Below are 55,083 nucleotides of genomic sequence, written 5' to 3' on the forward strand. Positions count from 1 at the left end.
TCGCCTTCCTGGGCACGCCCTCGGGCACTGCGGCCTGGACGCTGCAGTTCGGTGGGCACCACCTGGCGATCAACGCCACGGTTGCGGGAGCCAATATCACTCTGGCGCCCAGCCTGACCGGTGGGCAGCCCATCACGACCACCCAGAGTGGCAAGACGGTCACCGTCGTGGAGAAGGTGCCTCAAGAAGTCAGGGATGCTTCCACGCTGCTTCAGGGCCTGAGCGCTGCACAACAGGCCAAGGCGGTCATCGGCACCAACCGGATTGACCTCGTCCTGGGGCCAGGTCAGGACGGCAAGACCCTGCAACCCGAGGGCCTGCCCGGCAGCGCCATGACGGCCGCCCAGAAGACTCAGCTCCTGGCCCTGATCAAGGATCGCCTCAACATCCTGAACGCCGACGACGCCGCGCCCAAGCTGGCGGCGATCCAGAAGAACCTCGACCAGACGTATTTCGCCTGGTATGGCCCGGCCACGGCGGCGAACGCCGGCTCGGCGTACTACCGCATCACCGGGCCCACGGTCGTCATCGAGTTCTCGCCGCAGTCGATGGGCGGGGACGCCACCAATCATCTGCACAACATGTACCGCGAGCCGGGCAACGACTACGGCGCGGCGTGGACGAAGTGAGGCCGGGCCCGTGAAGCGCGCCGTCCCCACCCTCCTCGCCCTGCTGCTGGGCACCGCCGGCGCGCACCCGCTGGATGAGGTCGTGCAGGCCGCCTACCTGAGCCTCGCGCCGGGCAAGGTGCTGCTGGAGCTGAACCTCTCGCCGGGGCCGCTGGTGGCGGGCAAGGTGCTCGCGGCGCTCGATCCCAACGCCGACGGCAAGGTCACATCGGCCGAGGCGAGCACCTACGCACGCCGGGTGCTCGCGCAGTCCGCGCTGACTGTCGACGGCCAGACCCTGACCTGGACGCTGGACGAGGTTCAGGTACCGGGCTACCAGAACCTGAAAACGGCGGGCGACTCCATCAAGATCTACGCCACGGCCGCGCGCCCCGACCGCACCGGCGCGCACACGCTGAGCTACGTCAACCGCTACGCGCCGGCCAAGAGCCAGCCCATTGCCAACATCTTTTTGCTGCCGGGGTCGGGCTGGACGTATGGCGTGACTGACCAGCAGCACACGAGCGCTGGGCGCGGCCTGAGTGTCAACTTCCAAGTCGGCCGCTCCTGATCCCGGAAGGTGACCCCATGATTCAACGCCGCTCCGACACCTTTCCCCCGCTGACCTGGGCGCTTCTGCTCCTCCTGTGCCTCCTGCCGGGCCGCGCCCTGGCCCACCCGATGCCCACGACCACGGTGCAACTGGATCTGCACGACGGCTCTGTCTCGGCCGACCTTGCGCTGCCGCTGAACGAACTCCAGGCGGCGACGGGCTGGACGCTGGTGAACAACCCTCAGGCCCTGGCCCAGTACGGCGAAAAGGTTCGGGCGTACCTTGCCAGCCACCTGAAGGCCTTTTCTTCGGCGGGCGCGGCGTGGACGGTTACCCTGGGCGAGCCCACGCTGTCGGCCGCGCAGCAGACGGCTGGCGGCCCATATCAGGAATTCGTGGTGCCCGCGCGTCTCACGCCCCCCACCAGCGCCAGTGCGCGCACCTTCAGCCTGCAGTACGACGCGATCGTGCGCGAGGTGCCCGCGCACTCGGTGCTCGTGTCGGTTCGGCGCGACTGGGCGCGGGGGCTCAACAACGAGGGCGGAAATGAAAACGTTGAGGTGGGCGTGATCCGCGCCGACCCGCGAACCGGGCAGGTACCGCTGTTGCCGGTGAATGCGCAGGAGGGCAGTGCCTGGGCGGGCTTTACGGGTATGTTCACGCTCGGCATCCGCCACATCGCCGAAGGAACCGACCACCTGCTGTTCTTGCTGACCCTGCTGCTACCGGCCCCGCTACTTGTCGCCCGGCGGCGCTGGGCAGGGTTTGGCGGCACGCGGCGCTCCCTGCTGAATATTGTCAAGATCACTACGGCGTTCACGGCCGGCCACTCGCTGACCCTGCTGCTGGGCACGTTGAGGATCGTGCAGGTGCCGGACGCACCCATCGAGGCCCTGATCGCCTTCTCGATCCTGGTCTCGGCCGTGCACGCGCTGCGGCCGATCTTCCCGGGGCGTGAACTACTGGTGGCCGGCGGCTTCGGGCTGATTCATGGCCTGGCGTTTTCCTACACGCTGACCGAATTGAACCTCAGCCCGTGGCAGACGGCCCTGAGCCTGCTGGGCTTCAACCTCGGCATCGAGGCGATGCAGCTCCTGGTCATCGCCGTGACGATGCCGTGGTTGATGGTGCTGGCGCCGACCCGGCTGTATCCGCCGGTGCGCATCCTGGGCGCCACGGTGGCCGCGCTCGCCTCGCTGGGATGGCTGGGCGACCGACTGGGGCTGACCAACCCGCTGGGCGCCCTGGCCGACGCCCTGGGCACTGCTGGCCCCTGGGTGCTGCTGGGCCTGGCTGCCCTCGCCGTTGCGGGCGCTGCCCGGGGCCGGACGGGGCGCACCCCTCCACGCGCCTGAATCGCAGGTGGGCTGCGGCAGGCAGGGACGCGCTGCGCTGCGGCGGGGACAGGGCTTCATGGCGGTTGAGTCGCTGCGGCGGCTGGAAGCGACACGCTCTGAGGTCACGGCGTCCAGGCGTCGGTGGTTGCCCCCGCCAGCATGACCGGGCCAGGTTCACGGCGCCGGTCAGGTTGACCCCATGCAGCGTGGCCCCGCACCACGTGCGCCCCTCCCGGCCGCTTCCCACTCCTCGACTCCCTTACCTGGCAGTCGGCGCTGCGCAGGGTGGTCTGGCGCAGGGCAACTCCGCGCAGGGTGGCCGTCTGGACGGAGCCCCTACGGAGGTCGCTGTGCGCGAACACCAGACCTCTCTGGTCAGCACTGGCCAGGCCGAGGAGGCGCGCCCACCCGCCCCGCGTCCATACGGCACGGTGCCCCAGCACTGGAGAGCTGCGGAAACGGCGCGCATCTGCTCGGCGAAAGGTGCCTGGACGATGGAGGGGATCCGCCCCATGTCCTCTCCCAGAGAGGGCACTCGCAGAGGAGTGGCGCAGCGGCGAGTCGCGGTGTTGGGCCTGCGCCTGTGGGGTGCTCGCCTGCGTCACGAGCACTGTGGTGAGTTGTCCCGCACTCGTGGGCACGCCCGGTGCGCTCCCCGGCCTATTCAATGACCTGCTGTCCGGTCGACCGGGTGGATTCGGTGGATACGGGCGGCTGTGGGGTAGGCACTTTCAAAGCCACCGGCGAGAGCGATTTCGCTTGGATTTTCCAGGACAGCGTCCCCTGGAAGGCCCGGGGCATCCGTGTTCAGCCGGCAGGTGGTTACCGGACACGGCGGCGTTCTTCACGCACTCGCGCGACCAACGTCAGCGCGGCGCCCGCCCCCGCCAGCGCGTACATTCCGCCCAGGGGGTCGGAGCCTGCCGCGAGGCCGTGCCAGGTGAGGAGCGCGAAGGCTGGGTAGGCAAGCAGGTGCAGGCCGTGCCAGACGCGGCGTGAGAGGCGGGCCCGGAGCGCGGTGGAGCCCCAGACGAGGAGCAGCGCGTAGGCGCCCAGGGTGCCCAGGCCGACCGCGAAGGGCAGCACCTCGGACGCTCCTGGGATCAGCACCGCCTGGAGGGGCTGGGCGTCCTGCCGGTCGACAGTCAGCATCAGGCCGTGGGCGGTGCCCAGCACCAGGGCGGAGGTCGTCAGCAGGCTGTGCCAGCCCGCCTGCGCGGCGCGGGCCAGCCAGGGGGGCGCGAGCCGGCTGCCCAATAGGGCACCCAGCGTGACGCCCAGCGCCAGCGCGAGGTAGGCGGTGACGCCCAGCGCCCGGTTCAGGCTCCAGGCGAGGGTAGCCGGGCCCAGGCCGATCCAGCACGCCAGGTACAGCCCGCCGTAGCCCGCCAGCAGCGCGGCCACGCGGCGCTCATTGTCCGGCGTCAGCGCCCTCACGCGGCCTGCTCCCAGCCTGCCGGGGCGCGCGTCCACAGCTGCCCCACAGCGTCGTAGGCCCAGAGTGAAGGGCGCAGTCCCAGGTGTGCCTCGTAGGCGTTCAGGGCGTCTTCGCCGAAGAGCGCCAGCTTGGCGAGCACCTCAGCGCTCAGGATCCCTGTGCTCAGGGCTGTGGCCTGGACAAAGCGGGACTCCAGAGGCCGGCCCGTGCGCGGGTCGATAAGGTGATGGCCACCGGGCCAGGCCCGCTTCAGGACGCTGCTGGTGGCCACGCCATGGCGCCCGGACGGCACATGGAGGCGCCCGGGCGGCCCACCGTAAGGATGTTCAATCTCGACGGCGACCGGACGGGTATGCTGGATCACCATGTCTCCCCCGGCGTCCAGCACGAAGGCGCCGTGCATAACACGCGACGCACGCTGGGCGATCCAGCCCTTGCCGGTGCCGCCCAGATCAAGGATCACACCGGCCGGGAGCCGCACCTCGTGTGTAGAGCAGTCAATGCCGAGGCAGCCCGGGACGGTGACGAGCTCTCCAGGCGCTGAGCCCGGCGCGGCGTCGTAGCCGGCCGCACGCAGGGCGCCCAGCACCGTGGGGGTGATCAGGCCGCCGGTCTGCCGCTCGACATCCAGGGCGTGCTGCACAGCGAGAACAAGTTCGATGGGCGGGTTGAAGAGATAACCCTCACGGTTGAGGGTGGACAGTGGCGAGGCCCGGAAGCGCGTCAGCACCGTTTCCAGCCGCAGCACCTCCCCCACCGCAAGCGCGGCGCCGGGGCCGGTGGCCTGCAGCTGCGTGCCCAGGGCGCTCGCTTCCAGGGTCGGTTCAGGGCGCATTTCAGCTGCCCCGTGTGCGGCCGACCACGGCCGGCGCGGCATCCTGAGGGGTGTTCCAGGGGGTGTCCACTTCCGAGTCAGTCTGCGCCTGAACCGTGGGGTCGTCGGCCGCCGGGGCCACGTCCGCCGCAGCGGGGGCCGGGCTGCTGAGGGCATGCAGGGTCAGGCCGCCGACCAGACCACTGCCCACGAGGAGCAGGGTGCGCAGGGCGCGCGGCGCGTCAAAGCGTCTGGGTGTGGTCATGGGTGTGTTCCCACCGCGCGCCGGGTCTGCCCTGCGGTCAGCGTGGCGGGCCTCCTGGGGACACCCTAGGTGGGGTGTGTTCAGCCGACGGGTAGAGGGTGTGCAGAGAGGGACAACAGGGCCAAAGGAGCGGATGCGTGGAACGCCATGTCCGTCCCGTGAGCTCAGCCCTCAGCTCCCACCATGGATCGTTGGAAGACGCTTGACGGCCAGATCTCATTTCAGTCGGGCAGCTCTGGCCTCCGGGCCAGCCCAGCAGTATGGGGGCGCTGTGCCCGCTGCCCGCAGCGCTGTACAGGAGGCGCTGGAAACTGCCGCCGGGATCAGGCGTCATTCAGGGATGAGCGCCGCCAGCGTGGAAACGGGCGCGGCGGTGCCCTGTTCGCAGGCCACCAGGTGATTCCGGTGGGCTGCCCGGTGACAGACCCCGTTCCCTGCTGCTCGTTTCGGAAAATGGGCGCGCCCACCTTCGCCTACAGGCCGGGCGCGCCCCGCGATCGGGTGCCCGGACGAGTTCGGCCCCATGCTCAGGATGACGTGCCTCAGCGGCACCGCCGCGAGCCAGGGGGTCTTCGCTCACCAAACCGTGCAGGATGCCCGTGTACCCATCCACCGGGCCTCGCACATATGCGGCGCCCGCCCTGGACACTTCCGGATATGGCGCCTCCACGGCCCGGGCGCGCTGATATCACCCATGTGACCGATCCGCCTGGGGCCGCGGAGGCTGACCGTTACACTGGTCAATGTGCCGGGTTTCACACGTCCGGGGTTCAGCGTGAAAGACCGCTGTGCCACGCTGGCCATCAGCCTGAGGCGTGCCCACCCGCCCGATACCTGATCTCCCGGCCGCCGACCGTGGAGCCCTTAAACTGCGGCGAACATACCTGATTACCCTCCTGATCCTCGGATTGCTCAGCATTGCCTCGAACGTGCTGCTCTCGGTACAGGTGCAGGCCACAGCAGCCACGGCCTCCCTGGTCAACACGGCTGGTCGCCAGCGTATGCTGGCCATCCGCATCTCCGGGGACGCCGAGCACGCCGCCACCAGTCACGACCCACGCGGTCTGAGCGACCTGCGCGCCTCGCTCAGCCTCTTTGCGGCCAACCATGCCCGGTTGGCCGACCCCGACTCGGGCCTGTACACCTCCGGGTTCTTCCCGGAGGTGCGACGGCTGTATTCGGATGATCTCAACACACGTGTACAGGCCTTTACGGCGGCCGCGCACCGCGTGCTGAGGACACCGCTGGAGCAGCTCCGCCCGAACCATCCGGACGTGGTCTTCCTGATCGTTCAGGCCCGCGGGCCCCTCCTGAAGGGCCTGGAGCGCGCCGTGTCCCTTGATGAGCACCGGAGTGACACGGTGATCCGCCGGATACAGGTGCTTTCGTGGCTGCGCGTCAGCCTGGTGCTGCTGCTCCTGAGCGGGCTGGGGTTCTTCGTCTTCCGGCCTCTGGAGCGGCGCAACCGCGACCTGATGATCCGCCTGAGTGCCGAGCGCCAGGCCGTCGCGCGGCAAGCGGCGTACGCCCAGGCCCTGCTGCAGGTCTCGGCGCTGACCGACTCTCCCCTCCCGCCCGAGACTGTGGCCCATCAGGCCACCGCCATCGTGGCCCGCACGAGCGGCCTGCACTGGGCCGGACTGGGCATCATCACCGCCCACCGGACGCAGGTCGCCTGTGCGTACGCCGATCCCACACTGCCGGGCGCCGTGCTCGCACGCCTCAATCAGCCCCCCCGTCCGGGGGAAGGGGTGGTCTGGGACGTCTTGCACAGCGGACAGAGCCGGTTTGTTGACGAGTACGCCCAGCAGCCTGGCGCCCGGCCCGAGCTGGTGACGGCTGGCCTGCGTGGCCTGGCCTGGGTGCCCCTGGGCGCGACCGGTGAGACCCAGTATGTGCTGACCGGCGCCCGCCTAACGGCGCAGCCCTGGACAGCAGACGACCGCGACCTGTTCGAGGCGGCCGCACGGACGGTCACGGTCGCCCTGAATCGCCGCGTCTACCTGCAGGAAGTGGAGGCCGCCGCCCTGAGTGACGCACTCACCGGGCTGGCCAACCGCCGGGCGTTCGAACGCGATCTGCAGGCGCTCGCCAGGCACCCGGGGCACCACCCGTCCGGCCTTACCGTGGTTATGCTCGATCTCGACGGACTCAAGGCAGTCAACGACACCCAGGGCCACGAGGGCGGTGACGCGCTGCTGCGGGGATTCGCCCGGGCCCTGCGAGCGACGTTCCGTCAGGACGACCGGGTCTACCGGCTGGGTGGGGACGAGTTCGCGGTGGTGTTGGACAACGGCGCGCACGACGACCATGCAGGGCTCCTGGCCCGGGTGGCCGAAGCCGCGGCGCACCTGCGGCGCCAGGGCTTTGCTACGGGTGGAGCCAGCGCGGGCTGTGCCAGCTTCCCTGGGGACGGCCTGGGTCTGGAAGACACCGTGCGCCTGGCCGACGAGCGGATGTACGTGGACAAGCGCCGGCGCAAGTCTCCCGGCCGTGCCCACGCCACACACTGAGACGGCACCGAGCGCGTTCTCGCGCAGACGTTGGCTGACCGCATGTTCAAGGTGACGGGCTTGCGTGCATCAGGCGCCCCTGCGTGGGGGACTGAAGATCGGCGGGCACTGGATCCCCCATGCCCCCTCGGTGCCAGCAGAGAGCGTCCAGACCCCGGAATACGGGGTCTGGACGCTCTCTGCTTTCGTAAGCTGCCGGATGACCGGCCCTGAGTGTTCCGTGTCACTCCGCCGATGCAGCGCCGATCACGGGAATGCTCAGGGTCGCGACGATCTCGTCGCCTGATTTCACGTTGATCGTCGCCAGGGCGTTGACGAACTGCTCGGTTGAGGCCCGTGCCACGGTGACGTGCAGCAGGACGTCCTCACCCAGCGCGGTGACGTCATCGAGCGTGACGGTGGTTCCTGTGGGTAGCCCGGAGACGTCGAGACTCAACGAGGAGAGCTGAGCCCCCTGGAGGGCGCTTCCCGGCACGTCCAGCGCCATCCAGGAGCTCTCGGTGTACAGCTCGGTGTACGCCATACCTTCATCGCTCATCGCGGTCACCGGCAGCACGGCGGAAGGAGCGGCAAAGGCGGCTCCGGCGGTCAGGGTCAGGGCGGTCAGGGTGCTGAGCAGGGACTTGATCATGGGGGTTCTCCTTGGGGTGAGGTCGATCCGGACGGGGGTCGTCTGGCGCTGACCACAAGGTGCCTGGAGCTCATGCAGACGGTGTGGTGAGGGTATGCAGATGGTGTGAAGACGCCTGGATGCCCAGCCGGTGTAGGCCACTGCCGGCCTGAACGGGCGGTTCACGGGATCCACCTGGTGACCTAACGTCCCAGTTCGAACCGATGACCCGCGCACCAGGTTCTTCTTGCGCGGAACCTCGCTGACACGAAATGGAGCCGGGCCCTGGGCGAGAAACGTGCCAGTGGGAGGAAGTCAGATGCACGCCGTGCTGTCCACGGCATGCCGTGGAGCCGGTGGGGTCGGGGACGAGGGGGAGCGCCGTCTTAAAACGGTCTTTACACCCTCCCGGCAGACTGCGCCGCGTGCGTCCGTTGCTGCTCCCTGTCCTGCGTGCTCTGCGTCCCCCTGTCCGCCGCCACTCGGTCTACGAGCGGCTGCTGGGCACCGAGGTGGAACTCCAGGTGATCGCGCAGACGGCCGCACACGCCGCGCAGGCGGAGACGGCGGGCCTGGACGAACTCGACCGCCTGGCGACCGTCTTCAGCCGGTTCGACGAGGCCAGCGAGTGGCGCCGCTGGCTGAGCCGCCCGGGCGAGCGCCGCGTGTTGAGCCCGGATCTCCGGGAGGTGCTGCGACAGGCCGACCACTGGCGGCACTGGAGTGGCGGGGCGTTTCATCCGGGCGCTGACGCCCTGGGCGCGCTGTGGAGGACTGCGGAATCGCGGGGCGAACCCCCACCACCCGCCCAACTCGCCGCCCTGGTCACCGCGCTTCAGGTTGATCCCTGGACGCTGCACGAGGACGGCAGCGCCACCCTGCACGCCCGCTACGCGATGGGCCTAGACGCCTTGGCCAAGGGGGTCATCGTCGACCGCATGGCCGAGGTCATGGCTGCACAGACTGGCGTGCGCAGTGTGCTGGTCAACGTCGGGGGCGACCTGCGCACCATCGGTGGACGGGGCATCACGGTCACGGTGGCCGATCCCCGCACCCCCCGCGACGACGCGCCCCCGGTGGCCCGGGTACGCGTCAGATCTGGCGCCCTGGCCAGCAGTGGGCGCGCCCACCGCGGGTACGTCATCCGCGGCGTGCGGTACTCCCACGTGCTCGATCCCCGGACAGGCCAGCCAGTCACGGCCACGCCTGGCGTGACCGTGCGGGCCCCCAACTGCGCCACGGCGGACGCCCTCGCCACCATCCTTAGCGTGCTGCCGGCAGCGCAGGGGCTCACGCTCCTCGGCAACCAGCCGGGCTGCAGCGCCCTGCTCGTGACCGCCCATGGTGAGCGTCTGCTCAGCCCGGGCTGGCCCCCTGACCCCCGACCTCTACTGAGCTCACCCCCCAGGAGACACCCATGACCCCCACCCGACGTTCCGTGCTCCGCTCCCTCGCCGCCAGCGCGGCCGCCCTTACGCTCGGCCGCCTCACCCCCGCCCTCGCCGCCAACGCGTCCGCCCCGGCCCGCTGGCGGGCGGGCCAGACCTTGGACGTCACCTTCACTGTCGCCACCCAGGCGGGGGGCCGCGTCAAGCGGCCCTACGTGGCCGTGTACATCGAGGATGCCCAGGGGGCCGCCGTCCGTACCCTGACCGTCTGGGTGCAGCAGACCCGGCGCAATCCCCGCTGGCTCGCGGAACTGCGCCGTTGGACACGCCTGAATGCCGGGCTGGTGGACACCGTCAGCTCGGCCACCCGCAATCCCGGCACCTACGCGGTGGCCTGGGACGGCAAGAACGACCAGGGCGCGCTGGTCGCGCAGGGGGCTTACTACGTGATCGTGGAAACCGCCCGGGAGCACGGCCCCTACAGCCTGGTGCGCGAGAAGCTCACCGTGGGATCGTCCCCGTTCACGCGGTCGCTAGGGACGAACAACGACATCGAGGGCGTGAGTGTCCGCTTCGGCGCCGCCTGAGGGTCAGGCCCAGGGCGCCGCCGCGGCGCCCCGGCGGCGTGGCCGTTCCCGCGCGGCGTCGACGCACGTCACCCTCCGCTGGCTGCACACCTACACGTCCATGATCAGCCTGCTCGTGGTGCTGTTCTTCGCGCTGACCGGCATCACCTTGAATCACCCCGACTGGGTCTTCGGCACGGGGGAGGTGAAGTCGGAGGTCACGGGGACGTTGCCGAGTGGCTGGATCACGAAAGGTGCCGTCGATTGGCTCACGGTCGCTGAGGAGTTGCGCGCCAGTCAGCACCTCAGGGGCCGGGCCGGGGACACACGGGTGGACGGCCAGGAGGCCAGCCTCTCGTTCCTGGGGCCGGGCTACGCCGCGGACGTCTTCATCGACACGGCCACCGGTAGGTATACGGCGAACGTGCTGCAGCAGGGCGGTCTGGCGGTCATCAACGACCTGCACCGGGGCCGGGACGCCGGCACAGCCTGGAAGTGGGTGATCGACCTGAGCGGCGGCGTGCTCGCGCTCGTCGCCTTCACGGGCATCGGTATCCTGCTGTACCTGAAAAAGACCCGGGCGCAGGCGCTGGGCGTCATGGGAGTGGCCTCCGTGCTGGTGCTGGTGTTGGCCTGGCACGCCGTGGCCTGAGGGGGAGACTCAGTGACGGCCCTGAGATGGATGCCGTGCAGAACCGTCTCCACCAGCGGCCTGAGTGCCGTCCATCGGCGTCATGTCGGGCCCGTGGGTGCCACGACCCGCACGCGGTTCGGACGCGTGCTCGCCTGGGGGTACCGGCTGGATGAAGGGGCCCCCTGGCCCGGCGGCCCGCTCCCTCCCAGAGCGGGCCCGCCCCGGCGACTGCGCTCAGTCCGGCGCGTCCCCGCTCTCCAGCGGCGCGGCCTCGTCGGCGTGATAGAGCTTGGCCGGGCGGCCCGGCAGACCGTACTGGTGATCGAGTCGGGCCCGGCCACACCGCACCAGATACTCCAGATAGCGCCACGCCGTGACCCGGCTCAGGTTCAGCCGATCGCCCACGTCCTCGGCGCTGCGGCCGGGGCCGGCCACCTGCAGGGCCTGCGCGACCCGTTCCAGGGTGTGCGCGTCGATGCCGCGCGGCAGGGGGCCGTCGCCCCGGCCCTGTTCCCCCGTCGTCGGTACCCCCAGCCGCCGATCCAGGGCCGCCTGATCCAGCCGCGCGGGCGGCCGGGTCGCCGGTGGGGTGCGCCGCGTCCGGTGCCGGGCCACGAGTTCCGCCAGCCGGGCGCCGGTGAAGGGCTTGATCAGGTAGTCGAAGGCGCCGTGGGCGAGGGCCAGCCGCACGCTGGCCTCGTCGTCGGCGGCCGTGATCAGGGCCACGTCCGTGGTGCGGCCCACGCTCCGCCAGTGGCGGAGCAGGCCGAGCCCACTGCCGTCGGGCAGCTGCACATCCAGGAGGATCAGATCCGGCGCCAGCGCCTGAGCGAGCGCGTCCCCCTGAGCGCAGCTGGCCGCGCTGCCGACCACGTGCACCCCGGGATCGCGTTCCAGCAGTTCCCGGTTGACGCGGGCCACCCGGGAGTCGTCCTCGACCAGCAGCACGCGAACATCGGGGCGTTGGGGCGGGGGACTCATGGGCCCAGGTCAGCCGGTGGGGGCAGGGCCGTGGGGAGGGGGGACGGCAGGGACACGAGGAACACCGTGCGTCCCGCCCGGCGCGTCTGCCGGATGTGACCGCCCAGCGCCTGGACGCGGGCCATGACGCCGGCCAGACCATAGCCTCGGCCCTCCCCCTTCGAGCTCGCGCCCCGGGTGTAGAGGCGCCCGGCCAGCGCCCCCGGCACGCCGGGGCCGGAATCCTCGACCTCGACCTGCACGCCCTCCGGATCTTCACCAATCAACACGGTGACCTGGCCCGGCTGCCCACCCAACGCCTCGAAGGCGTTCTCGGTCAGGTTCCCGACCGCCGTGACCAGCGTGTCGGCGTGCCGCTCCCACAGGGGTGAGAGGGCGCTGCCCTCGGCGACCTGGAAGTCGATGCCCAGTTCCTGCGCCCGCTCGCGCTTGCCGGCCAGCAGCGCGACCAGCCGGGGCACCTGGACGTCGCGCAGGAGGGAGCGGAACTCGGCGTCGGCACGGATCTCGGCGTTGAGCACGCGCAGGGCCTCGTCGTGCCGGCCCAGTTGCAGCAGACCGGAGAGCACGTGCAGGCGGTTCTGGTACTCGTGGGTCTGGGCGCGCAGCACGTCCACGAAACCGCGTGCGTGGGTCAGTTCGTCGGCCAGGGCCAGGGCCTCGGCCCGATCCCGGAAGCTGGCGATGAAGCCGCCGCCGTCCAGCGGTTCGAGGTTCACCAGGAAGGGCTGGCCGAGCCGTGTGAGTTCGAGGTTTTGCTGGCGCAGCCCCCCTCCCCCCCGGGTCACGGCCGCGAGTTCCGGCCACAGGGCGCTCAATGGAACCGGCAGTGCCGCGTGTCCCAACGCCTCGGCGGCGCGGTCGCTGATCAGGGTCACGTCTCCGGACACGTCCACGGCGATCACCCCCTCGCGCAGCGCCGAGAGCACCGCGCGCTGCTGGCGGGCCAGGGCCGCGATCTCCTCAGGTTCCAGGTTCAGAATTTCCGCCCGCAGCCGCCGGGCGGCCCCGACCGCGCCCAGGGTGCCCAGGGCCAGGGCGAGCAGGAACCAGGGGAGCAGGCTGACCAGGGCCGCCCCGACCAGATGCCAGGCCTGCGGCATCAGGTAGCCGGTGCTGACCACCCCCACGACCTGGCCCCCCACCACGCCGCCAGCCCAGACCGGCACCTTGCCGCGCACAGACACACCGAGCGAGCCCCGCGCCACCGAGATGACCTCCCGGCCGGCCAGGGGCCCCGGGTTGTCCCCGCCCTCCATAGGTTTGCCCAGGCGATCGGGGATCGGGTGCGCCAGGCGAATGCCCTGCCGGTTCCCCACCACGATGAAATCCGCTTCGGCCTGGGCCCGCAGGGCGTTCACCCGGGCATTGACCTGCGCGTTCTGTACGCCCTGCTCGGCCGCCCGGATGACTTCCGGGAGGGTCGCCACCAGGCGGCTGGCGGTCATGGCCCGCTCGCCCAGCCGCTCGCGCGACTGCGTATACAGGTGGACGGTCTGGACGGCCAGCAGCAGCACCGTCATGGCGCCCAGCACCAGCAGATGCCAGCGCACCAGTCGCCGTTGCAGCCCGGAACGGGGCGGGCGCAAGCCGGCAGGGATCAGGGCAGCCATAGGAGGTGAGCCGATTGTAGAACCCGCCCGGGGCCCCGGGTCACCCTTGCGTGCATTGTGTTCACGGCTGTGCATTCTGATCACGCAAAAATGCCGTGCTAGCGGGACTCTAGCCTTGATCCCGGGGGGGGAGGGCGCGTAGGCTGAGCGGGCAATCACAACTCACCCTCAGGGCGCTGCTGGCGCCCCACCCGGAGGTTCACCATGAACGTCAAGATATCGGCCCTGACCCTGTCGGCCCTGCTGCTGCTCACCCCCTCGACCCTGGCCCAGGGAGCGGTTCGCATCATGGCGCCCGCCGCACCCGGCGGCGGCTGGGACCAGACCAGCCGCGCCATCCAGACCGTGATGCAGGACGAGGGCATCGCCAAAGCGGTGACGGTCTTCAACGTGCCCGGCGCGGGCGGCACGATCGGGCTGGCTCAGCTGTACAACGCCAAGGGCGACGGCAACCAGATGATGACTATGGGGCTGGTGATGGTGGGCGCGATCCTGACCAACGCCAGCAAGGTCGACCTCTCCCGCGTGACCCCGCTGGCCCGCCTGACCGGCGAGTACGAGGTCATGGTCGTGCCTGCCAGCTCACCCTACAAGTCCATGAAGGACTTCGCGGCTGCCTGGAAAGGCAACGCCGGCCTGGCCGTGGCGGGCGGCAGCGCGGGCGGCACCGACCACATGCTGGTGGGCCTGCTGGCCAAGTCCGTCGGCGTGGACACGAAGAAAATGAATTACGTGCCCTTCAGCGGCGGCGGCGAGACCCTGGCGGCCGTGCTGGGCAACCAGGTGGCGGCGGGGGTCGCGGGCTACGGCGAGTTCGAGGCCCAGATCAAGGCCGGCAAACTGCGCGCCATCGGGATCTCCTCGGGCAAGCGGCAGGCGGGGATCGACGCGCCTACCTTCAAGGAGCAGGGCTTTAACGTGGAGCTCGCCAACTGGCGCGGCATTGTGGCCCCTCCCGGCATCAGCGCCTCGGAGAAGGCGACACTGGTCGCCGCGCTGGACAAAATGCACGCGTCCAAAGCCTGGAAGGACACCCTCAAGACCCGCAACTGGTCGGATCTGTACATGAGCGGTTCCAAATTCGACGTCTTCCTGAAGCTGGAGGCGGTGCGCGTCCGGGGCGTGCTGCAGGACATCGGCCTGGTGAAGTAAGCCGGTTGGCGCGGGGCGGGCGCACCGGAGGCCCGCCCCGTTCTCCTGTCCCGTCCCGATTCCCGAGGAGCCCTTATGTCCGACCCCTCCCCTCCCCCGCCGGCCTCGCCCCGTGGCCTGAGCCGTCCCGACCTGCTGGTGGCCCTGGGCGTCACGCTGCTGGGCGCCCTGCTGCTGTACGGCACCTTTCAGATTCCCTTCGGCATCAACGCGGTGGTCGGCCCGCGCGTGTTCCCGCTGATCGTCTCGCTGGGCACGCTGGCCCTGGGCGCGTGGCTCACCGCGCTGACGCTGCGGGGCGAGCGGGCCGAGCCGGCAGTTGAAGAAGACACCGATCCCGGCGCGCCGGCCGACCTGAAGGCGCCCGCGATCGTCCTGGGCGGGTTCCTGCTGGGGACGCTGCTGCTCTCGCCGCTGGGCTTCGTGCCCGGCACGGCCCTGATGTACTTCAGCGTGGCTTTTGCCTTCGGGGAACGCCGCTTCGGCCTGACCGCGGGGGTCGCCCTGCTGGTCGCGGGGATCACCTTCGTGGTCTTCACGCGCGGTCTGGGACTGAACCTGCCGGCCGGCGTGCTGAAGGGACTGCTGTAATGGAGGCCCTGACGTCCCTGCTCGGCGGCTTCGAGACCGCCCTGAGCCCCCTGAACCTGCTGTGGGCGCTAATCGGCGTGACGCTGGGCACGCTGGTGGGCGTGCTGCCCGGGATCGGGCCGGCCCTGACGGTGGCGCTGCTGCTGCCGGTGACCGCCCAACTGCCGCCCGTGAGCGCTTTCATCATGTTCGCGGGCATCTATTACGGCGGGATGTTCGGGGGCTCGACCACCTCCATCCTCCTCAACACCCCGGGCGAATCGGCCAGCATCATCACGGCGCTGGAGGGCAACAAGATGGCGCGCCGGGGCCGGGCGGCCGCCGCACTGGCGACCGCCGCCATCGGCTCGTTCATCGCCGGCACCATCGGCACGGTGCTGCTGACCTTCTTCGCGCCGGCCCTCGCCGATATCGCCGTGACCATCCCGGCGGGGGCGAAGTTCGCGCTGATCCTGCTGGCCTTCGTGACCATCTCAGCCACCTTCGGGGGCTCGCCCCTGCGCGGCCTGATCAGCCTGTTCTTCGGCCTCGCGGTGGGACTGGTGGGCACCGACCTGCAGAGCGGCCAGGCGCGCTTCACCGTGGGCCGTCCGGAACTGCTCGACGGCATCGACTTCATCACGGTGGTGATCGGCCTCTTCGCCATCGGTGAGACGCTGTATGTCGCCAGCCGCTACCGCAAGTCCCAGGACGTGATCCAGCTGCGGGGCGGGGCGTCGATGACCCGCGAGGACTGGCGGCGGTCATGGAAGCCCTGGCTGCGGGGCACGGCCCTGGGCTTTCCTTTCGGCGCGATTCCCGCCGGCGGTGCGGAGATTCCCACCTTCCTGAGCTACACCCTGGAAAAACGCCTGAGCACGCACCCGGAGGAGTTCGGCCAGGGCGCCATCGAGGGCGTGGCCGGGCCAGAGGCGGCGAACAACGCGTCCGCCGCCGGGGTGCTGGTGCCGCTGCTCACCCTGGGCCTGCCGACCAGCGCGACCGCCGCGATCCTGCTGGCCGCCTTCCAGCAGTACGGGCTGCAGCCCGGGCCGCTGCTGTTCGTCACCAACGCCGATCTGGTGTGGGGGCTGATCGCGTCCCTGTACATCGGCAACGTCATGCTGCTGCTGCTGAACCTGCCGCTGGCCCCCGTCTGGGCCCGGCTGCTGCTCATTCCCCGCCCCTTCCTATACGCGGGCATCCTGGTGTTCAGCACGGTGGGCGTGTACTCCCTAAACAATTCCGTGTTCGACCTGTTCCTGCTCGCTGGCTTCGGCGTGGTCGGCTACCTGATGCGCCGCTTCGACTTTCCGGTCACGCCCGCGATCATCGGCGTGGTGCTGGGGCCGAGCGCCGAGTCCCTGTTCCGCACGGCGCTGCAGCAGAGCAACGGGGATCTCGGGATCGTCGTGCGCCAGCCCCTGACGGCCCTGCTGCTGCTGGCTGTCCTGGTCGCCCTCGTGGTTCCTACCGCGCTGCGAGTGCGCGCGCGGCGCGTCCATCCTTCCTGAGTGGGGGTCGGAAGGACGACGCACCGGGTGCTGTCAGACGCCAGGCCCCCACACTCTGCCCCGTTCGCGGCGGAGGGCTCAGTGAGGTGGGAGTGGTGCTTCCTCCCTACACCCGTGGATGACGTGGTGGGCATCTAGGGGGCCGGGCGCAGCAGGTCGGCCAGCCCGACGCGGGTCAGGAACTCCAGACGGACGCGGTCGGCGACAGCGCTCACTTCCTCCGAACCATCGTTCGCGGGATCGACATGGCTGCGAAAGGGGCGCTGACCAGCGGGCAGCGCCACGATCCGCGCGATCTCGTTCGAGACCAGGGAAGCGTCCACATCCGGCGGCGCCAACTGCGCCAACCTCTGGGCCACTGAAGCCAACAGACCCGGATACCGCTCCTCGTACTGGGACGCCCTGTGCTCGTCGGCGGGTGTTCCTGCACTGGCGAAGTGGTTGGTGCCGTTGGTAAACGAGCCAGGCACCACGATACTGGTCTCGATCCCGAAGCGGGCCAGTTCTGCCGCGTAACTGACGGCCAAGGCGTCCATCGCCGCTTTCGCCGCAAAGTACGGGGCCAGGTAGGGCGGGGTGCCGCCCCGGGTGCTGGAGCTGCCCACCCACAGCACGAGCCCATGACCCTGCTTCCGCAGATGGGGCAGGGCCGCGCGGTTCAGCCGCTGGGTGCTCAGCACGTTGGTGTCGTACACCTGCGCGAGTTGCTCAGGGAGAAAGGCCTCGGTGGGGCCGTTCACCATGTGCCCGGCGTTGTGGATGACCACGTCGAGCCGTCCAGCCTCGGTGATGATCTGGGCGACGGCCGAGTCCACGGAGTCCTGCGAGCTGACGTCGAGTTCGATGGTTCGCAGGTGGGCGCCGTGCTCCCGGGCGTAGTTCTGGGCCTCCTGGACGCGCCCGGCATTTCGCCCCGTGGTTTCCCGGATGCCCGCGTAGACGATGTTCCCCGAGTCGGCGAGGGCGCGTGCGGTGAGCGCGCCGAAGCCGCTGCCTGCGCCGCTGATGACGATGACCTGCGCCATCTCAGACCGCCCCGCCATTCACGAGGATGACCTGACCGTTGATCCAGCGCCCCGGGCCCGCCAGGAACGACACGACCTCGGCGATGTCCTGCGGGGTGCCCAGCCGCTCCAGCGGATTCATCTTCGCCATCCGGTCGATGGTAGCCGCATCCTTGCCGTCCAGGAACAGGTCGGTGGCGGTGGGGCCGGGCGCGACGGCATTCACAGTGATGTCCCGGCCCCGCATCTCCCGGGCGAGAACGCGGCTCAGGGCATCCACCGCACCCTTGGTGGCGGCATACGGGGCATAGGTAGGCAGCGCCAATTCGACCACCGAGCTGGAGAAGTTGATGATTGCCCCACCCGGGCGCATCCGGCGGGTCGCCTGCCGATTGACCAGAAAGGTGCCACGGACGTTGACCCGGTGCATCCGGTCGAAATCATCCGCACTGAACTCGACGAGGGGCTTCAGGATCATAATACCCGCTGCATGAACGACGACGTCGACGCCACCGTAGGTCTGCTCGGTGGCACTGAACAGCTGCGCGACGGCCTGCTCGTCGGACACGTCGACCTTGACGGCAGTGGCGAGGCCACCGGCCGTCTGGATCGCGGCCACGGCGCTCTGCGCTTCTTGATCGTTGCTGGCATAGGCGATCACGACCGCCAGGCCGTCGGCCGCAAGGCGCTCGGCGCTCTGACGGCCAATGCCGCGGGATCCGCCGGTCACGATGGCCACACGGGCGGGATGGGTGGAGTGAGTCATAGCAGGTTTCTCCAGACACGGGCGATGGAACTCGACAGAATTGTCGGCGCCAGTGGGTGTGGGGCAGCAGAATCCGAAGGGGTTTCCTTCACGTTCCTGCCTGCACACTCTCCCGCACAGGCCGCCACCACGAATAGCGCAATGCTGGAGAAAACTTGCCTGATCCTGTTACATCAGGGCGACAAAGGTGATCTCGGGGGCGATCGACTCGCTGCGCAGGCGGAAGGATGTGGGGATGTCGGGCTCCGAGCGCGTTCCTTCCCACACGGCACCCACCCCAGGCGCGGAGCTCACAGGGCTGCTCGCCCGTCACGCCACCGCTCCTGGCCTTCAGGCCACGGCGGTGCCCGGACTGCACCTGTACCGGGCACATGCACGGTCGCAGCCGGTGCACACGGTCTACACGCCGTCCGTCTGCCTGGTTGCCCAGGGCCGCAAACTCGTTCAGCAGGGGTCGGCCTCGATGGCGTATGGCCCGGACGACCTGCTGTTGGTGTCCGTCAGCCTGCCCATCACGGCGCAGATTCTGGAGGCGTCGTCCGAGTGCCCTCACCTGGCGCTCCACGTCGATCTCGATCCCGCCCTGATCGCTTCCCTGGCGCTGGAGTCTCCGGCGGCGCCAGGGGCGGGGGGGCAATCCGGTCTGGCGGTGACGGCCCTCGAACCAGGAGTCAACGACGCCGTGCTGCGACTGGTTCGTTTGCTCGACATGCCGCAGCACATCCCGGCCCTGGCGCCGCTGATTCTCCGCGAGCTCAGTTACCTGTTACTGGTCGGCCCGGAGGGCGGGCGCCTGCGGGCGATGGTTCAGACGGCCGGACAGACCTATCGGATCTCCACTGCCATTGAGCGACTGGTGCGGGAGTTTGACCGGCCACTGCGGATTGAGCACCTGGCCAGGGACGTGCACATGAGCGTGTCCGGCTTCCATCACCATTTCAAAACGGTGACATCCCTCAGTCCCCTGCAGTTTCAGAAACGGTTGCGCCTTCAGGAAGCACGCCGTCTGCTCCTGAACGGGGAGGCTGATGTCACCCGCGCCGGGGCCCTGGTGGGCTACGACAGCCCGTCTCAGTTCAGCCGTGAGTACCGCCGACTCTTCGGCGCGTCCCCCCGGCAGGATGTTTCCCGCTGGTACGGTGTCGATCCTTCAGGCGAGTTTCCCGGAAGTGCCTCGCCGGCAGGATCGGCCGCGTCCGCGTGAACGTGCTCGGAGATGGCCAGCCGTGCCATCAGCCCTAATCGCCGGTTCCGATGAGGGCGCCCGCACCCTCGATTGAGATCCCGTAGGGTGGCCTCACACTCGACGGTGGTGCCGCCGAGAATGCCAAAGAGGCTCATCCCCCGGATCGACGGCCCAATCCTCTTCGAACATCTGATCCCCGGGGGTGAATAGTTTGGTGACCCTGGACGAAGCGCACCCTGACACCCACAACACATTTCCTCTACTGAGGGAACCGGCCGGCACATCGCCTGTACTTCTCCTCCGCTCACGGAGCGAACAGCGTGCAGTGAAAGCACGTCCCACTTTGTTGATTGAATGTGCGTATGATTTGCTCATATGCTTCCACTCGAACGTCAAACGCGCATCCTCGATCTGATGGAGGTTCACGAGACCCTGCTGACTCAAGAGATCGCGGAGAAGGTAGGCGTCTCCGAGGCGACCATCCGGCGGGATCTGCAGGGCATGGCCGAACGTGGCCTGCTCGCCCGGACACACGGCGGCGCGGTGCGGCTGCAGCGCAGCCTGACCCGAGAGCCTGCCTTTGCGGCCAAGTCAGTGCGGATGCCCAGCGAGAAGGGGGCGATTGCCGATTACGTGGCGGCCCATGTGACCGACGGCTCAACCCTGATCTTCGATGCGGGCACGACCATTCTGGAGGTGGCCCGGCGCCTGGCGGGCCGGCCGATCACCGCCATCACCCTGGATCTGCCCGCCGCCCAGGCGCTGGCGGTTGGCGAAACCGAAGTGCTGCTGCTGGGCGGGCGCGTGCGCAGCAACTCGTTCAGCATCACCGGCCCGTGGACTGAAGAGCAGCTCCGCGGCCTGCGGGCCGACGTGTTCCTGATGGGCGCGCACGCGGTCGACGAGCGCGGCGTCTCGAACGCCGTCATTGAGGAGGCGACCGTCAAGCGTCTGGCGGTGGACGCCAGCGCCCGAACGCTCCTGCTCGCCGACCACACGAAGTTCGGCTGGCGCGCCATGACGCAGGTCTGCGCCCTTGATCGGGTGGAGCGCGTGGTCTCGGATCGTGGCAGCCGGAAGTTCGGCTGGCTCAAGGAGTCCGGTGTCGAACTGAGCCTGGTGTGACGCGGGGACACTCTCTGCGAGTGGCCCCGCTGACGCCACTGGCTCAGCGTCCGCGGGTGTAGCGATCGATGACCATGGCCCCGATGATGATCAGCCCGGTGGCGAGCAACTGGTAGAAGGCCTGAACGCCGAGCAGGGTCAGGACGTTCTGCAGCATGCTCAGCAGCAGCGCGCCGAGCAGCGCCCCGACCACGTTGCCCTTGCCGCCCGACAGGCTGGTGCCGCCGACGACCGCCGCGGCGATGGCGCTCAGTTCCCAGCCGTTGCCGAGGATCGGCTCGGCCGCACCCAGCTGCGCGATCAGGATCAAGGCCGCGAAGGCCGCCAGCACGCCGGAAATGACGTAGGTCAGGGTGATGAAGCGGTCGACGTTGATGCCGCTGAGCCGCACCGCCTCGGCGTTCCCGCCGATGGCCAGGATGTACTGCCCGGTTTTGGTGAATTTGAGGATCAGGGAGAAAGCGGCGACCAGAGCGAGGGCCGCGAGCAGTGGAATCGGCAGTCCGAGGACGGTGCCGCCCAGTGACTGTTTATAACTGTCAGGCAGGGAGAGGATCGGTTGACCGTTCGTGTACGAGAGCGCCAGCCCGCGGTAGAACGTCATGGTACCGAGGGTGACGATGAAGGGCGCGAGTTGCACGCGGGTGATCAGCAGCCCGTTGACGAGTCCGGCAACCGCTCCGACCGCGAGTGCGGCCAGGATGGCCACCAGCGGCGGCAGGCCGCGCTGCATCAGGTCGGCGCCGATCACGGCCGAGAGCGCGGCCGTGGAGCCGACGGACAGGTCGATGCCGCCGGTCATGATCACGTAGGTCAGGCCGATGGCGACGATGGTGTTGATGGCCGCGCTCAGACCAATGCCAGTGATGGCGTTGTCGACGGAGAAAAAGGACGGGACGGTGAAGCTGAAGGCCACGGCGCCCAGGATCAGGATGGCCAGGATGCCGGCCTCCCGCAGACGCTCGATCATGGCAGCGCGGCCAGCATTAGGCGCTGAGGGCTGGGTCATTTGCATGGGAGTTCGCTCCGGTCGCCAGCGCGAGGATGCGCTCCTCGCTGGCCTGGGCGCGGGAGAGCTCGCCCGCCAGGCGGCCCTCCCGCATCACGAGAATTCGGTCGCTGAGCCTGAGAACCTCCGGCAGTTCCGACGAGGCCATCAGGATGGCCACCCCCTGGGCGGCGAGATCGTCAATCAGGGTGTAGATGTCGGCCTTGCTGGCGACATCGATCCCGCGGGTCGGTTCGTCGATGAGCAGCACGCCACAGCCGGCAGCGAGCCAGCGGGCCAGGATGACCTTCTGCTGGTTGCCGCCGGACAGGCGGCGGATGGTCTGCTCCGGGGTGTTCGGGCGGACGCCGAGCTGCCGCATCTGCGGCGCGACCAGGCGCGCCATATCGCGTTCCCGGACGCTGGCGATCCCCTTCGCCCAGCTCGTCAGCATCATGTTCACGCTCACCCGGGCGTCCGGCACGATGCCGTGGTGGCGACGATCTTCGGGAATGAAGCCGACCCCACGCCGCATCATCAGCGCGGGTGTCGGGTGCGGGGCGCTCTGCCCATCCAGCTCGATCTGCCCGGCGCTGACGGGGTCGGCGCCGTAGATGGCGCGCAGCACTTCCGTGCGTCCGGCGCCGATCAGCCCGGCCAGCGTGACCACCTCGCCGGCGCGCACGGTGAGGCTGATGTCCTCGAACGCGCCGGGGCGGCCCAGGTGGCTTACCGCCAGCCGTACGTCGCCGCGCTCGCGGTCGGGCGGTGCCCCCTGGGCCAGCAGCGTCCGGCCGACCATCATCTGCACCAGTTCTTCCTGCGTCACGTCACGCTTGTTCACGGTGCCGATATGCTGTCCGTCGCGCAGCACCGTCACACGGTCGGCCAGTTCCTCGATCTCGTCGAAGTGGTGGCTGACGTAGATGATGCCGACCCCGGTCGCGGTCAGCTCGCGCACCACCCGGTACATTTGCTCGATCTCGTGGGTGGTCAGGCTGGAGGTCGGCTCGTCCATGATGATGATGCGGGCCCGGCGGGCCAGCGCGCGGGCGATCTCCACCATCTGTTGTTGGGCGATGGTCAGTCGCCGCACCGGGGTGCCGGGCGCCACGCTCAGGCCGACCTGCTCCAGAAAAGGCGTCACGCGGGCGTTCATACGGGCGTAGTTCAACACCTGGGCGCCCTCATTGCCCAGCAGCACGTTCTGAGCGACGGTGAGTTCGGGAATCAGCGCCAATTCCTGGTGGATCATGGCGATGCCCTGGGCCTCGGCGTCCTTGGGGCTGGTCAGGTGAACCTCCCGACCGCCCACGCTCAGGGTGCCGCTGTCGGGCCGGTGCATGCCGAAGAGGGTCTTGAGCAGGGTGCTTTTCCCCGCTCCGTTCTCCCCGAGCAGGGCGTGCACTTCCCCGGCCCGCAGGGTGAACCCGACGTCGCGCAGCACCGGCACGCCGCTGAAGGATTTGTGGATGTGGTGGGCGGCGAGCAGTTCTTCCACGGGCTGGGTCTCCTTGTCGGGGGATCGGGGGCCAGCGACGGCCCCACCGTCCGGCTTACTTCTTGAACTGCTCGTACTGGGCCAGGTTGCCCTTCATAACGAGCGCCTGGGGCGTGGCCACCACGCGGGGCAGCTTCTGTCCGGCGAGCAGCCGCACCGCGACCTCGACCGCCACCTCGCCAGTCAGCACCGGGAAGGAATCGACGGTGCCCGTCAGCTCGCCCTTCTTGATGCTGTCGTAGGCAGCGTTGATGCCGTCGGTGCCGAAGACGAGGGTCTTGCCCAGGCGGCCCGACGCTTTGACGGCCTCGACCACGCCGAGCGCCATGGTGTCGTTGTTGCAGTAAAAGGCCGTCAGGTTCGGGTAGCGGCGCAGCAGGTCGCGGGCGGTGGTGAACGCCTTCTGGCGATCCCAGTCGGCGGGCACGCTGGCGACGACCTTGAGAGCGGCGTTCTTGGCGAGCGTGGTCTTGAAGCCCAGCGTGCGCTGCTTGGCGGCGTAGACCCCGGCCTGGCCCTCAATCACGGCCACCTGCCCCCCCTTTGGGAAGGTTTTGAGCAGGTGGTTCGCGACGCTCACGCCGTTGTCGTACTGGCTGTTGCCTACGAAGTGCTGCGCGGTGGGGGCCACCGCGTCATTGACGTTCAGCACCAGGCTGGTCTTGCCGGCGCGCTCGATGCCGGGCAGCAGGTTGACGTCGCTCTGCGGGGAGACCAGCAGGGCCTTGTAGCCCTTGCCGAGCATGGTGTTCATCATGCTGAGCTGGCCGATCTGGTCACTCTCGTTGGAGGGGGCCTGGGCATCGACCTTGACGCCGTACTTGGCGCCACCCTTGACGTAGCCGGCGCGCAGCAGCTGCCAGTATTCGTTCGAGAGGGCCTTCATTACTCCCCCGAACTGCACGCCGGCAGCGGGCTTGGGCACGGGGCCGAACTTCGCGGCGAGTTGCGAGGACTCGATGCGGCTTTTCTCGGTGTCCGGGGAGAAGGCCTGGGCCGACGCGGCGCCGGTCAGCAGGGCGGTCAGGGTGCAGAGTGCGGTGATGCTGGGCGTGGTGATCTTCATGGTGAGCCTCCTGAGGCAGGAATGGGAACGGGGTGAGGGGTGGATGGGCAGGGATCAGGTGGATGACAGTGCCAGATGCTTGTGCAGCAGCTGGACGAACTCGGCGGCCGACTGCCCCGCCCGTTCCAGCGCGTGGGGCATGGGGGTGCCCCGGGCGAGGTGGGCCGCCAGCACACCCACGAAGTGGTCGCCCGCGCCGTGGGTCGAGCGGGCCTGAACCACTGGGGCGGGCAGGTCGGTGGTGAGCGCGCCTTTCTGGTAATGCAGCACGCCCCCGGCGCCCAGCGTGACCACCACGCTGGGGTGGCCGAAGTCGAGCTGGCGCACACGCTCCTGGGGATCGTGGCCTGTCCAGGCCTGCGCTTCGACGGCGTTGACGACCACGTGATCGGTCAGGGGCAGGGTGCCCCGGTGGGAGTCCAGCCAGGGCGCGGCGTTGAGCAGGATCGGGACGCCGGTGGCCCGGGCCGCCGAGAGCATCTGTCCGAGCGTGTCGGGCTCGGTTTCCCACTGGCAGACGACGAGCTGCACTGGAGAGGCCTTCAACAGGTCACTGAGGGGCTCGGCGCGCAGCCCGGTGTTCGCCCCCGGCAGGACGACCCCCACGTTCTCGCCAGCCGCGTCGATCAGGGCCACGCTGGAGCCGGTTGCGACCTGCGCGTCAACCTGTAGGGCAGGGTGCACACCGAGCGAGTTCAGCGTCGCCAGGGCGTCCCGTCCCCCCTCGTCGTTTCCAACGCAGGCGAGCAGCACAGCCCGCACGTGCGGCGCCGCGGCCACCGCCTGATTGGTGGCCTTGCCCCCCAACTGCGTCCACGACGCCCCGGCAATCACGGTTTCTCCAGGAGAGGGCAGCTCGTCCAGCTGAATCATCTGGTCGATATGCAGGCTCCCGGCGAAGACCACGGAGATGTCTGGGGACTTAGACATGGACGCGCTCGGGGAAGAGCAGCCGCTCGATCACCTGCGTGACGTTGAAGCCGTCGTGCCCGGTGCCCAGACGGTCGTCCCCGGCCAGCTCGCGCGCCAGGGAGAGCAGTCGCTGCGTCACCCGGATGTTCCACTCGCATTCACGCACCGGATCCTCGCGCACCGGGAAGGTGTCGAAGTAGATCGTGCCCGGGTAGCCGCCGCGTTCGAGCAGCACGAGCAGTTCGAGTGTCGTCACGAGGCTGGCGGTGCCGACCATCAGGCCGTCGTCCTGCCGCCCGTAGCCGTCGTTGAGGTGGACACCGAAGAGTTTGTCATGCCGCAGGGCGAGGGCGGCAGCTTTCGGAGCGTGCTCGTTGGCCATCTGGGCATGGCAGTAGTCCAGCACCACCCCCAGGTTGTCAGCGCCTACCTCCTGCACCACCAGCAGGGCCTCGCCCATGTTGCCGATCAGCGAGTACTTGCGCGGTTCCCAAGGCTTGTATTCCAGGCCGACCCGCATGTCCGGGGCGTGCGACGCCACCCGCGCGAAGCCCTCGACCGTATGGTCGAACATCCGCTCGTAGCTGTCCTGAAAGGGGTAGTCGAAGCCGTCGAAGCCCGGCCAGACGATCACGTGGTTGCCACCAAGTGCCGCGCAGGCGTCCAGGGCCTGACAGGTCAGGTCGATGGCGGCCTGACGTGTCCCCGCGTCAGGATGGGTAAAGCCGCCATCCCCGAAGGGCTCGGCCGGGTAGCGGACGTTCAGGCTGTCGACGCCCAGGCCCAGCGCTTCGATGGTGTCCCTCGTCTCCCGCAGGGTGGCGGGCGTGAAGTGCTCGGGAAAGTTGAGGCTCAGCGAGTTGAGGCCCTGGATACGGGCCGCGCGCTGGAGCAGGTCAGCGGTCTGGAGGGCTCCCGGCGGAAAGGCGAGTTCGGGCCGTGACCTGAGCGAGTTGAGACGGGTGGCAAACAGCATGACCCCTCCTGAATGGCGACGGTTGCGCATTCGTGCTTGTTTTGACGTTTACAGGATCAGTATGAACAGATCCGACAGAGTCTGTCAACCGTTTCTGCACATTCAGTCAAAAACAATCAACCAGGTCTAAATGGCACTGGGGCCGTTCGCAGCTCCCGCCGCACTGAGTGCGGGTTGAGCCGATGAGGAGGTCGCTGGACGGCTATGCGGATGCCGTCCAGCCTCCACACACCCAGGAGATCAGCAGATGCACGTTTGTCTTCTTGATCACCTCGGTCGGTCGATTGGCCGGGGGGTCATTCTCGCTGTATCCAGGCACTCCGACTGGCCCCGGAAGAGGGCACTGGAGGCTGTCCACCAGGGGTGCACTTACCGCTCTGCGAGCAGGGCGTCGCTGCACGCCGCATGACGCCGCCTCGCCACCGGCCGCGCGATATGGAAATTCCATCGACACCCCCTCCTGTCGAGGGCTTTTTGAGGGCAGTTCCAGGCGCCTGTAACGACACCGCCGCTCCGGCCCCTGGACCGTCCCTGGACGGGTCTGACTCCCTCCATTTACACGATGTTTACCCTCGACGGCCGCACGTTCCTCAGAGCCGCTGGCGCCCCTGCTACGTTCGCTGGCGGCGCGCCTGTCAGGAACTTGTGCCAAGCCGCGTCCTGCTCTCAAGGGAGGTGGAAGTTTACGGCTCAGTCGCCCTGCCTCCAGATGGAGTGCAGTTCATACAACGTAGCTTCAAGCACCACCTGGTGTCCGTCGCCTACGATCTTCAGCGTTGTGATGGGGGCGGCGGGCAGCAGCAGATCCGTGATCACCACCTGACCGTGCGCCGCAAAGACTTCCAGAGAACTGGTGTCCAGAAAGAGTTGCAGGTCAAGTTCTGCTGCAGCTTCTGGGAATGGCGCCCGGTGAACTCCTCCCCAGCCTGAGAGACTCGGAGCATGGTCGGGACGGATCAGGCTGAGGCCCGTAGGCCCCACCTCCAAAGTGCCCTCAATTCCAGCGACTGACAGGAATTCGAAGCGCACCATCTGTCCTTCTTGCAGCGTGAGCCGCGCCTGCAGCTCATGGGCGTGCTTTCCGCACAGGGGAAATGTGACGGGATTCGCGTCGCCGGGCCAGGTCAGGGGAAGGGTGCGGTTCCGTAGTGCCTTGAGTTCGGACACCGGACGCTGGATCAGCCTCAGGTGTGAACCCAGTGTCAGTTCACGGGGAACGGTGAAACTGCCGCGCCATGGGAAGGTGGGCAACCACTGGGCGTACTGCCAGTTGTTCATCCAGGCCAGCCATACCCGGCGGCCCGGCAGATCGCTGAACGACAGCGCCGCATAGAAATCCTTTCCCCCCTCCAGTGGGCGAGCATCCGTCAGAGGTGTGAAAGCAACACCGTCGAAGTCGCCCACCCAGTATTGGGCGCCGCTGCCGCCATACGGGCCGCCGGGGTTGAAGTCAACTTTCAGCACCCAGCGTTCCTGCCCATTCTCGTCCGTCAACGGGAAGAAGTCGGGCACCTCCCAGATGCCTGCCAGGTTCCCAGTGGGGCCAAAGAGACTGAGGGACGTCCACACGTGCAGGTTATCCGAGTGGAAAAACTCGATCTGACGCTCGTCGGGGTGCACTGCCAGCATCACCCAGCGTCTCCGCGCTTCGTCCCAGAACACCTTGGGGTCACGGAAATCGGCACGGTTCAGATCCAGGACGGCCTCAGGGCCCGCCTTCCAGGTCTGTCCGCCGTCGTTGCTGTGGGCCAGGAATTGCGCCTGGTGGTGGCGCTGGGCAAGGTGCTGGCGCTGTGGGTGATCGTCCGCGTGTCCGGTGTAGAGCGCGATCAGGGGCGGGCGGCTGCCGTCGCCCAGTCCGGATGTGTTGTGCCAGTCGGTGACAGCACTGCCCGAGAAAATCATGTGGTTCTCCCTGGCCACCAGCGCCACAGGCTGCTCAGCCCAGTGCAGCAGATCGGAGCTGATGGCGTGGCCCCAGCTCAGGTGGCCGGGTACGTCGGCGTGCGGGTTGTGCTGGTAGAACAGATGGTAGACGCCGTTCACCACGATTAGACCGTTGGGGTCGTTGACCCAGTGGCGGGCCGGGGTGTAATGAAGCTGTGGACGGTGCTGCTCACGGTAGGGCGCGTGGGGCAGGGGCAGGTCTGCGGACATATCTGAAGTGTATTCAGTGCAGGAATCATTGACCGGTGCGCTTCCCCTTGACGGATTCACTGTCTCAATCCGCTGGTCGGAAGCCATGCACTTTAGTGCAAGTCCTTCAGGGGTTTGTGCTGTGTAGGACGCTACTAGAGTCGAGCGGTGAGGGTCAACCGGACAGGGAGCCATACGGTCACAAGTCTGACCGTACACCTCGTCTGGGCCAGGAAGTATCGGTACCACGTGCTGGTTGGGGAGATCAAACCCCGCAGCCGAGACCTGCTGATCCAGATCTGTGACGCTGAGGACGTGCAGAAATTTCGTGTCTGCCCCGATTGGGCGGAACAGAGACCGCCCCGGGCGGAGCGGTCTGTTCACCCGGCATCGCCTCAACGCGTGGCGTGACCGTGGGTTTGATGGGGAGGTCTCTCCTCCCCGATCGCCCCGCTGGCGACACGGGGCGGCACTGTCTGTCAGGGCAGCAGCACGACCTTGCCCCGCACCGTGCGGGACTCGGCCAGCTCCATGGCCTGGGCGACGTCCACCAGCGGGAAGCGGGCGGCGATGACGGCCCCGATGGTGCCCCGAGCGAGCAGTTCCAAGACCTGCGTGAGATCCTTATGCTGGCGGCGGCGGAAGGCGGCGGGGGCCAGCAGCTTCCCGCCCCAGAAGTCATAGAAAGTGGCACGGCGCCCGCCAGGCCGCACGTTCCACGCGAGGAGCTGGCCCAGCATCTTCCCGAACATCTGGAGCAGGGAGCCCTGGGTCTTGAGGTCGGCGGCCGTGCCGTAGGCGACCAGCGTCCCGCCCCGGGCCAGCAGGTCGAATGAGCGCCGGGCGCTCTCGAGCCCCAGATGGTCGAATGCAGCGTGCACGCCCCCCGGGGCCAGGGCCCGGATCCGCGCCTCCAGATCGGGTGCCCGGGAGTCGACGACCTCCACCCCCAGCTCCTGCAGGGCGGCGTGGTGCCGGGGGGCGGCCGTGCCGATCACGCGGATGCCCGCATGACGGGCGAGTTGCACCAGGACGGTGCCCACTCCCCCGTTGGCGCCGTGCACCAGAATGGTTTGCCCGCTCCTGGTATGGGCGTGGCGATGGAGCATCTGCCAGGCGGTGACCCCGTTGACGATCACGGTCTCCGCCTCGGCCGGATCGAGCGTGGAGGGCACGGGCACCAGATCGGCGGCGGGCACCAGGGCGTGGGTGGCCCAGCCGCCGATCTTGGTGGCGGCCGCGACGCGCGTGCCGAGCAGCGCCCGATCCACGCCCGGCCCCACCCCCTTGACGACGCCGACGAGATCGTAGCCGGGGACGAAGGGAAACTTCGGCTGGCCGGGATAGCGGCCCCGGCGCATCCCCTGTTCGGCAAACGAGATGCCGGTGGCCTCGACCTGCACGAGCGTCTCGCCCTTCTGGGGCACCGGAAGGGGACGCTGCCGGAGCTGCAGGCCGGCGGGCTCCACCAGGCCGGGCAAGACGACTTCGGTGAGGGATGGGGTGGAGGCGGTCAGGTGTGCTGCGGTCATGGGGAACTCCTGGAGGGAAAGAAGCGTATGAGATAGATTGACTGATCACTCACTCTTTGATACGGGAATGAGATCGTGGTTTGTCTTCCCTCCTTTCAGATGTGTCGGATGCCGCTGGTCAGCACGCGCGCCCAGTCGGCGACGGTCTCATCAAGCCCCGCGACCGTGATCAGGTGGCACAGCTGGCCGTAGGCGATGAACCGCTGCACCGCCTCATCCGGAGCCTGAGAACGGCTCTGAACGAAGGTGGTCACCTGGCCCAGCCCAGCGCGCAGCGCGGCCGCGATCTCCGGGACGGTGGCGGCCGACTGGGCGTGCACCTGGAGCATCAGCAGGGAGCGGTCGCCGATGAGTTCGGCGTAAGCCTGGCCCATAGCCGCCAGGACAGCGTCGGGGGTCTGTACCTCGGCGTGGATGGCGCCGCTTTCTAGAGCCGCCTGGACGCGGGAAAAGCAGCGGTCGAGGGCGGCGACGAAGAGGTCTTCCTTGCGGGGAAAGAGCTTGAAGACGTAGGCGGTGGAGATGCCGGCCTGAGCGGCGACGGCGCTGACGGGAGTGCCGAGGTAGCCGGCCTGGGAGAAGACGATGACCGCGCTGTCGATGACGGTGTCGCGTCGGGCGTCCGAGGTGGACAACAGGGAGGGGACGGCGGCCATAGAGTGAGTGTACAGTCACTCACCTATGAAAGTCAAGGTATGTTGACGGTTCGGTGCGATCAATCGTGTGGAGAACATTCGCGCATAAAGGCTTTACCTGAGCTTCTCCCACGCGTCGTATGGAGCGATCAATCCTTACAGGGACTGAAAGAAGTGCCCCCTGTCAGGATCAGACTCGTAGAGCTGTGAGGCACAAAGCTTCCAGCGCCATTCTGGAACATCCCAGTGGGCGCAGCACCATCTTGGATTTAGCACGTGGAGGCCCAGGTTCCCGGCCGTTGTGCCTCACAGGATCTACCTCAGGTCACATCCAGTGCCTCGCTGCCGCTGTCTGGCTGGCAGGGAGCGTCGCTCCTGAGGCAAGGTTACCGGCATTAGACTGGAAGGCATCAAAGCATCCTGACGTCCAGCGTGAGTCGAGTCATGGATCCGATTACTTCCCGGAGTGTGACTGCTGGCGTCCCGACACTGTCGCGGGACGCCAGCTTGGAAGTCCCGATGGGCCTCAGCCCTTGACTGAGCCCTGCGTGACGCCGGAGATGATCCAGCGCTGCGCGAGCAGGTACACGATCACCATGGGGGCCAGCGTCATCAGATAGGACGCGAAGGCCAGGTTGTACTGGGTACTGAACTGTCCCTGAAAGATGTACTGCACCAGCGGCAAGGTGGCAAATTCAGGGTCACTGATGATCACGAGGGGCAGCAGGAAGTCGTTCCAGGCCCACAGGCAGGTCAGGATGCCCACTGTGGCGTTCATGGGCGAGAGCAGCGGGAAGATGATCTTCCAGAAGGTCTGCCAGGTGGTCGCGCCGTCGATCAGCGCGGCCTCCTCGATTTCACGCGGAATGGACTTGATGTAGCCCACGTACACGAAGATGTTGAACGACAGGCCGTACACGACGTACAGGAAGATCAGGCCGACCGGGTTGTCCATGCCCCAGGCACTGGTCTGCTTGACGACCGGCAGCATGATGATCGGGAATGGGATGAACAGCGCGCTGATGAAGTAGTAATACAGGTATCGGAACAGCGGCTTATCCTGATTGCGCGCGATGGCGTAGGCTACCAGCGAGTTGGTCAGCAGGGTCAGGAGTACCACCGAGACGGTGACGAACGCGCTGGTGCGGAAGGCCGTGAAGAAATTGGTGAGCCGGATGGCCTCGCTGAAATTCTCCCACCGCAGCGAGGTGGGCAGCGCAAACACCGAGGCCGCGACCTCCTGCGGGGTCTTGAGGGCGGTCACCACCGCGAGGTACAGCGGGAACAGGATGCTCAGGGCGCCCAGAAACAGCAGGACGGTGATCAGCGTGCTGGGCCGCTTGCCTGCTTCGTTCATGCCTCCACCTCCCGGCGCTGGAGAAACCGTGTCTGGGCGAGCGACACCACGACCAGCACGATCAGGAAGATCACGGCGTTGGCCGACTGGTAGGCGAACTGCCCGCCGTCGAAGCCGCCCTTGTAGATCAGGAGGGACACCGATTCGGTGGAGGTGCCCGGCCCGCCCCCGGTCAGCGCCACGATCTGGTCGAAGACCTGCAGGAAGCCCTTCATGGCCAGCACCATGTTGATGGTGAAGAAGGCCGCGATCATCGGGAAGGTGATGTTGCGGAACTTCTGCCATGGGCCCGCACCATCGATGTCGGCGGACTCGTACAGGTCGTAGGGGATGGTCTGCAGGCCCGCGAGGTACAGGATGATGTTGAAGGCCGCCGCCTGCCACACCGCCACGAACAGGATGCCCGTCCAGGCCAGCCCCGGGTCACCCAGGATGTTCTTCGACAGCCCGGCAACCCCCAGCGCCTGGCCGATCTGCGGCACGAGGTTGGCGAACAGGTAGTTGAAGATAAAGCCCACGATGAGCACGCTCAGGATGTTCGGCAGGAAGTACACCGCCCGCAGCAGGTTGCGGAAGCGGATGTTGCTGTTCAGGCCGATGGCAACAGTCAGCGCGATGACGTTGACCAGCACGGTGGCCAGCACGGCGAAGCCGAAGGTGAAGCGGTAGGCAGCCAGCACGCGCTCGTCCTGGAAGATCTGCAGGTAGTTGCGCAGACCCACGAAGTCGAAGTCGCCGTAGCCCTTGAAGTTCGTGAAGCTGTAGAGGATGCCCTGGATGGCCGGGTAGGTGTGGAAGACGAAGAACAGCACCACGGCCGGCAGGGCCATCAGCAGGTAGGTGGGGTTGCCGCGCCGGCGGCGGCGCAGCGGCGGAGAGGTGCTGGACACCTCCGCTCTGGAAATGGCGCTCATAGTGCCCTCCGGGCCGGGAACAGGTCAGGGCCGTCCCCGGCCGTCTGATTCGCTCAGTTGCTGCGCCTGACCACGTCCGTCCAGGTCTTGTCCAGGCCGTCAAGCAGCTTGGCCTTGTTCTTGTCCTGCAGGTACGCCTGGAAGAAGGTCTCGGCGTTCAGGCCGGGCGGGAAGAGGTTGAAGGGCGCGCCGGCGATCTTGCCGCTGGAGTACGGCGCCTTCATGGCCGAGAGGATCGGGTCGGTGGGCACCGTGCCGACCTGCACCGAGGGCGCGTTGACAGCCCTCAGGTAGGTCGTGACATTCGCCTTGCTGGTCAGGAACTTGAGCAGTTTGTCCACCTCGGCCGGGTGACGGGTGTCCTTGGCGGAGGCGAGCAGCAGATCGACCGAGGAGACGACCGTGTTGGCCCCGTTCGTCGCCGGGAAGGGCACCATACCGAGCTTGATCTTCGGGTTGGCCGCAAGGATGTCCGGCAGCGCCCAGTCACCCTGGATGTAGAACACACTGCCGCCCCGAGCGAAGGCCGCGGTGCCGTCGGCAAAGCTCGTGCCGGCCGGGTCGTTCTGAGCGTAGCCGGCGATCTCGAGCATCTTGTCGGCCACCCCGCTGTAGGCGGCCTTGAAGGTGGCCTTTCCGGCATTTTTCTGTGCGGCGAAGGTGGCCGGCACGGTGTTCACGGCGATCGCGTTCATGAAGGGCAGCGTGACCCAGGCGTCTTTCAGGGTCAGCGTGAGCGGCGTCTGGCCGGCCGCCCTGGCCTTTTTCAGGGCGGCGATGAACTGCGCGTAGGTCTTAGGGGGGGTGAGCCCGAGCTGCTTGAGCTTGTCGGCGTTGTAGATCAGCCCGATGGTGTTGGCGGTATAGGGAATGCCGTAGACCTGCTTGCCCCCGACGATGGACTGGATCTGCTGGATATAGATTGGCTTGACTGATTTCAGCAGCGGGTCGGCCGCGTAGTCCTTGAATACACCACCTTCGGCGAAGCCCTTGAAGTTGGTATCGCCGCCCATGGCCACGATGTCGGGCAGCTTGTTCTTCACGATGCGGGTCTTGAGAACCGCCACGAAGTCCGGCGGCACCACCAGGTTGACCTTGATGTCGGGATTCTGCTTCTCGAAGGCGGCGAACAGCGCCTTCCAGGTGTCGATGCCCTTGTTGCCGACGTAGAACTCGAGTTCGGTCACGGCCGAGGCGCTGGAAGCGGCCCCAAGCAGCAGCAGGCTGAGGCCCAGGAACGTGCGGCGGATGGTGGGGTGGGGCTTGGACATGGTCGGTCTCCTTGGGACAATCGGGGGCGTGATCGGGGATCCCCACCACCGTCAGGCGGGCGGGGTATGGCGGGTGGCGGGCAGGCAGGCGAGCCGTTTCACTCCAAGCCATCACCTGCCCGCGTGCGCGTGTGATAGAGGCGCGCCTCGTAGGGGCGGAGGGTCAGCGTGGATTGGGGAGGCTGCGCGCCGGGCAGGTTCGCCAGCAGCAGCTGGATAGTGGGCAGAGGTGGAGGGCCGGGCCAGTCCAGTTCGCAGACCTCCCGGCCGAAGTTCAGGAGCACCAGAAGCTGCTCGTCGTCGGTGGTGCGAGTGAAGGCGAACACCGTCTGGTGATCGGGCAGCAGCAGGTCGTAGCGGCCGTCCACGAACACCGGGTACGTGTGACGCAGCCGGATCAGGTCGCGGTAGTACCAGTAGATGGAGTCGGGATCCGCGAGGGCCTGCTGGGCGTTGATCTGCCCGTAGGTGGGGTTCAGGGCGATCCAGGGCGTGCCGCTGGTGAAGCCCCCGTTCGGCTCCGCTGTCCAGGGCATGGGCGTGCGGGCGTTGTCGCGTCCCTTGGCGTGAATCTCGGCCAGCACCTCGGCGGGTGGACGGCCCAGGTCATTCACCTGCTCCCGGTAGTAATTCAAAGTGTCGATGTCGCGGTACTCGCCTATGTCGCTGAACGCCACGTTGGTTAGGCCGAGTTCGTCGCCCTGGTAGATATACGGCGTGCCCTGCAGGGCGAACAGGTAGGTGGCCAGGAGGGTCGCGGAGGCGAGGCGGAACTCGCCGTCGTCGCCGAAGCGCGAGACCAGGCGCGGCACGTCATGGTTCGACAGGAAGTTGCTGTTCCACCCGACGCCGTGCAGGCCAGCCTGCCAGCGGGTGGTGATCTGCCGCAGCTCCGCGAGACTCCAGGGCACCTTCGTCCACTTTCGCTGGGTCTGCGCGTGCCCGGCGTCGAGGTGCATGAGCTCGAAGGCGAAGATCATGCTCAGCGGCCCGGTCTCGGCGTTGGTGAAGGCCAAGCCATGTTCGGGGGTCACGTCTGGCGTCTCCCCCACCGTCATGACGTCGTAGTGGTCGAGCACCTGGGCCTTCATCTCCGCGAGGTACTCGAAGAGGCGCGGGCCATGGATGAAATGTTCGGAGGCCACGGGAAACCTCTCGCCGGCCCGGGCGGCGGCGTCCGGGAAGGCCGGCGGCTTGGAGAGCATGTTGATGGTGTCCATGCGGAAGCCGTCGATGCCCAGATCCAGCCACCAGCGCATCATGTCGTGAATTTCGGCGCGGACGCGGGGGTTGTCCCAGTTGAGATCCGGCTGGTGGGTCGAGAACAGGTGCAGGTAGTACTCGCCGCTGGGCTCGTCCAGCGTCCAGGCCGGGCCGCCGAAGTGCGAGCCCCAGTTGCTGGGTTCCCGGCCCTCCCGGGCGGGCCGCCACAGGTAGTAGTCGCGGTAGGGACTGTCCTTTGAGGCCCGGGCCTGCTGGAACCAGGGGTGCTCGTCCGAGGTGTGGTTGACGACCAGATCCATGATCAGGCGCATGTCCCGCGCGTGCAGGTCGGCTACCAGCGCCTTCCAGTCGTCCAGCGTGCCGAACTCCGGCGCGACGCCCCGGTAGTCGCTGATGTCGTAACCTCCGTCCCGGTTGGGCGAGGGGTAGACCGGGCACAGCCACAGCACGTCCACGCCGAGGGTCTGCAGGTAGTCCAGCCGGTCACGGATGCCCTGGAGGTCACCGATCCCGTCGCCGTTGGAGTCAGAGAAGGAGCGGGGGTAGATCTGATAGATCACGCTCTGTTTCCACCACGGCTCCCCGGGTCGTGGGCGCCTGGAGGTCAGGGGGGCGGGGGCGAGCTGATCGGTCATGGGAGACTCCTGCGGAGTGGGAAAGCGTGTGGAGGACGGAATGCTCCGCCATGTAAACGCTTACAGGCCAAGTTAAGAAGACGGAGACCTTTCACAGCCGACGCACGCTCCGGCGCTCGACGATGGTGGTCGGGAACACGGCGCTCCCGGCGAGCGGCTGGACGCTCTGGATGTGGTCGAGCAGCATCGTGGCGGCTCGCCGGCCCATGCCGTATAGCGGCTGGCGCACGGTCGTCAGCGGGGGGACGCTCATCTCGGCCAGCGGCAGGTCGTCGAAGCCCATGACGCTCAGATCGTCAGGCACCCGCAGGCCGCGCTGGTAGGCGGCCGAGATCACGCCGAGGGCCAGTTCGTCGCTGCTGGCGAACAGCGCGCTCAGGTTCAGGGGGCGGCCCAGCAGGGTGTGGGCGCCTTCCAGGCCGTCCTTGAATGCGAAGCCTGGCTGCAGCAGCACCTGCGCCTCGTCGACCGCCAGGCCATGGTCACGGTGGGCCTCGAAGAAGCCCTGCAGGCGGCCGTGCTGCTCGGGCGTCTCGTGCGCGCCACCATACAGCATGCCGATTCGCTCGTGACCCAGGCCGATCAGGTAGCCGGTCGCCGCATAGGCGGCCTGGTGGTCGTCACAGCGCACGGTGGGGATGGCGGCGTCCTGGGTCTCGCCGGACAGGACGACCAGGGGGATGTTCAGGCGGCGGATGAAGGCGGCGTATTCCTCACGCAGCACTTCGCTGGCGAAGATGATGCCGTCCACCCGCTTCTCGGCGAGTACCTGCAGGTACTCCAGGGTGCGCTCACGGCCCCCACCGGTTCGGCAGACGATCACACTGAAGCCCTGCGCCTGCGCGGCGTCTTCTATTCCGCTCAGCACGGTGCCGGAGAACATGTCTGAGACCTTGGGAAAGAGGATTGCCAGGGTCTTGGTCTGCGCGTTTATCAGGCTGCGCGCGACGGCGTTGGGTTTATAGTTCAGTTCCTGCACGGCTCTGAGCACAGCTTCTCGGGTGGCCTCGGCCACCCAGCGTTCTCCGTTCAGGACACGCGACACGGTGGCCGTCGAGACGTTCGCTCGCCTCGACACGTCTTTGATTGTCGGTTCCATCGGTGCGTCAACTGTAAGCGTTTACAGGTCGAGTGTCAAGACGGGGCGTGAGAAGGGATCAGGGCGGGATATCGATGAATGACAACGGGGGACACCAACCGACATATGAACTCCGTTGAGGCCACGTACTGGAAGAGGGTACCCTCGATCCCTTGACGACAGGCCTCCAGGAGTGCAGGAAACAGGGTGGGCTGGCCGCGTCGTACTCGGCGGAGGTATCCCTCCAGAGACGCGTGATGACGTGGCTGCGAAGTACCAGTCAGTTCTCTGGGTCATTGTTCAGCGAGGTGCCGTCGACGTGGTGCATCACCTCTCCGGGCAGCAGCGGTCGACCGAGGAGGTTCGCAGCTACGCGGCGGTGAGCGCGAACCGACCGGCGCGCCTGGGGATCGCAGACCGTAACGTACTTTCTTGCACACGCTCACACTTCATCTAGAATGTCTTGGATGAAAGTATACCATTTCACCTGTGCATAATTCTATACTTTCAGCGTTTTAACCATTCGGTCAGCAGTTCGTTGATGAGGTCACTGACTTCCTTGCGCTCGTCCAGCAGCCGTTTGCGCGCTTCCAGATACGTCTGTCCGTGCAGCAGCACGGTGACCTGCTGGTACTCCGGATTCGAGCGCTTGCCTGGCGGTCGCCCGACTTTCCGGCGGGGCTCCTCAAGGATGGGCGTGAGCGCTGAGGCCTGATCGTCCTCTTCTTGAGCCCGCCGATCGCGCATCGCTTTCAGGCCGGAGAACTTGCTGCCGGTCATGCCCTCTCCCCTACCGCCGTGACGATCTCCGCGGCCGCACGCTCATAGTCCCACCAGGCCACCTTGGCCGAGCGCGAGCCCTTGATGGCGTACACCGGCACGCCCTGCGCGCTGGCATGACGGAAGGCTGAGGTCTGACGGATGGCCGCGCGCATGACGGGCAACCTCTCCCCTTCCAACAGGGCGCGGGCTTCCTCTCCTTCCCGTGATGGACTGGGCGGCACCAGGGTAAGCAGGATGCGGTACTGACCTCCAAGGTTCTGCAACGCCTCGGTGGTCTGGAGCAAGGCGTCCAGGCTCATCGCCTCGGGGTTGGTGGGCAGCACGAGCAGGTCGCAGCCCCCCACGAGGTCGCGCAGCTCGTCGCCGCTCGGGCGCGCGCCGGTGTCGATGACGATGTGCTCGAACTGCCTCGCGTGCTTCATCGCTTGGGCCTCGGGGACGACCGTGAAATTCAGGCCCCCGTGCGAGGCCCAGAGCGAGGCGCTGCGGTTGGCGTCGCCGTCGACGAGCAGCGTCGGCCCCAGGGCCTGCAGGTAGGCGGCGAGGTGGACGGCGGTGGTCGTCTTGGCGACCCCGCCCTTGAATCCGGCAACCGTGATGATCATGCTTCAACTGTACACACTGACGCCCGGGCAGACCACTGAAAGTACATTCTTTCAGCTGTGCAGAATTATATACACACGTATAGATTGTTGATAGAGACGACGAATTTCGCTTCCATTATATTTTCAGCTGTGCATAATGTCAGAAGTGCATCATTGTGCTGGCGCAAAAGTCTGCACGCTCATCCAGGCAGAAGTCACGCACAGCTATCTACGACGGGCAGCAGAATCTGGCACCTGAAGAGGGGAGACGTAGCGGGTACTTTCAGCGGTCGTCCGCCAACAGGTCATGGTGGGTCTGCAATCGGCGCGCCGCTTCAGGGAGACCGACCCGCTCCAGCCGTTCCAGAAACTCGGCCGGTGGGTAGGCCGGCTGTCTCAGCGTGATCCTTAACCCTTCCACGGCGTCCACGGTCGCCTCCGGACTGCTGTCCAGGAGACGACACACCAGGCCATCCGGAGTCAGGACGTCCAGGGAGTGCAGGGCAGCGACTGGGAAGTCCTTGAGATTGAAGGTCACGAGGAACTCGGCCCCGGCATGGATGGCGGCCGCAAGGACGTGCCGGTCGTCAGCATCCGGCAGCGACAGCGACGGGACAATGCCCTCGTACCCCGTCACCTGGGCGTCCGGAACCGCCTGCTCCATGAACCGCCGGGTGCGCTGGAGCCGCTCGGCACTCAGGTCGGGCCGAGCGGCCAGCAGGTTACGAATCCATTCGTCCTGGATCTCGTCCGTCCAGCGAGCGGCGACGAGTCCGGACACGGCCAGGTGCATCAGTAGATTGCGAATGAGCGAGGGGTAGAGCACGCAGGCGTCGCAGAGAACAATCGGTGGAGCGGGGGTCAACCCTGGCCCATGTCCTGCAGGTCGTCGGCCAGTGCCTGGAGCGCGGCCTGCCGGGACGCGTCCAGGCGGGCGCGGTAGGCGAGGACGTCCTCGAGGTGCAGGCGGCGGCGGGGGCCGACCTTGCGGTGGGGGAGATCGCCGGCCTCGACGAGCTTGACGACGTACGGGCGGCTGACGTTCAACAGCTCAGCGGCCTGCTGGGTGGTGATCTCGGCGTCCAGGGCGTTCACCTGAACAGCCTTGCCCGCAGCGAGGGGGGTGAGCACGTCGCTGAGCAGGGCGGTGAGGCGCTCAGACATTCCGACGGTCTGGGTACGGAGTTGTTCGAGGTGGGCGCGGGCGGCGCGGGTGTCTTCGGGGGTGGGTAGGAAGGGTGCGGTCATGGGGCCTCCGGGTTCAGTATACGAAACGAACGAACCGAACGAATCCGGCCTGACCCTTTCATGGCTTCGAGCCTGAGATTCATGATTCTGATGTTTAGACTCACTCCTCGTCTTCCTTCCCCAGATCTGCCCGGTTCCTTCCCGATCCTTCTGGTAATCGGTCTTACCAGAACCTCTGTAGACATCTGCTGCAAGGAGAGTGGGGGCCGATATCAGGCATACCCCATAGTTAATGTATGTTATCTAGGGGGTATGGGGATGACGATCGAACGGTATCAAGAGCGGGCCTTCGACCGCGCCCGGGGGTGGACTGACCTCAACCCTGAAGAGAGGAGACGCCGGGCAGCGGAGGCGAGCCGAGATCAGGACGGGGAAGCGCTGTGGGGCGTGACCGAGGCGTACCTCACCCTGCACGGCGCGAGCGGCACGGCGACCAGTCCCCGCACCCTGAAGGCCTACCGCTGGGCGGTCAACCGCTACCTGAACTACGCGGGCACCCAGGCCGTGAACCTGCTGCGGGCCACCTCCAGCGACGGGGTGCGCTTCGTGCGCTCAGTCGAAGCAGAGGGGCTTAGCCCGTCGAGCACCCGCGTGCAGCTCGCCGGCGTGCGGCTGCTGTACTCGGCGCTGCGCTGGGCGGGAGCAACCGAAGCCGCGCCGTTCGCCGACGTCAAACCCGTACGGGAGAAGACGGCCGCCTGGGAAAAGCGCGTCCCGTACACACACGATGAAGTTCAGGCCCTGGTCGCGGCGGCGGATCCCCGGATGCGGGCGCTACTCCTGCTGTGTGCCCACGGGGGCCTGCGGGTCAGTGAGGCCCTGGCCCTGACCTGGGACGACGTGCGCCTGGACGCGCGGGAGTTGACCGTCCGGCACGGCAAGGGGGGCAAGCAGCGGCGGGTCGCGGTGGGGGAGAGCCTGATCGGCGCGCTGCAGAATCTGCCCAGGCAGGCACAAGTGATCGGCGGCAGTTACCCGGCGGCGGTCGAGCGGCTCCAGCGACTCTGTGTCCGGGCGGCGGTGCCGTACCGGGGCCACCACGCCCTGCGGCATTACGCCGGCACGCGGTTGACCCGCGAGGGCGCGTCCCTGGATGACGTGGCGCGGCACCTCGGGCACTCGGCGCTCGAGACGGCGAGAATCTACGCGAAGTGGAGTGACGAGGGCTTGCGGCGCCGGGTGGCCGGCTGGTGATCAACAGTCCCGGTCGGGACATCTGGACTCCCCTGGACGAAAGAGGCCAGGTATCTACGGCTCGTCCCCTGCGGGCGCTGCCCGGCGCTGACCCACCCGCTGAGCGCGTGGGTCGTGGGGTTCGCCGGTGGGGGCGGAAGGCCAGGGGCGGTTCATTGCAGCACCTCGACGGTGATATTCACGGAGAACCAACCTTGGTTCACGCCGCTCTCGACCGCTTCCCCGCCTGCGTCGCCGCACTATTCCGCAGCGCGTCCAGCAGTCCGCGGTTCCGCAGACAGTTCACCACCACTGCGGCCGGCGCATGTACCTGGGCGCCCAGCGCCGCCTCGTGCTGGACGTCGTGCATGACGCAGGCAACGATGTGGGCGATGTCCTGAGTCCAGGCCTGGCCCTGGGTGTGGGCGCGCAGGATCTGGGCAGGAAGAGCGTCATCCGCCGGGAATCGTTGATGACAGCCCGCGCCCGCGCTCTGGGTGAGGATGACACAGCACAGAGCCAGGTCATGGACGGCAGATGGTACAGTCCCTAAGACTGTGCATCGAGGCACCTTCGACACGGGTGCACGATGGACACCCTCACCCTTATGGCCGACCCGATCAAGGTTTACCGCACCGCCGCCTTCGCCCCGCTGGCGCAGGACATCAAGCGATTTGGCGCGCTGCTCACGGCGGAGGCCGCCAGGCGCTACGACGCCGCCTTACTCGTGGATGCGAGGCGCCGGAAGGTCTGCGCCGAGCGAGACACCGCCCTCGGCCCGGTGCTCTACCTCCTTCATCAGGGCCGCAGGCTGGCCGGTCTGGCCGGGGCCTTTACCCCGACGGACGACGGTCTGATGAACGCCGTCTGCCTGCGAGACGTGGGGCAGCGGCTCGAAGCGCAGGGGATCAGTCTGGATCTGACGGCCCGCAAGCGCTCGATCGTTTACCGGCGAGGCGACGAGGCGATCCTGGTGCTGGCGCAACACGATGGGTACGCGTTCGCTGCGCTGCGCCGGCTCTATAAGGCGTTGATTGACACGGAAGCCTACAGCGAGATGCAGCTGTATACCTACCTCACGCCTGAGGCCTTACGCGAGCTGGAGCAGGTGCTGTATGCGCCTGCCCGGGGCAGTCGGCCGCTGGATCGCCAGCGCCTGCGGCTGTTCGCACTGCCCCGGCCTGACGGTGGGGTGCACTCGCCCGTCACCCTGCCGTAGGTGGGTCGCGGCCTCAGCCCGGTCGGAATGAATATTCGCCTGGGCCAGTGGAAAGGGGATCCAACCGATCCCTGTGAATGTCCCCGGTCGGGCACAGCCGCTTCTCTCAGCCCGCAGCGTCAGCAGCTAGACCGGGGCTGATACTCCAGGCCGTCATCGGTCAGTACCACCTGATACACGCGGTTGGCCCAGCACACGTCCTGGCGCGCACGCACGGGGAGTCCGAGCGCCAGCGCCCGCTCGTGTGCCCGATCAAACTGCGCTGACAGGTGCGCTAGCCGGTCGTGACAGAGGGGAGCCTCGGGCTCAACTTGACCTGAATAATCGTGAAGTTGCACTGCTCGAGCCAATAGTTGGATCAGCAGATCGGCCGACTTCATGGGCGGCCGCGATTGACTTGAGCGCTTCGGGGCCATGAGTCGCGGGGTGACTGTTTCCGATCTCAAGATCTTGACGTACCTTGATAACATTGTGCCCATCCCCCATCGCCTTCGGCATGGCTGTTGATTTCAACCGCACAGGCCGTGCTTGGCCGTAGGCTAGCCGAGGGAACCGGGCCGCTCACCAACACGACCCTGGCACGTCACCAACATATGTCCAACAGGTTCAAAAAACGGTTATCGCACGTTGCTAAAGTTGGCTGACGCAGTACACTGAAATTCACCAGCTGGCAACTCATCTCCTCGAGAGCCGACTCTTCACTCTTATCGCTTCCCCTATCAACCTTCAAATATATATTTTCGGATAAAAACAATCAAAAACATACTTCTATAATGAAATTAGTTGCTTTTTTAAATGAAAATTAGAGCAACGCGTCGCGCCAAAACAGCTATTACATCGGAGAATCATTTTCACAGACTGCTTTGTGCAATGATTTCAAATCACCTTGAATATGATTCATTGTTCTGCATAATGCTCCTCAATTGCTGCTCAATCTGCGCTTTTTCCTCTCTAATCTCTTCTAATCTTTGACAAGCAGCGCTAGTACCACTTTTTTCAATTTTTGACCGGATCAGACTAGATAAACTTTCGATCTCTTCCAGGCGCGTCTCTAGAGATTCCCTGAGGTCTTGAAGTCGATAATCGTCGTCAGTCAAGGTGATAGCAGAGTCATCAAAAGTGAGGCCTTCTGTTCCGGCCAATTTAACAGCCCGACCGCGAAGCAGAGCGAGTTCTTCCCTGGCCCAGGTATGCCAGTATTGCCCTAACTGAGGTTGTCGCATCTCGTATTCCAGACGGGCGATCATCTCCAGAATCCGGCTGAGCCGGTGCTTTAGGGTAGGTGATTCACCCTGCGGAGATTCGAGCAATCTCCGATACGAATCTTCTACCCCAGCGTAATATGTCAATTCGCTCTGACTGGCCCCTTGGCGCAAACGAGCCAGCACGTCGAGTCGGGCGTGGACGTAATCCTCAAGACTAGGCATGCGACTCCTAAATGGTGGCCAGATGGCGCTTAAACTGCTTGGCGGAAAGCTCGCCCTGAAGGAGTTGATCCAGAAGTTTATGGAGCTTGGAGCGCTGGCTTCGTAGATGACTTCCCAGGGTGGTCGGTATTGTTCCATTAGTTCGGGCGAGTTCCCGTGCCGCCGCCGTCCAAAATGACCCCGCATTTTCACCAGTTCGCATGAGGTGATAGATCAACAGGGCCGGCGGCAGGATGGGCAGGCGCCGGGTGAGTCTTCCCCATGAAATTACGGTGACGGCGTCAAGGCGCGTGAGCTCAGCAGACTGATCACGACCAATCTCGGAGGGTAGGCCGAACGCTTGAAGGGTCACTTGGACGAAGGGCAAACGCGAAGGCACAGCCCGTCCATAGATTTGAATTGGGCGTCCGTCTACGAAGATCGCTGGCAGGGCCGCGTCCATGATTTCTGGAGTGGAATAGGGTGACACCGCGAGAAAGGCCGAAGCCAATGGATGCCACAACATCAGCAGTTCGGCGACGCCCTCACGGGCATCGCGGGTCGCCAGCCGGCTCAGCTGCTCCGAAAGCTCTTGGGACAGGAACTCAGGGGCTTCGAGATCTACCCCGTCGAAGTGCAGGGCAATGTCCAGCTTGGCTGCCTGAACGAGTACCTGGAAAAGTGGCTGGACGGGGCGGGCTGAAGCGATGCGTTGCGCAGCCAGGAACGGTTTTCCCTGGCGTAGGAGGGCGACGGTCTGCACCCAGGTGACGACGGGCACCAGCGATTCAGCTCTTGGACGCCAGGCCTTGAGAACATCGAGAGCGTCCACGATTAACGTCCGTCGTCCCATGCGCTCTGCGCTTTGCAGCAACGAAAGGGCCAGCGTAATCCGGTCATAGTTGTGGTCGGGGCAGGGGATAATCTCTTCATCGGACGAAAGTTCACCGCGCAGGGCCAGGATGTATTGAGTCCCTACCTGTGCAACAGCATGCCCAGGACGATGATCCTCAACTTTCGCAAACTGCGTCAAGGCGACCTTGATCTCGCCGTGCATGGCATGGAGCGCCGACGAGTTGAGCATGGCAAAAATTCGAGCCGTTGGCCCAGCATGTGGATCGCTCAGGACAGCGCGATAGTCAGCCTGAGCCTGATCGAGTTGACCCATTCGGAGGCACGCCAGCCCATGGTTAAGGCGGAGATTGATCGACAGAGTATGCACCTCAAGCGGGACGGCCAAAACGAGACCTTCACTGGCGAACGCTTGACCATCCTGATACGCCCTGGTCTCCAAGCTCAACAGGCTCAGGACATTCAACACCTGGCATGTGGCCTCGAGGGTGAATGCATCCCGCTGAGCCAGTTGATTGAGCTGCCTGAGGGCGTCCACCAGTGACGGGCCTGCGAAGGCATCATTGCCGTGTTCGTCCCACAGATCTGACTCCACAACCAACGCTTTGGCGTACATACAGATCGCCAAGTCGTCCGACAGCAGACAGGTCGTTAAGCAGGAGTGCAGCAATCTCCGGTGATCCTGAGCGACGTTGGCCAGCAAGCGGGCTGCCCGAAGTTGGGCAATGTCACTCGGTTCCCGACTCAGGGGCGCCGCCATCTGCTCGTAGGAGCAGTTCTGCTGACGTAGATCCCGCACCCATCGCTCAAAGATCGAGGGCGATCTCAGCATCTCGGTGTCAGGGATCAGAACCGTGGTCATGGCTAAGGGTGAAGCAGGTGCTCCTCAACTTTCTGGTGGTAAACGACGGGTGGATAGGTCGAATAGAGGTATTCGACCGGTAGTCCGTCCTTGTAGAGGATGACTGTGGGCACACCCATCACCCGGTTGCTCAGCGCCGTCCGCAGTTCGCTGTCAACATCCACCGAACCCACCTGAAGGATTGAAGCATGCAGCTGGGCTAGGTCGCGGATCACAGGCTCCACAACAGCGCAGGGGCGGCAGTCTGCCGACCAGAAGTACACCACCCAGTTTCCGCCAGCCTCCACTCGCTGACTGAACGAGGCGTCGGTCAAGGCCTCAATCTCGTTCATCCGATGGACAGCTTGGTTAGGATCCTTTCACGGTCGATACAGATAGGCCGGCATCCCCATCCCCAGGCCAATTTAGAGGTCGGTGTCAGCACCGAAGATGTCTGCGCCGTCGCTCCAGGGGCAAGCGATATGGGCCAGGTGTTCAACAGCATCAGGAGCATGGCGACCGAAATCTTCTTCATAGTGCCTCCTTTGCAGAATGTTGAGCTGGTATTGACCGTACCAGTCGCTGGGCCTTTGTGGGTGAACTGTTGGCGATTTGTTGGCCGAGTTTCCACTGGATAGACGGGCGAAAGGTCATTCAATCGTTTCCAGCGACTCCCAGCCACTGCGCGGGTGAGGGGAGAGGAAAGCAGAGGAACTCCTCCCGGTGTACCCCCCCTGGCGGCTCCTTGGCCTCCAACCCTCCGCCCCAGCTTTGCTTACCCCTGATCTGTACTTCTGCTTCAGCGCTCGCCTGTCAACGGTGCGGCCTTCTGGCCGCCCCCCTCGCGGGGTCGCCGTTGACAGCACAGGCCCTCCCGAATCCTGGAGGCCGCAGGCCGGAGAACAGGTCGGCGCCCCTCCCTGACCTGTTCTCCGGCGGCTGCCCGTCCGGCGAGGACTCCGCATCTCGCGGTGGTTCAGTGCGCTCTTGACACGGATGCCCGGCCACACGCGGAGGACATGGTCGCTTCGATCCCGGAGGCCACGAACCGGCCTGCCTTGGGGGTACCGGCCGCTGCTGGGGACGTGCCGCGCGAGCCGCCGTCGCCCCCGGACGCACATCCCGCATCCAAAAAACCCGGACACCTGTTGGGTTCGCCGCGTGGCGTGCCCACTCCAGACGGTCGCTGCGGTGGTCATGGATCCGTGTCGTCGCCATCGTCCTGGTCTTCAGTGGCCTGCCGTTCGAACCTCTGAACGAGTAGTGCCTTCATGTTCTCGGCGGCCTGCTCGATGACCCACACGGCCGCCCTCGCCACTGCCGCGAGCATGGCCACCACCGCCCAGACGATCCCCACCCGTTCACCCCCCGTGTGAATCCTCAGTCCAGACTGTCACTGACGGCCCTCCACCCCGTGCTGGTTTTGACCATCTCGGCGGTCATCCCCCGGATGGCCTTGAGACTGGAGAGGCCGGCCAGCCAGTGCGGCGGCACGTTCGGCGCCGGCTCGACGACCGGGGTGATGTGGGCCACCAGCGTCGTCCGGCCGCCGGCCGTCACCGTCCTGTCGGCCAGGGACTTCAGCTCGCCGGAGCGGTACTGCGCCAGACAGAGTTGGCCCCCTCGCACGAACGGCTGCGCCCTGGCGGTGGCATGCAGCACGACCGCCTCGCCGGCCTGCTCGACCTGAACCAGGCCCAGCGACCCCAGATCCACCACTTGCCGGGCCGTCTCCTCATCCACGGGAAGGCGCGCGGCCGGTTCGAGGTGCACATACTGAAGCAGGCAGATGGGTGTCGGCCCGCCCATCCGCTCGCGGACGACCCGGCCCATGGTGGCGTCATCCGGTTCCTGGGGGCCGCACCCACCCAACGCGAGGCTGAGCAGTGGGAGCCGGGCGATCCGTGTCCTTCGCACCGTGCACCTCCAGTCAGTGAACCGTGGCCGGTTCCACGGGCTGCAGGCGCGCCCCACACGACGCCACAGGGGTAGGGGGTCGACCGGCCTGCAGGGCGCAGACGGCCTCGCGTAGATCGTACAGATCATAGACCCCGAGCTCGCGGACGTGCAGCGCCCATCGGAAGATCGGTGTGGGGTAAAAGAGCGCCCCCAGCGGCCCGTTCCTGACCACGTGCGTGAGGTCATCGCCGTGGGTCGTCGCCACGACCTCGGCCTTCACGGACAGGTGCCGCAGGGTCTCGGCCTCCTCCCGGGTCTGCACCTCGTCGATCACGAGGATGTGGCAGCTGTTGTTGGCGATGACCTCCAGCATCACCTCGTGCTGCCGGGCCTTGACCGGCACGAAGTAGCGGTCGCATTCCCCGATGCCAGGGTGCGGAATTCGCCCGTCGCCGGCCACCTCGTTCGACGTGTCCACGACCGTCACGTTGGCGTCCCACTGCTCCCCCAGAAGGCGGGCCACGTCCCGCAGGATGGTGCTTTTCCCCTTGCCCGCCCGTCCCACGATGAGCAGGCTCGGGGCCTGGTGCAGGGAGGGCCGCAGCCACGCCGCCAACCCACTGAAGAACCGCGCCACGCGGATGGTGAAGCCGTCCGTCCCCTTCCCGTCGGCGCTGGGCACCCGGCTGATCCGGTGGCCGGTGCCGTCGATTCCGGCGCGGTTGTCGTCGCGGATCCCGTCGATGCGGCTGCGGAAGTCGGTCAGGTGGTGCTGGTCGACCACGACTCCCGGGTACTTGTGCCAGGTGCCGTGGTGCTTGATCTTGAGGGGCAGGCCAAAGCGCAGCTTGACCTCCTCCGTGTCGTGGATGACGGGCCGGAGCACCTGCCGGATGTCGGTGGGCAGGAGTCTGAGCAGGCGCTCGTAGTCGGCCAGTACGCGGTCTTGACCGTCACCAGTCATGGTGAGCGCCGGGGCAGGAACGGGCCTGGGGCGTCCAGCAGCTCCTCCAGCAGCTCGTTCGTGCGGCGCTGCTCGGCGCGGCCCGTGAGCAGCAGGCGGACATGGGCCGCGTAGGCCAGCACCACGACCAGCAGAACCAGGCCCTTGGGATCAACGAAAGCCACGCTCAGCCCTCCCAGACTGAGCATCAGCAGGAACACCGTGTAGGCGGTGGTGGGTACCGGCAGCCTGTTCGTGCGGGGAACGTCACCCTGCACGACCGGGGCGGTCCCGTCGGAGTCCGTCATGGGGTCACCTTCCTGAGTCGCTCGAACGCTTCGACCTGGGTCAGGACGTTGGCCCCACTCAGGCGGCCCCTGAACCAGCCCAGGAAGCGGTTGATCTCGCCCGGGCTCATGGGCCTGAGGGGCGTGTGGGTCCGCCGGCCCAGCGCGTCCCCCCTCCACCCCTGATCGTCCACGACGACCACCCCTTCCGTGGACGGCACCTGGGCTTCGTAGACCGGCACCCCGGCCAGCGCGAGCGAGAGCATCACGCTCTTCGGCTGGTAGGTGTAGAACGGCACGGACAGCACGCGCACCTGAACCGTGCGGTTGGGGTCGAGCCGGGCGCGCCGGATCGCCTCGGCCAGCACCACATCGGAGAGGCTCGGGGCGAAGATCAGGATGCGGCGCTGCGCCCGCTCCAACGCCAGCAGCAGGTCGTCATAGGGAGCAGCGTGCGCACTCCCCGTCAGGGCCAGCAGGAGGGCGGCCAGGCGCCTCATCGGGAGGGGACGCGCCCCTTGATCGCGTTGCCCAGGTTGGTGGCCGCGCCCCCCAGCACGTTGGTGACGTACCCAGAGAGGGCGAACATCGCCCCGATGGCGAAGATGTAGTAGGCGACGCCGTAGACCACCTGGATGGCGAGGGACACGATGGTGTCCACCAGGCGGCCCACCGTCTGCTTGAACACCTCCAGACTGCTGTTCAGGGTGCGGTTCACAGACTTCCACACGCCCTTGAGCAGGCCGGTGCCACCGTCGGACATGCAGGAGACGGTGGGATCGGCCTCCTGCTGCTGCTCGCAGGCTGTGGTGACGTCGTCCACCGCGCTGTCAAACTGCTCGCCCACGAGCACCGATTGCGTGCCGCTGATCTTGGCGACCACCCCCAGCTCCTGCTCGTACTGCGCCGCCATGCGCGCCGGCTCCACGAACACCTTGTCGATGGACAGATACGTGACCAGGGGCAGGGCGAGGGCGATCATCCAGGCCGACAGAAAGCTGCCGAAGATCATCCACACCACCTTCGTCTGCCCCCACAGCGTGAGGGCCACGCCGATCGGGAACAGGTAAATGCCCAGCAGCACCGCAAGGCCAGAAATGAAGATGATGTTGGCGTAGGCAATGACCAGGCCCTGCATGAACAGCAGGGAGAAGGTGAGTCTCGCCCCGATCTTCTGCATGACCCCACCCGCCTTGGCCGCCGTCGTCTTCAGCACGGCGCCGCGGGCGGCCTTCGTTGAGACCGCCCCGATGGCGCGCAGCTGGGGCGCCGCGAAGGTCGTGGCGGTCACGGCCACCTTGCCCAGGACGCCCACCATGATGGCGCTCGACTCCCGCAGCTTGTCGTCCATAGCCCCGCTGAAGTTCTGGTTGCTCCACCTCACGGCGTTGTCCCAGCTCGTCATGGCCGTGTAACTGACACTCAGGTTGGCGCTGTTGTTGAACGAGACGCTGAGCAAGGCAGCCACGAACGCCACCTGCACGAAGACGCCGCGCTTGCTCGCCCCGTCCCCTCCGGTCACGACGGCCCAGCCCCTGAGCAGGAAGCCAATCAGCGCGATGGTCGTGGCCACGCCCAGCACCACGGCGGGCAGGCCGGCAGCCTTGGCGCGGGCGGCGACCTCGTGTAGCTTCTGGCCCGGATTGCCCAGCGTGAAGTTCTGAAACTGTTCGAACGTGCCGACGCTCCTGGTCACGTAGGTCTGCACGGCTTGGTGCGTGGCGTCGATGTTCGCCTCGACGTCGGCGGCGCCGCCGAACGACAGGCCCAGCAGCAGCGTGAGGGACACCATCACCCCCACCCACTTCACGGCACCACCTCCCCGAAGTCCAGCCCGCCCTCCGTTCCGCTCAGGACAGACTCGGCGTTGGCGTAGGCGCCGGTGATCGCCTTGCCGTATTCGATGGCGGCGTCCAGGTTTTCCTGGGCCAGCGCCTCGAGTTCCTGGTTGACCTCCTCTTCGGCGGACAGCATGTCCTCCTCGCGACTCCGGCGCTCCAGCATCAGCTGGGTGTTGGTCATGACCTGCTGCTGCACCAGCTCGCCCAGCTGGTTGAGCAGGGCCACCGAGAAGGTCGCGTCCTGCTTCATCTGTTCGGCGTCCAGCCTGACCTGCAGTTCGGCCACCTCGCGGGCACTGACCGCCGTGGCCGCATCCCGTGCGAAGGCGTCGGCCCGGCCCTCCTGGCCCGGCACGCCCACCACGGCGGCCGCGCTGGCCAGGGCCGGTGCCGTATTGGCCTCCAGCGCTCCCGCCGCTTCCTCCTGGGCCTTCCTGGCCTTGTAGGCGGCATCCAAGCCCCGGGTGGCGTCCAGAGCGTCCTGAAGCCGCGCCGCGCGGGTGCTCAGAGTCAGGGTGGGATTGGCATTGATGGCCGTCTGCGCAATCCCGCCCGCCGTGTCCCGGGCCGAGCCCTCGTTCACGTCGCGCCGGGACTTCATGATGCTGGCGACCGCGCCGTACATGGTGCGGCGAAACGTGGCGTAATCGCCCCGCAGCGCCTCGCCCAGCTCCTCGGTGGAGGCGTTGAGGGCTCCGACACCCAGATATTCGCCGAGGTGGTTCAGGTAGTCGCTGGCGGAGCGGCCGATGACGTCTTGGGCAAAGCCTGACCAGTCCCCGTTGATGAGGTTGTCCGAGATAAAGAGGTGCATGGCGCGCAGCTGGCAGACCCATCTCAGGTTGTCACCGGTGTCGATGGGCACGCCACCGACCGTATTGACACTGCAGGCCTTATTCAGCAGCCCACCCAGATCCTCCCAGCCGGCCGCCCCTGCCTGACCGGCACCGGCCAGGAGCATCACGCCCAGCACGCGGCGTCTCATGAGTCACCTCCGGACAGCTCGCTCACCAGGGTGCGGACGCCCTGGAGCACGTCCCCTCCCGCCGCTTCGACGTACCTGTCCTTGCGGGCGACCTCGTGGGCATGGCTGTTAAAGAGCCACAGGGCCAGCGTGCTCTCCTCCAGCCGAATAATGTCGCCCGACCGCTCCCCCGAAGGGCGCTCAGCGTTCTCCCCAACCAGCAGCGCGAATTCCGAGTATCGGCCCTGCACGGTGTTCAGTTCCGGTAAGGTGGTGGCCATGACCTGGGGCAGCCCCAGGATCTCGACCACGCCCGGCCGATCCGCCGTGCCGAGCGCCGCCCCTTTCGAGTAGCCCCCAACGAAGAGATGCGAGAAGCTGTCCTTCAAGGCACCGAAGGAGGCCGAGGCGGCCGGATCCTGAGTGGCGATGCCGAGACTGACGCCAAAGCTGCGAAACACCCGCAGCATCTGCAACATGTCCTTCACCTCCTGTTCGGTCTGGATCTGATGTTCGAACTCGTCAATGAAAATGAACTTCTTGACGTGGCGGGGGTAGGTCTTGGCCGTGCTCCACATGACGCTCTTGACGATGTGGTGGGCGACGCGGCGCATCAGCTCATCGTCCTCGGGAATCCCGCAGGTGGTGAGGTAGAGGCGCCTCGCGGTGATGGTGGTGTTGGACTGACAATCCACGAAAGGGGCGATGGGACTTGACCCCAGGGCTTTGCGCAGCCGGATGGCGACACTGCGGGCCGCGTCCAGCACCGGCAGCTCCATGGTCTTGCCCGTGTCCGTGTAGGTGCCGATGGTGCTCAACATGCGCTGCACATCGCTGATCTGCGGCCGGCGCTCCTCGTGCCGGAACTGCTTGTAGGTCGCCAGCATCGCCTCGCTGATCGCCACATCCTCGTAGTCCGCGGCCCTGGCGTCTGCTGGCCGCTCCACGAACAGGCGCGTGAAGGAGATCAGGGCCGAGAGTTTCGTGCCGTCCGGCTCCTCCATGCCTGCGGGCAGGTCGAGAATGTTCCACCGAGTGTCGGACTCGTAGCCGAAGTTGATGATGGCGTGGTCGCTCAGGGCCCTGAAGAAGTACGCGAAATCCTGTTTGGCGTCGGACACCACCAGCACCGAGTCGGGGTATTTCGTCAGGTGGGCGCTGTACAGGCTCAGGGCCAGCACGGTCTTCCCGCTGCCGGAGGGGGCAAAGATGGCGAAGTGGGCCGTCCGGGTACGACTGGTGAACAGGTCGAACTTCACCAGCGACCCGTCGCGGCTCTGGAAGGTGATCGCGCCCTCCTCAAAGCCCTTCCAGGGGGCCACGGGCGGGAACAGGTCAATGAGGTTGGCGGTGTAGGGCTGGAACAGAAAGGCGGACTGGTACCCGCTGAAGGGGGCCAGGGCGAAATACTGGGCCACGGACTGAAAGCCGTAGCTGATGGGCGTGCCGCCCCTCAGCCGGGTGACGTTGCCGCGCGCCACCCGCTTCAGACGTTCCAGCTCGTGTGGGCTGCCCGCGATCAGCACCACGCTGACCCCCGCCTCGAAGCGGCTCTCGACCCCTTCCAGGCGCTGGGCGGCCTCGACCTCGGTCAGCAGGTTGGCCGCCTTGCCGGTGGGGATGACGCCCGGCGCCCGCACCCGCGTCCAGAGGTCGCCCTTTTTCTTCTCCAGCTCGGTGCTGACGTCGTAGTCATTCTCCCGGGTCGCCTCGACCACCACGTAAACCGTGCCGTGCAGGCCATCCGTGAGGTGCTTCAGGTAGCCCGTCTCGGTGTACTCCGGCAGGCGACCCAGGCTCAGCACCTCGACGTACCGGTCGCCCAGGATGGGGCCGGCCGCGTGCAGGTTGTCGATCCGGGTGCAGCCGAGTTGCCGGGTGAGGGTCAGGTGGTCGGGCCGGCCCCGGCGCAGGCTGTGCACGCGGCGCTGGGCCTGCGGAACGAAGGCGGGGGCCACCGGCCAGCCGGGATTGAACCAGGAAAACATCTCGGAAAAGACGTCCTGCTGGCCCATGGGGCGGGCCGCGAAGCCTGCGGCCGTGAGCTGCGCCACCGTGGTGGTCTGCCAGCCCTGCGCGGTCTGGATGGCGTGCTGGAGCTCCTGGGGGCTGGGCGGCTCGTCGATGGTGAACCGCCCGGGGAGGGTCACCGTCGCCGTGGCGAAAAAGCGCCAGTGGGCCACCTCGCCACTCAGGATCTTGTGCTCCAGCAGCTCGGCGCGGGCGAGGGTGAGTGCCCTCAGCACTCCATCTGGACAGCCCTCGGCGGCGCGGCGGGTGTCGAGGATCTCCTCCTCCAGCGCGCCGCGCAGACTGGTGTACGTGCGGAAGGTCTCGCCGTCGGGAACGGCCAGGTCAAAGACACTCTTCAGGGTGCTCTGGCGCCTCACCAGGTCGTCCTCGGTGAAGTGGAGGTGGGAGGGGGGCTCGAAGTACACCCCGTACACGAGTCGCCCGCCCTTGAGGATGACGATGTTCTCGTGCAGATCCCAGTAGTCCAGCTGCGTGTTGAGGTTTTTTCGTCCTGCGCCGCCGTTACTGTTCCCTGGCGTGTGCGGATGGGTGAACACCACGCTTCCTCCTCACGGGCCGCCCGGGCTTGAGCGCTCTGGCCGCGGTGGTCACGGCGGTGCCGACCTGCAGTTCGCGCGTCACCAGCAGGGGCACGGGGTGGTGGTCCACGTCCGGTTCATAGGCATCGATGCCGCCGAACCACCAGTTGACCGCGTGCTCCACGATGCCGGGGGAGGGCAACAGCCGCTTCTTGACGGTGAAGTTGAGCGTCCAGGCCAGGGCCACCATTCCCAGGGTCAGCAGCAGCTTGGGCGGCGGACTGACGAAGAGCTTGGCCGCAAGCATGGTGGAGAGGTAGAACGTGCCTCCGATCACCAGGACGTCGGAGAAGTCGAAATAGGAAATGAACCCGCATCGCCCGCTGGTCATGAAACACCGGTGGCGAAGCGGGCCCTGGCCCTGCCGAACGGCGTCGTGGGTCACTGGTTGTCCCTCCTCAGGCGCAGCCCGCCCCGAAGAGCGTGGTGGAGACGCCGGCAGACACCAGCACGATCACCACGCCGATGATCCCGTTCTTGAAGGACTGGAAGGCATTCATCTCACCGAAAATCTTGCCCCAGCCGAACACCAGCAGCAGCACGCCCCCGGCCACCGCCACCAGGACGGGGCTGCTGAGCACCTTGACCACCCAGCAGCCCAGCGTCTTGAACACGGCTTCCGGGGTGGTGCCCACCGTCGGGGCCCCGCCTGGCGTGCCCTGAGCGACGGCCCGGCCAAGGGTGGTCAGCGCGAGGAGGACGAACGAGGTGGTGTATGCCTGGACGGTCGCGGTCATGCCTGATCCCCCCACGGTGGTGTGCCGGAGGCCGCTCTCGGCCGTCCGATGACCTGACAGTAACATAACTATCAGGAAATTGGCTAGCATGTGGGCATGACCGATCCTCAGCCTGGACATGAGGCCGCCCGCCCTCAGGCCCGCTCCCTCACCTCCCCTGAGGACGCGGCGGAGGGCGCCGCCCCGGGGGAGCGGCCCGCTGGGACGTGCTCCTCCTGGCTGGACGTGAAGCGGCACTTCGAGCCTGGGGTGGCCGGGGCCGGCCTGGGCGAGATCCCCGAGCCGGACAGCGCCGAGTTTCCGCCCTTCCTGGCGACCCTCCACGCCCGGAACCCCCCGCTGGCCCTGGCGCTGGTGGCCGCCACCCGCCGCCTGCGGCAGGGGCTGGATCTGCCCTCGTCGCGCGCGGCCCAGCGCCGGGAACGCAGGCGGGCCACGCGCCGCCTGCTCTTCATGCGCCGGACACCGGAGGGCCGCTGGGTCGCCGACAAGCGCAAGGCGCCCCTCTACGGCATGCTCGGCCTGCTGCTCTCCGGGGCCCTCCTGACGGCGGTGTACGCCCTGCCCCGGCTGGCCGCCGCGCCGGAGATGGCCTCCAGCGCGCAGACCACGCCAGTGGCCCCCGGGAAGCGCACCACACCCACAGGGGCCACACCCACCGCCGAATCCGAGGCCGCCCTGGTGAAGTCCCGCGAGGCCCTGGCCCGCTTCCGTACCCAGCAGGCGGCCCGGAACCCTCAGCCTGCCGCGCCTGTGGGCGGCCCCAGCGGCCCGACGACCCGCACCGGTCGCGAACCCGGCGCCATCACGGGCGGCCTGGTGGGGGGAGCGG

55 protein-coding genes and 1 pseudogene (1 of these 56 only partly in view) are annotated in these 55,083 nt (G+C 67.0%); 16 read left to right on the forward strand and 40 right to left on the reverse strand.

The genetic code is table 11. The features are described 5' to 3' along the window. The 3 genes from CVO96_RS19320 to CVO96_RS19330 form a co-directional block, all read left to right on the forward strand. A partial coding sequence (locus CVO96_RS19320; protein ID WP_133161867.1) for a DUF3500 domain-containing protein occupies positions 1–629 on the forward strand: 629 nt, incomplete at its 5' end. A gap of 10 nt (positions 630–639) precedes the next feature. Continuing rightward, a complete protein-coding gene (locus tag CVO96_RS19325; protein WP_103314110.1) occupies positions 640–1,179 on the forward strand; it encodes a hypothetical protein in 540 nt (179 codons plus the stop codon). A gap of 17 nt (positions 1,180–1,196) precedes the next feature. Beyond that, positions 1,197–2,516: a HupE/UreJ family protein gene (locus tag CVO96_RS19330; RefSeq protein ID WP_207795391.1), complete on the forward strand. Its 1,320-nt coding sequence runs from the start codon at positions 1,197–1,199 to the stop codon at positions 2,514–2,516. Positions 2,517–3,320: 804 nt separating this feature from the next. Here CVO96_RS19330 and CVO96_RS19335 read toward each other — a convergent pair. The 3 genes from CVO96_RS19335 to CVO96_RS21185 are packed head-to-tail and all read right to left on the reverse strand — an operon-like array spanning position 3,321 to position 5,015. Continuing rightward, positions 3,321–3,935, reverse strand: coding sequence for a ferric reductase-like transmembrane domain-containing protein (locus CVO96_RS19335; RefSeq protein WP_133161868.1), 615 nt, complete (start codon positions 3,933–3,935; stop codon positions 3,321–3,323). After that, positions 3,932–4,771 carry an FAD:protein FMN transferase gene (locus tag CVO96_RS19340; protein WP_165795455.1) on the reverse strand — a complete coding sequence of 280 codons (840 nt, stop codon included), beginning with the start codon at positions 4,769–4,771 and terminating at the stop codon, positions 3,932–3,934. The genes CVO96_RS19335 and CVO96_RS19340 overlap by 4 nt, the downstream gene beginning before the upstream one ends. A gap of 1 nt (position 4,772) precedes the next feature. Further along, entirely contained in the window at positions 4,773–5,015 is a 243-nt protein-coding gene (locus tag CVO96_RS21185) for a hypothetical protein (protein ID WP_165795456.1), read from the reverse strand. Between the two features lie 908 nt (positions 5,016–5,923). Here CVO96_RS21185 and CVO96_RS19345 point away from each other — a divergent pair. Beyond that, entirely contained in the window at positions 5,924–7,528 is a 1,605-nt protein-coding gene (locus tag CVO96_RS19345) for a diguanylate cyclase domain-containing protein (protein ID WP_103314113.1), read from the forward strand. Positions 7,529–7,751: 223 nt separating this feature from the next. On the opposite strand, the gene CVO96_RS19350 is transcribed toward CVO96_RS19345, so the two are convergent. Continuing rightward, positions 7,752–8,159 carry a hypothetical protein gene (locus CVO96_RS19350; RefSeq protein ID WP_103314114.1) on the reverse strand — a complete coding sequence of 136 codons (408 nt, stop codon included), beginning with the start codon at positions 8,157–8,159 and terminating at the stop codon, positions 7,752–7,754. Positions 8,160–8,563: 404 nt separating this feature from the next. On the opposite strand from CVO96_RS19350, the gene CVO96_RS19355 reads away from it, so the two are divergent. The 3 genes from CVO96_RS19355 to CVO96_RS19365 are packed head-to-tail and all read left to right on the forward strand — an operon-like array spanning position 8,564 to position 10,744. Then, positions 8,564–9,559: an FAD:protein FMN transferase gene (locus CVO96_RS19355; protein ID WP_243398523.1), complete on the forward strand. Its 996-nt coding sequence runs from the start codon at positions 8,564–8,566 to the stop codon at positions 9,557–9,559. Then, complete coding sequence (locus tag CVO96_RS19360) at positions 9,556–10,113, forward strand: DUF2271 domain-containing protein (protein WP_103314116.1); 558 nt, start codon at positions 9,556–9,558, stop codon at positions 10,111–10,113. The genes CVO96_RS19355 and CVO96_RS19360 overlap by 4 nt, the downstream gene beginning before the upstream one ends. Beyond that, entirely contained in the window at positions 10,091–10,744 is a 654-nt protein-coding gene (locus tag CVO96_RS19365) for a PepSY-associated TM helix domain-containing protein (RefSeq protein WP_103314117.1), read from the forward strand. The genes CVO96_RS19360 and CVO96_RS19365 overlap by 23 nt, the downstream gene beginning before the upstream one ends. 216 nt (positions 10,745–10,960) lie before the next feature. Here CVO96_RS19365 and CVO96_RS19370 read toward each other — a convergent pair whose 3' ends face one another. Then, positions 10,961–11,707 carry a response regulator transcription factor gene (locus tag CVO96_RS19370; RefSeq protein ID WP_103314118.1) on the reverse strand — a complete coding sequence of 249 codons (747 nt, stop codon included), beginning with the start codon at positions 11,705–11,707 and terminating at the stop codon, positions 10,961–10,963. Continuing rightward, on the reverse strand, positions 11,704–13,320 hold the full coding sequence (locus tag CVO96_RS19375) for an ATP-binding protein (protein WP_103314119.1): 1,617 nt from the start codon (positions 13,318–13,320) through the stop codon (positions 11,704–11,706). The genes CVO96_RS19370 and CVO96_RS19375 overlap by 4 nt, the downstream gene beginning before the upstream one ends. Before the next feature lie 204 nt (positions 13,321–13,524). On the opposite strand from CVO96_RS19375, the gene CVO96_RS19380 reads away from it, so the two are divergent. From CVO96_RS19380 to CVO96_RS19390, 3 genes are all read left to right on the forward strand, one after another. Then, positions 13,525–14,472 carry a Bug family tripartite tricarboxylate transporter substrate binding protein gene (locus CVO96_RS19380; RefSeq protein ID WP_103314120.1) on the forward strand — a complete coding sequence of 316 codons (948 nt, stop codon included), beginning with the start codon at positions 13,525–13,527 and terminating at the stop codon, positions 14,470–14,472. Positions 14,473–14,547: 75 nt separating this feature from the next. Then, positions 14,548–15,063 carry a tripartite tricarboxylate transporter TctB family protein gene (locus CVO96_RS19385; RefSeq protein WP_103314121.1) on the forward strand — a complete coding sequence of 172 codons (516 nt, stop codon included), beginning with the start codon at positions 14,548–14,550 and terminating at the stop codon, positions 15,061–15,063. Next, positions 15,063–16,556, forward strand: coding sequence for a tripartite tricarboxylate transporter permease (locus CVO96_RS19390; protein WP_103314122.1), 1,494 nt, complete (start codon positions 15,063–15,065; stop codon positions 16,554–16,556). Before CVO96_RS19385 ends, CVO96_RS19390 begins: the two co-directional genes overlap by 1 nt. Positions 16,557–16,690: 134 nt before the next feature. Here the strand turns inward: CVO96_RS19390 and CVO96_RS19395 are convergent, their stop codons facing one another. After that, on the reverse strand, positions 16,691–17,599 hold the full coding sequence (locus tag CVO96_RS19395) for an SDR family NAD(P)-dependent oxidoreductase (RefSeq protein WP_207795392.1): 909 nt from the start codon (positions 17,597–17,599) through the stop codon (positions 16,691–16,693). Beyond that, positions 17,583–18,326 (reverse strand): SDR family oxidoreductase, encoded by a 744-nt coding sequence (locus CVO96_RS19400; RefSeq protein WP_103314124.1) that lies wholly within the window; start codon positions 18,324–18,326, stop codon positions 17,583–17,585. Before CVO96_RS19400 ends, CVO96_RS19395 begins: the two co-directional genes overlap by 17 nt. 235 nt (positions 18,327–18,561) lie before the next feature. Between CVO96_RS19400 and CVO96_RS19405 the strand changes: the two genes are divergently transcribed. Both CVO96_RS19405 and CVO96_RS19410 read left to right on the forward strand, forming a co-directional pair. Beyond that, positions 18,562–19,530 carry an AraC family transcriptional regulator gene (locus CVO96_RS19405; RefSeq protein ID WP_103314237.1) on the forward strand — a complete coding sequence of 323 codons (969 nt, stop codon included), beginning with the start codon at positions 18,562–18,564 and terminating at the stop codon, positions 19,528–19,530. Between the two features lie 357 nt (positions 19,531–19,887). Continuing rightward, a complete protein-coding gene (locus CVO96_RS19410) occupies positions 19,888–20,637 on the forward strand; it encodes a DeoR/GlpR family DNA-binding transcription regulator (protein ID WP_103314125.1) in 750 nt (249 codons plus the stop codon). A gap of 43 nt (positions 20,638–20,680) precedes the next feature. Here the strand turns inward: CVO96_RS19410 and CVO96_RS19415 are convergent, their stop codons facing one another. The 6 genes from CVO96_RS19415 to CVO96_RS19440 all read right to left on the reverse strand — a co-directional run bounded on the left by CVO96_RS19415 (position 20,681) and on the right by CVO96_RS19440 (position 28,237). Next, the gene (locus tag CVO96_RS19415) at positions 20,681–21,607 is read right to left on the reverse strand and encodes an ABC transporter permease (RefSeq protein WP_243398524.1); all 927 of its coding nucleotides are present in this window, start codon (positions 21,605–21,607) and stop codon (positions 20,681–20,683) included. 16 nt (positions 21,608–21,623) lie between these two features. After that, complete coding sequence (locus tag CVO96_RS19420; RefSeq protein WP_103314127.1) at positions 21,624–23,126, reverse strand: sugar ABC transporter ATP-binding protein; 1,503 nt, start codon at positions 23,124–23,126, stop codon at positions 21,624–21,626. Between the two features lie 55 nt (positions 23,127–23,181). Then, the gene (locus CVO96_RS19425; RefSeq protein WP_103314128.1) at positions 23,182–24,192 is read right to left on the reverse strand and encodes a sugar ABC transporter substrate-binding protein; all 1,011 of its coding nucleotides are present in this window, start codon (positions 24,190–24,192) and stop codon (positions 23,182–23,184) included. Positions 24,193–24,246: 54 nt separating this feature from the next. Continuing rightward, on the reverse strand, positions 24,247–25,122 hold the full coding sequence (locus CVO96_RS19430) for a PfkB family carbohydrate kinase (protein ID WP_103314129.1): 876 nt from the start codon (positions 25,120–25,122) through the stop codon (positions 24,247–24,249). Next, positions 25,115–26,080, reverse strand: coding sequence for a sugar phosphate isomerase/epimerase family protein (locus CVO96_RS19435; protein ID WP_103314130.1), 966 nt, complete (start codon positions 26,078–26,080; stop codon positions 25,115–25,117). Before CVO96_RS19435 ends, CVO96_RS19430 begins: the two co-directional genes overlap by 8 nt. A 690-nt stretch (positions 26,081–26,770) precedes the next feature. After that, positions 26,771–28,237, reverse strand: a complete 1,467-nt coding sequence (locus CVO96_RS19440) for a glycoside hydrolase family 32 protein (RefSeq protein ID WP_103314131.1) — start codon at positions 28,235–28,237, stop codon at positions 26,771–26,773. A 147-nt stretch (positions 28,238–28,384) separates the two neighbouring features. Here CVO96_RS19440 and CVO96_RS19445 point away from each other — a divergent pair. Further along, positions 28,385–28,537: pseudogene (locus CVO96_RS19445) on the forward strand (transposase); the annotation flags it as partial. A gap of 158 nt (positions 28,538–28,695) precedes the next feature. Here the strand turns inward: CVO96_RS19445 and CVO96_RS19450 are convergent. The 11 genes from CVO96_RS19450 to CVO96_RS19505 form a co-directional block, all read right to left on the reverse strand. Beyond that, positions 28,696–29,748 (reverse strand): medium chain dehydrogenase/reductase family protein, encoded by a 1,053-nt coding sequence (locus CVO96_RS19450; RefSeq protein WP_103314132.1) that lies wholly within the window; start codon positions 29,746–29,748, stop codon positions 28,696–28,698. Positions 29,749–29,843: 95 nt separating this feature from the next. After that, positions 29,844–30,404, reverse strand: a complete 561-nt coding sequence (locus CVO96_RS19455; protein WP_103314133.1) for a TetR/AcrR family transcriptional regulator — start codon at positions 30,402–30,404, stop codon at positions 29,844–29,846. A 505-nt stretch (positions 30,405–30,909) separates the two neighbouring features. Further along, a complete protein-coding gene (locus tag CVO96_RS19460) occupies positions 30,910–31,740 on the reverse strand; it encodes a carbohydrate ABC transporter permease (protein ID WP_103314134.1) in 831 nt (276 codons plus the stop codon). Beyond that, positions 31,737–32,654: a carbohydrate ABC transporter permease gene (locus CVO96_RS19465; protein WP_103314135.1), complete on the reverse strand. Its 918-nt coding sequence runs from the start codon at positions 32,652–32,654 to the stop codon at positions 31,737–31,739. Before CVO96_RS19465 ends, CVO96_RS19460 begins: the two co-directional genes overlap by 4 nt. A gap of 53 nt (positions 32,655–32,707) precedes the next feature. Continuing rightward, the gene (locus CVO96_RS19470) at positions 32,708–33,925 is read right to left on the reverse strand and encodes an ABC transporter substrate-binding protein (RefSeq protein ID WP_103314136.1); all 1,218 of its coding nucleotides are present in this window, start codon (positions 33,923–33,925) and stop codon (positions 32,708–32,710) included. 98 nt (positions 33,926–34,023) lie between these two features. Then, the gene (locus CVO96_RS19475; RefSeq protein ID WP_103314137.1) at positions 34,024–35,784 is read right to left on the reverse strand and encodes a glycoside hydrolase family 13 protein; all 1,761 of its coding nucleotides are present in this window, start codon (positions 35,782–35,784) and stop codon (positions 34,024–34,026) included. Between the two features lie 91 nt (positions 35,785–35,875). Next, positions 35,876–36,883 carry a LacI family DNA-binding transcriptional regulator gene (locus tag CVO96_RS19480; protein WP_103314138.1) on the reverse strand — a complete coding sequence of 336 codons (1,008 nt, stop codon included), beginning with the start codon at positions 36,881–36,883 and terminating at the stop codon, positions 35,876–35,878. Between the two features lie 486 nt (positions 36,884–37,369). Continuing rightward, positions 37,370–37,642, reverse strand: coding sequence for a hypothetical protein (locus CVO96_RS19490; RefSeq protein ID WP_103314139.1), 273 nt, complete (start codon positions 37,640–37,642; stop codon positions 37,370–37,372). Next, entirely contained in the window at positions 37,639–38,250 is a 612-nt protein-coding gene (locus tag CVO96_RS19495) for a ParA family protein (protein WP_103314140.1), read from the reverse strand. The genes CVO96_RS19490 and CVO96_RS19495 overlap by 4 nt, the downstream gene beginning before the upstream one ends. 262 nt (positions 38,251–38,512) lie before the next feature. Next, positions 38,513–39,055, reverse strand: a complete 543-nt coding sequence (locus tag CVO96_RS19500) for a VapC50 family PIN domain-containing toxin (protein ID WP_207795393.1) — start codon at positions 39,053–39,055, stop codon at positions 38,513–38,515. 35 nt (positions 39,056–39,090) lie between these two features. Next, complete coding sequence (locus CVO96_RS19505) at positions 39,091–39,477, reverse strand: helix-turn-helix domain-containing protein (RefSeq protein ID WP_103314142.1); 387 nt, start codon at positions 39,475–39,477, stop codon at positions 39,091–39,093. Positions 39,478–39,735: 258 nt separating this feature from the next. Here CVO96_RS19505 and CVO96_RS19510 point away from each other — a divergent pair, with 258 nt between their 5' ends. Then, a complete protein-coding gene (locus tag CVO96_RS19510) occupies positions 39,736–40,671 on the forward strand; it encodes a tyrosine-type recombinase/integrase (RefSeq protein ID WP_103314238.1) in 936 nt (311 codons plus the stop codon). Between the two features lie 199 nt (positions 40,672–40,870). Here CVO96_RS19510 and CVO96_RS21190 read toward each other — a convergent pair whose 3' ends face one another. Beyond that, complete coding sequence (locus tag CVO96_RS21190) at positions 40,871–41,020, reverse strand: hypothetical protein (protein WP_165795457.1); 150 nt, start codon at positions 41,018–41,020, stop codon at positions 40,871–40,873. 237 nt (positions 41,021–41,257) lie between these two features. Here CVO96_RS21190 and CVO96_RS19520 point away from each other — a divergent pair, with 237 nt between their 5' ends. Beyond that, a complete protein-coding gene (locus CVO96_RS19520; RefSeq protein WP_133161869.1) occupies positions 41,258–41,869 on the forward strand; it encodes a hypothetical protein in 612 nt (203 codons plus the stop codon). Positions 41,870–42,750: 881 nt separating this feature from the next. Here CVO96_RS19520 and CVO96_RS20835 read toward each other — a convergent pair. From CVO96_RS20835 to CVO96_RS19575, 14 genes are all read right to left on the reverse strand, one after another. Next, on the reverse strand, positions 42,751–43,296 hold the full coding sequence (locus CVO96_RS20835) for a hypothetical protein (RefSeq protein WP_133161870.1): 546 nt from the start codon (positions 43,294–43,296) through the stop codon (positions 42,751–42,753). A gap of 7 nt (positions 43,297–43,303) precedes the next feature. Further along, positions 43,304–44,989 (reverse strand): hypothetical protein, encoded by a 1,686-nt coding sequence (locus CVO96_RS19525; RefSeq protein ID WP_103314145.1) that lies wholly within the window; start codon positions 44,987–44,989, stop codon positions 43,304–43,306. 2 nt (positions 44,990–44,991) lie between these two features. After that, entirely contained in the window at positions 44,992–45,321 is a 330-nt protein-coding gene (locus CVO96_RS19530; RefSeq protein WP_103314146.1) for a thioredoxin family protein, read from the reverse strand. Further along, positions 45,318–45,503, reverse strand: coding sequence for a hypothetical protein (locus tag CVO96_RS20840; protein ID WP_133161871.1), 186 nt, complete (start codon positions 45,501–45,503; stop codon positions 45,318–45,320). The genes CVO96_RS19530 and CVO96_RS20840 overlap by 4 nt, the downstream gene beginning before the upstream one ends. Before the next feature lie 660 nt (positions 45,504–46,163). Further along, positions 46,164–46,298, reverse strand: coding sequence for a hypothetical protein (locus CVO96_RS21635; RefSeq protein WP_279327027.1), 135 nt, complete (start codon positions 46,296–46,298; stop codon positions 46,164–46,166). A 50-nt stretch (positions 46,299–46,348) separates the two neighbouring features. Beyond that, positions 46,349–46,801, reverse strand: a complete 453-nt coding sequence (locus tag CVO96_RS19535) for a hypothetical protein (protein WP_133161872.1) — start codon at positions 46,799–46,801, stop codon at positions 46,349–46,351. Positions 46,802–46,898: 97 nt separating this feature from the next. Further along, positions 46,899–47,831, reverse strand: a complete 933-nt coding sequence (locus CVO96_RS19540) for an ATP-binding protein (RefSeq protein ID WP_103314148.1) — start codon at positions 47,829–47,831, stop codon at positions 46,899–46,901. After that, positions 47,828–48,118 (reverse strand): hypothetical protein, encoded by a 291-nt coding sequence (locus CVO96_RS19545; RefSeq protein ID WP_103314149.1) that lies wholly within the window; start codon positions 48,116–48,118, stop codon positions 47,828–47,830. The genes CVO96_RS19540 and CVO96_RS19545 overlap by 4 nt, the downstream gene beginning before the upstream one ends. Then, entirely contained in the window at positions 48,115–48,597 is a 483-nt protein-coding gene (locus tag CVO96_RS19550) for a phospholipase D-like domain-containing protein (RefSeq protein ID WP_103314150.1), read from the reverse strand. Before CVO96_RS19550 ends, CVO96_RS19545 begins: the two co-directional genes overlap by 4 nt. Then, positions 48,594–49,907, reverse strand: coding sequence for a hypothetical protein (locus CVO96_RS19555; RefSeq protein ID WP_103314151.1), 1,314 nt, complete (start codon positions 49,905–49,907; stop codon positions 48,594–48,596). Before CVO96_RS19555 ends, CVO96_RS19550 begins: the two co-directional genes overlap by 4 nt. Next, the gene (locus CVO96_RS19560) at positions 49,904–50,923 is read right to left on the reverse strand and encodes a hypothetical protein (RefSeq protein WP_133161873.1); all 1,020 of its coding nucleotides are present in this window, start codon (positions 50,921–50,923) and stop codon (positions 49,904–49,906) included. The genes CVO96_RS19555 and CVO96_RS19560 overlap by 4 nt, the downstream gene beginning before the upstream one ends. Beyond that, entirely contained in the window at positions 50,920–53,472 is a 2,553-nt protein-coding gene (locus CVO96_RS19565; RefSeq protein WP_165795458.1) for a TraC family protein, read from the reverse strand. Before CVO96_RS19565 ends, CVO96_RS19560 begins: the two co-directional genes overlap by 4 nt. Next, positions 53,438–53,899: a hypothetical protein gene (locus tag CVO96_RS19570; protein WP_133161874.1), complete on the reverse strand. Its 462-nt coding sequence runs from the start codon at positions 53,897–53,899 to the stop codon at positions 53,438–53,440. Before CVO96_RS19570 ends, CVO96_RS19565 begins: the two co-directional genes overlap by 35 nt. Positions 53,900–53,912: 13 nt before the next feature. After that, the gene (locus CVO96_RS19575; RefSeq protein WP_103314155.1) at positions 53,913–54,251 is read right to left on the reverse strand and encodes a hypothetical protein; all 339 of its coding nucleotides are present in this window, start codon (positions 54,249–54,251) and stop codon (positions 53,913–53,915) included. A 96-nt stretch (positions 54,252–54,347) separates the two neighbouring features. Here CVO96_RS19575 and CVO96_RS19580 point away from each other — a divergent pair, with 96 nt between their 5' ends. Then, positions 54,348–55,083: the beginning of a hypothetical protein gene (locus CVO96_RS19580; RefSeq protein ID WP_103314156.1), read on the forward strand. It continues 1,253 nt past the right edge of the window; 736 of the gene's 1,989 nt are visible here — the first part of the coding sequence; its start codon is at positions 54,348–54,350; the stop codon falls past the right edge of the window.

The sequence above is a fragment of the Deinococcus koreensis genome (assembly GCF_002901445.1).
Lineage (GTDB): Bacteria > Deinococcota > Deinococci > Deinococcales > Deinococcaceae > Deinococcus > Deinococcus koreensis.

What these genes read in the sequence shown, in the direction of transcription:
- CVO96_RS19385 (WP_103314121.1), top strand. Translation starts at nt 14,548, where the DNA reads ATGTCCGACCCCTCCCCTCCCCCGCCGGCCTCGCCCCGTGGCCTGAGC.
- CVO96_RS19535 (WP_133161872.1), bottom strand. Translation starts at nt 46,801, where the DNA reads ATGGGCCGGGTCGTCCGCGAGCGGATGGGCGGGCCGACACCCATCTGC.
- CVO96_RS20835 (WP_133161870.1), bottom strand. Translation starts at nt 43,296, where the DNA reads ATGCCTAGTCTTGAGGATTACGTCCACGCCCGACTCGACGTGCTGGCT.
- CVO96_RS19350 (WP_103314114.1), bottom strand. Translation starts at nt 8,159, where the DNA reads ATGATCAAGTCCCTGCTCAGCACCCTGACCGCCCTGACCCTGACCGCC.
- CVO96_RS19560 (WP_133161873.1), bottom strand. Translation starts at nt 50,923, where the DNA reads ATGAGACGCCGCGTGCTGGGCGTGATGCTCCTGGCCGGTGCCGGTCAG.
- CVO96_RS19525 (WP_103314145.1), bottom strand. Translation starts at nt 44,989, where the DNA reads ATGACCACGGTTCTGATCCCTGACACCGAGATGCTGAGATCGCCCTCG.
- CVO96_RS19380 (WP_103314120.1), top strand. Translation starts at nt 13,525, where the DNA reads ATGAACGTCAAGATATCGGCCCTGACCCTGTCGGCCCTGCTGCTGCTC.
- CVO96_RS19360 (WP_103314116.1), top strand. Translation starts at nt 9,556, where the DNA reads ATGACCCCCACCCGACGTTCCGTGCTCCGCTCCCTCGCCGCCAGCGCG.
- CVO96_RS19410 (WP_103314125.1), top strand. Translation starts at nt 19,888, where the DNA reads ATGCTTCCACTCGAACGTCAAACGCGCATCCTCGATCTGATGGAGGTT.
- CVO96_RS19480 (WP_103314138.1), bottom strand. Translation starts at nt 36,883, where the DNA reads ATGGAACCGACAATCAAAGACGTGTCGAGGCGAGCGAACGTCTCGACG.
- CVO96_RS19545 (WP_103314149.1), bottom strand. Translation starts at nt 48,118, where the DNA reads ATGACGGACTCCGACGGGACCGCCCCGGTCGTGCAGGGTGACGTTCCC.
- CVO96_RS19475 (WP_103314137.1), bottom strand. Translation starts at nt 35,784, where the DNA reads ATGACCGATCAGCTCGCCCCCGCCCCCCTGACCTCCAGGCGCCCACGA.
- CVO96_RS19450 (WP_103314132.1), bottom strand. Translation starts at nt 29,748, where the DNA reads ATGACCGCAGCACACCTGACCGCCTCCACCCCATCCCTCACCGAAGTC.
- CVO96_RS19490 (WP_103314139.1), bottom strand. Translation starts at nt 37,642, where the DNA reads ATGACCGGCAGCAAGTTCTCCGGCCTGAAAGCGATGCGCGATCGGCGG.
- CVO96_RS19530 (WP_103314146.1), bottom strand. Translation starts at nt 45,321, where the DNA reads ATGAACGAGATTGAGGCCTTGACCGACGCCTCGTTCAGTCAGCGAGTG.
- CVO96_RS19425 (WP_103314128.1), bottom strand. Translation starts at nt 24,192, where the DNA reads ATGAAGATCACCACGCCCAGCATCACCGCACTCTGCACCCTGACCGCC.
- CVO96_RS21190 (WP_165795457.1), bottom strand. Translation starts at nt 41,020, where the DNA reads ATGCACGACGTCCAGCACGAGGCGGCGCTGGGCGCCCAGGTACATGCG.
- CVO96_RS19395 (WP_207795392.1), bottom strand. Translation starts at nt 17,599, where the DNA reads ATGGCGGGGCGGTCTGAGATGGCGCAGGTCATCGTCATCAGCGGCGCA.
- CVO96_RS19330 (WP_207795391.1), top strand. Translation starts at nt 1,197, where the DNA reads ATGATTCAACGCCGCTCCGACACCTTTCCCCCGCTGACCTGGGCGCTT.
- CVO96_RS19470 (WP_103314136.1), bottom strand. Translation starts at nt 33,925, where the DNA reads ATGTCCAAGCCCCACCCCACCATCCGCCGCACGTTCCTGGGCCTCAGC.
- CVO96_RS19505 (WP_103314142.1), bottom strand. Translation starts at nt 39,477, where the DNA reads ATGACCGCACCCTTCCTACCCACCCCCGAAGACACCCGCGCCGCCCGC.
- CVO96_RS19405 (WP_103314237.1), top strand. Translation starts at nt 18,562, where the DNA reads ATGTCGGGCTCCGAGCGCGTTCCTTCCCACACGGCACCCACCCCAGGC.
- CVO96_RS19390 (WP_103314122.1), top strand. Translation starts at nt 15,063, where the DNA reads ATGGAGGCCCTGACGTCCCTGCTCGGCGGCTTCGAGACCGCCCTGAGC.
- CVO96_RS19495 (WP_103314140.1), bottom strand. Translation starts at nt 38,250, where the DNA reads ATGATCATCACGGTTGCCGGATTCAAGGGCGGGGTCGCCAAGACGACC.
- CVO96_RS19460 (WP_103314134.1), bottom strand. Translation starts at nt 31,740, where the DNA reads ATGAACGAAGCAGGCAAGCGGCCCAGCACGCTGATCACCGTCCTGCTG.
- CVO96_RS19540 (WP_103314148.1), bottom strand. Translation starts at nt 47,831, where the DNA reads ATGACTGGTGACGGTCAAGACCGCGTACTGGCCGACTACGAGCGCCTG.
- CVO96_RS19520 (WP_133161869.1), top strand. Translation starts at nt 41,258, where the DNA reads ATGGCCGACCCGATCAAGGTTTACCGCACCGCCGCCTTCGCCCCGCTG.
- CVO96_RS19415 (WP_243398524.1), bottom strand. Translation starts at nt 21,607, where the DNA reads ATGATCGAGCGTCTGCGGGAGGCCGGCATCCTGGCCATCCTGATCCTG.
- CVO96_RS20840 (WP_133161871.1), bottom strand. Translation starts at nt 45,503, where the DNA reads ATGAAGAAGATTTCGGTCGCCATGCTCCTGATGCTGTTGAACACCTGG.
- CVO96_RS19550 (WP_103314150.1), bottom strand. Translation starts at nt 48,597, where the DNA reads ATGAGGCGCCTGGCCGCCCTCCTGCTGGCCCTGACGGGGAGTGCGCAC.
- CVO96_RS19455 (WP_103314133.1), bottom strand. Translation starts at nt 30,404, where the DNA reads ATGGCCGCCGTCCCCTCCCTGTTGTCCACCTCGGACGCCCGACGCGAC.
- CVO96_RS19440 (WP_103314131.1), bottom strand. Translation starts at nt 28,237, where the DNA reads ATGTCCGCAGACCTGCCCCTGCCCCACGCGCCCTACCGTGAGCAGCAC.
- CVO96_RS19370 (WP_103314118.1), bottom strand. Translation starts at nt 11,707, where the DNA reads ATGAGTCCCCCGCCCCAACGCCCCGATGTTCGCGTGCTGCTGGTCGAG.
- CVO96_RS19340 (WP_165795455.1), bottom strand. Translation starts at nt 4,771, where the DNA reads ATGCGCCCTGAACCGACCCTGGAAGCGAGCGCCCTGGGCACGCAGCTG.
- CVO96_RS21185 (WP_165795456.1), bottom strand. Translation starts at nt 5,015, where the DNA reads ATGACCACACCCAGACGCTTTGACGCGCCGCGCGCCCTGCGCACCCTG.
- CVO96_RS21635 (WP_279327027.1), bottom strand. Translation starts at nt 46,298, where the DNA reads ATGCTCGCGGCAGTGGCGAGGGCGGCCGTGTGGGTCATCGAGCAGGCC.
- CVO96_RS19510 (WP_103314238.1), top strand. Translation starts at nt 39,736, where the DNA reads ATGACGATCGAACGGTATCAAGAGCGGGCCTTCGACCGCGCCCGGGGG.
- CVO96_RS19400 (WP_103314124.1), bottom strand. Translation starts at nt 18,326, where the DNA reads ATGACTCACTCCACCCATCCCGCCCGTGTGGCCATCGTGACCGGCGGA.
- CVO96_RS19375 (WP_103314119.1), bottom strand. Translation starts at nt 13,320, where the DNA reads ATGGCTGCCCTGATCCCTGCCGGCTTGCGCCCGCCCCGTTCCGGGCTG.
- CVO96_RS19435 (WP_103314130.1), bottom strand. Translation starts at nt 26,080, where the DNA reads ATGCTGTTTGCCACCCGTCTCAACTCGCTCAGGTCACGGCCCGAACTC.
- CVO96_RS19430 (WP_103314129.1), bottom strand. Translation starts at nt 25,122, where the DNA reads ATGTCTAAGTCCCCAGACATCTCCGTGGTCTTCGCCGGGAGCCTGCAT.
- CVO96_RS19465 (WP_103314135.1), bottom strand. Translation starts at nt 32,654, where the DNA reads ATGAGCGCCATTTCCAGAGCGGAGGTGTCCAGCACCTCTCCGCCGCTG.
- CVO96_RS19575 (WP_103314155.1), bottom strand. Translation starts at nt 54,251, where the DNA reads ATGACCGCGACCGTCCAGGCATACACCACCTCGTTCGTCCTCCTCGCG.